This is a genomic window from Massilia sp. UBA6681 (genome assembly GCF_002454935.1).
In the GTDB taxonomy this organism is placed as follows: Bacteria; Pseudomonadota; Gammaproteobacteria; order Burkholderiales; family Burkholderiaceae_D; genus Telluria; species Telluria varians.
Window position 1 is genome coordinate 1 of sequence record NZ_DKJX01000117.1, and the last position, 45,877, is coordinate 45,877.

The window sequence follows — 45,877 nt, forward strand, 5'->3', positions numbered from 1 at the left end:
CTTAACTGAACGGCATTAGGGCCGATGGCCCCATTTTTCATTCGGCGTCGATCGCCTTGCGCAGCTTGCGCCGCCACAGCAACAGGCCGGCCGAGTAGCGTCCGAAATAGCCCGCGGTCAGCCCCACGCACAGCATGGTCAGCATGTCGTCGGTCAGGCGCGGCGCCGGGATTCCCTTGCCCTGGTTGGCATAGATCTCGACCCCGAGGTAGAGGATGCGCGCCACCAGGATCATCGCGAACAGGATGCCCAGCTGCGCCGGCGGCGTGAAGTAGTAGCCCTGCTCAGTGTCCTCGAAGCGAGTGCGCTTCAGGGCGTAGTGGCCCCAGCCGAGGCCGAAGGCCGAACCGGCCAGCAGCGCAGCCAGGTGGGTCGGGCGGTCGAGCAGCTGCGCCAGCGGCACCAGGATCATGGCGCCGAACACCAGCACGCCGGTGTAGTGGCGCGAGACGATCGAGCGCTGGCGGACCATGCGGGCCTTGATGCGGTTGTAGACGCGCCAGACCAGCAGCGGGGTCAGGACGAGCAGGGCGAGGGTGGTGATCGAAAGTTCTTGCATGGCGCGATGAGTTGGTTCAAGCCTGCCATTGTAGCCGCCTCGCACGCGAGAGGCAGCAAACGGCGGCCTGCGGGCCATCATGGTAAGGTGTCCGCTCCGCTTTGACGAGGAGATTCCCGCCATGAATGCAGAGCTGTTCGCGAATGTTCCTGCCCGGTTTCCTGTACAGGCGCACCGCGCACCGGACCCGGCCCCGATCGAGGAACCGGCGCCCGATCCTTTCGACACGCCCCATCCGCACCACCAGCCCGGCCACCCCCATCTGCCGCAGGGCGAGGAGGAACCGGTGCCCGACCCCAAGCCGAGCCTGCTCTCCTGAGCCTTATCCCAGCACCGCCCCGGCCAGCCAGGCATAGGCGGGAATGCCCAGCAGGATGTTCAGGGGGAAGGTGACCCCGAGCGACATGCTGAAGTACACGGACGGGTTGGCTTCCGGGATCGCATAACGCAGCGCTGCCGGGACGGCGATGTACGAGGCGCTGCCGGCCAGCACCATCAGCAGGGTCGCGTTGCCCGCCGACAGGCCGAGCAGGGCCGCCAGACCCAGGGCAAGGCCGGCATGCACGACCGGCGCAGCGGCCGCGTAGGCCAGCAGCCAGCGCGACTGGCTGCGCAGCTTGCCCAGGTTGCGTGCGGTGTGCAGGCCCATGTCGAGCAGGAAGAAGGCCAGCATGCCCTTGAACAGGTCGATCGAGAACGGCGCCATGGCTGCCTTGCCGGCCTCGCCCGTCAGGATGCCCACGGCCATGGCGCCGATCAGCAGCAGCTGGGTGCCGCCGGTAAAGGATTCGTGCAGGATTTTCCCCAGGCCCACGCGCGGGCCCGGCGCTCCCAGCGTGGCCGTGCCGTTCGCACCCGGCAGCACTGCCGGCGCCCCGGCCTGGCGCAAGGAATTGGCCAGCACCACGGCGATCACGATGGCGGGCGATTCCATCAGGGCCATTGCCGCCGCCATGTGCCCGCCATAGGAGATCCCGTGGACGTCCAGGTACTGGGTCGCCGTGATGAAGGTGACCGCGCTGACCGAACCGTAGGTGGCCGCGACCGCGGCCGCGTCGAAACCGGACACGAAGCGCTTCAGCAAGGGGTAGGCGGCCAGCGGAATCGCGACCGCCAGCAGCACGGCGGCGCCCAGGCTGGCCGCGACTTCGGCGGTGAGGCCGGTTTGCGCGAGGGCGAAACCGCCTTTCAGGCCGAGCGCCATCAGGAGGTAGAGCGACAGGAAGCGCGCGATCGGCTGGGGGATCTCGAGGTTCGATTTCACGCAGCCGGCCAGGATGCCGAAAGCAAAAAACAGGATGGCAGGATCGAGGAAGTTGTTCATGTGTTCGGACTCAACAGACGGTCCTGCATCCTAAGCGCTCACGGCAATAAAGAAAAATCGATTATGATGATGGCCAGCATAGGGATTTATCTATGAACGCCACCTTCCGCCAGCTGCGCCTCTTCCTTGCCTTCAGCGAACACCTGAGCGTCACCGCCGCCGCCCGCGCCTGCCACGTCACCCAGCCGACCGCGTCCATGCAATTGCGCGAGCTGGCCGAAGGCGTCGGCATGCCGCTCTACGAGCAGGTCGGCAAGCGCCTGTACCTGACCCCGGCGGGCGAAGCGCTGGCGCGCACGGCGCGCGCCATGATGGACGAGTGGAGCGCCTTCGAGCAGCACATGGACGGCATCAAGGGCATGACGCGCGGGCGCCTGCGCCTGTCGGTGGTCAGTACCGCGAAGTACTTCGTGCCCCGTCTTCTCGGGACCTTCTGCGCCGCTTTTCCGGACATCGACATCGCGCTCGAAGTGCTCAACCGCGACGGCGTGCTCAGGCGCCTGCACGAGAATCTCGACGACCTCTACATCATGTCGATGCCACCAAGCGACCTGGAGCTCGAGCGCCACGCCTTCCTGGCCAACCCTCTCGACGTGATCGCTTCCGCGTCGCATCCGCTGGTCGGGCGCGAGCGTATCGCACTGGCCGAGCTGGGGCCGCTGCGCTTCATTCTCCGTGAAAAAGGATCCGGCACCCGGCTCGCCTGTGACAGGCATTTCAGGGCGCTGGGTTTTCGGGCAGACATACGCATGGAGCTGGGCAGCAACGAAGCGATCAAGCAAGCAGTGGCGGCCAGCCTGGGTCTGGGTGTCATTTCACGCCATGCGCTGGGGGAGCGGCCAGAAGAAGAGCAGCTTGTCACGCTTCCGGTCGAGGGCTTTCCCGTGCAGTCGAACTGGTGGACGCTGTACCGGAAAGGGAAGAGGCTGTCGCCAGTCGCCACCGCCTTCCTGCATCATCTCGAGCATGCCGGCCAGGCGGAACTCCGGAAATCCTAGTTGCGCCGCGCCGGACAGCGGTAGCGGACCAGGGGCGGGGTACTCGTGACGTCAGTGAGCGTGCGTCCGTTGCGCGACAACTGGAAGTGGGCGGCATGCAGCCGTGCTTCACCTTCACCCTGCAGTTCAGCGACCAGGACCAGTTCCTTGCCGCGCGTGACCGCGGTCTTTACCGGCCCCGTGCTTTCGAAATAGGCGATGCTGTCGGGGCGAAGGCGCAGCGTGGAGTCGTTGCGCGAGGTGCCGCAGTCCTTCACGCGCATGTTCCATTCTCCCTGGTAGGCGCGCGGGATCTGCTGCTGGGTCTGGGCCTGGACCGGCGCCCGGGGCTGGGCCTGGGCTGGGCTGTCGAGGCTGGCAAGCATCAGCAGCAGGGGATATACAAGTTGTTCCGTCATCGTGTCCCCCGGTTGCGTCCAGTTCTGTCAGTCGAAAGCCCAGGCATACAGCACGTCCAGCGCGGTATTGGTGCCGGTCTGGAACTGCAGCGTGATGCGCGGGGTCCACTTGTAACGCAGGCGCACCAGGCTCGAGGCCGTGGTCGCGCCCTGCTCGAAGCTGAGGTAGGTGCGCGAAGAGATGCGCTTGCCCACCGTCACCACCGTGTCCGCCAGGCCGCCGTTACCGCCGTTCGCCTGCTTCAGCCCCAGTTCGTCCACGCCGAGCGAGGTCGCCAGCTTTTGCGTGATGCCGCCGGTGCCGCCCTTGCCGCCGAGCAGGGCGCCGGCGGCGGCCGCCAGCACGTCCTTCTCGTTGCCGCTGGTGCCTTCCATGCCGTGGCCGAGCACCAGCCAGGACAGTTTTTCGCTGTCCGGGACATTGGGCGTGGACACCAGCCGCGCTTCCGGCGCCTGGGCCGTGCCGCGCACCTGCACGCCGGCTTCCACGTTGGTGTCCGACAGCTGCTCGCCCTCGGGCCGCGCGCGCACCGCGAGCACGTCGAGCGCCGGGTTGTCGTAAGGGCCGCTGAAGGTAATGACGGCGCGCCGGATATCCAGCCGCTGTCCATATGCTGCGTAATCGCCCTCGACCGCGCGGATGGTGCCGTTCACGCGCGGCGCGCCGGCGCCGACCTTGCGCATGCGCACATTGCCGGCCAGCGTGGCGTCGATACCCAGGCCGCGCAGCCTGAATTCCTCGCCCAGGTCGGCACGCAAATCGATGGTGAGCGGCAGTTCTTCCTTCTTGTTCGAGGGCTGCGGCCTGGTGCCGCCCTGGCCCAGCACGATGACGTCGTCGGACATGGTCGGGCGGCCCTGCGGCGCGAATTCGATCAGGGCGCGGTCGGCACGCACGTTGCCTTCGATCGCGAAGCGCTCGGCGTCGCGCACCAGCGAGGCCTTGCCGCTGACGACCACGGTGCGGTCCGGGCGCGACAGCGCTTCGAGCTTGTCCAGCGTCAGGCGCAGGTCGGCCGCGGCCAGGCCGCTGGAGAAGCGCAGGAAGCCGTCGGCCGAGGCGCTGCCCTGGCGGCCCTGGAAGTACAGGCGCTGTAGCTGCAGCTGGTCGCCGGCCAGGCTGGCGCGCAGCTCGCCGTTCTGCAGGCGCACGCCCTGTTCGGGCCAGCGCACCGCCAGCTTGTCGCCCTGCACGCTGCCGTCCAGGCGCGGCGTGCCGATCGTGCCGGATCCTGTCAGGGCCAGGCGCAGCGCGCCGTCCAGCTCGAGCCCGGACTGGCCGGCGAACGAGGCCAGCCAGGCGATCGAGCCCATGTCGGCCCTGGCCGTCATGCGCAGCGGGCTGTCGCCGTCCAGGCGGCCCTGCAGCAGCTGGGCGGTGGCGTCGACCTCGACGCTGCCGGTGCGGGCGCCGTCGAGGTCGAGGCCGACCTTCAGCGAGCTGCCGACGACGTCGGCGCGCGCTTCGAAGGTACGCAGGCCGAGCGGCACCGGCCGGTCGCCGCCGGCGATCACGTCGCCCTTTTCGCGGAAGACGTGGACCATGCCGTCCAGCGCCGGTGCGCCGCCGGTGGCGGTCGCGGTACGCAGGTCGAGTTCCCACTTGGCGCCCAGGGTCAGGTCGCCGCGCGCGTTGTCGCGGATGGCGGGCGAGAACTGCGACAGGTAAGTGAGCGGCACGTTGTCCGCATGGCCGCGGCTGGCCCAGCGCGGGCCGTTCTTCACCAGCGAGTCGACCGTGATGCTGCCGGCCGGCAGGCGAATGACGGCGCCGTTGAAGGCGATGCTCTGCGGCTTGGCCAGGCCCATGAATCCGCTGCCGGGCGCGCCGCTGATGCGCAGCGGCACCGGCGCCTGCAGCGTCATCGCGTAGCGGCCGCGGTTCTGCAGCGCGGCCAGGGTGCCGCTCCAGGTGTCGCGCGCGAAGCCGCCGCGCACCTCGAGGTTGGCGTCAAAAGCGTCGCCGACCGCGGCCGCGCGCAGGGTGTGGGCGCCGCGCGTGCCTTCGGTCTTCAGGCTGGCCGACGCCACGCGCGTATCGCCGCTGGCGTATTCGGTGACCTGGATGTCGGTCGCCAGTGCGTCGTTGGCGCCGCGGCCGGAGGCCAGGTTGGCGTTGGCGCGCAAGGCGCGGATGCTGTGGGTGCCGAGCAGGCGCAGGTTCTGGCCTTCCAGCGCGGCGCTGAAGGACGGCGCATCCATGGTGCCCGACAGCGTGCCCTGGCCGCGCAGCACGCCGGCGAAGTCGGGGCCGAGCGCGGCCAGCTGCGGGGCGTCGATGCGCCAGCCCAGTTGGTCCCTGGCCGCGCCGAAGCTGCCCTTGGCGGCGAGCACGTTGGCGCCCACGTGCAGGTCGACGTCGGCGTTCGAGACGTGACGGCGGTCGGCCGTGAGCTTCGCGTGGCCCCACAGCGGCGAATTCGACAAGGTCGAGTCCTGCACCCGCAGGTCGACCGCGCCGCGCCAGTCGGCGCCGCTGCGGCCGCTGGCGTCAAAAGCGCCGTTGATCGAGCCGGCCAGGGGCGAACCGAAGGCAGCCGGATTGAAGCGCTGCATCGCGCCGCTCATCTTCGCTTCCACGAAGCGCGCGCCTTCGCTGCCGGCCAGCCAGGCGTCGCCGCTGGCGCGCAGGCTGCCGTTGGCGTTCTTGCGCTGGGCGGCCACCCAGCCCAGGCCATTCGCGGTCACCTCGAAAGTGGTGCGCGGCGCTGCCATGGTACCGGTGGCGACGCCGTTGGCGGTGACCGCGCCGTACAGGTCGCTGCGCACGGCCGACAGCTGGCGGCCGTCGAGGCGCCACTGTAGCTTGTCGCCGGCCGCGCCGAAGGCGCCGTTCAAGGCCACGGTGTTCTGGCCCAGCGCCAGGTCGGCGTCGATGCCGCTGATGCGCTTGGCGTCGGCGTGCAGTTTGCCGGCGCCCGACAGCGCCTGGTTCAGCAGGCGGCTGCGGCGCACCGCGAAGTCGGCATCCACACGCCAGGCCGGGGCGAGCGCACCGGCCACGTTGACGCTGGCGTTGATGTCGGCTGCCGGGAAGTCGCCGAAATCGGCCGGGTTGAAGCGGCTGGCGTTGGCGCTGGCCTTGAAGGCTTTGTCGTCCAGCAGGTTCATGTTGCCGCTGACGTCCACCCGGCTGCTGCCGCTCGACAGGCGCGCTTCGCGCACCGTCACCACGTTGTTCTGCAGCGTCGCCAGCGCGGCCAGGCGCAGGGACTTGTCGGCCAGGTTGGCCTGCAGGGTTTGGGTATCGCCGGCATTCGTCACCTGGATGTCGCCGCGGATCGCGGTCGGCTTCATGGTGGAGTAGATGCCCTTCAGGTCGAAGCGGTCGGTGTGCAGGGTGAAGCGCGCGGTGCCCAGGCCTTCCGCGTCTTTTTCGCGCTGGACGCCGCCGGTGCCGGTGAAGCGGCCGGCGGCGCCGAAATCCATCAGCACGTCGGACACCTGCAGGGCGTCCAGGTTGCCGCCCAGCTGCCCGCGCATCAGGCGCAGCGGCAGGCGCTGCTGGTCGATGGTGCCTTCCGGGCCGTCGTTGCTGATGTCGACCCGGCCGCTGATGTTGCGCTTGTCGTCCAGCTTGCCGGCGATGGAGAAAGTCAGGTCGGCCGTCGGCAGCGCCGGGTTGAAGAAGCCCGGGTCGACGTTGCGGCCGTTGATGCGCATTTCGCGCAGCGGGATCTCGGCATAGGGCGAGAGCACGAAGTGGGCGTCGCCCACGGCGCGGCCGGCCTGGCCGGTGGCGTCGACCAGGGTGGTTTCCAGGTCGCCGCCGAGCTTGAGGCGCAGCTGCGCGGCACGCGAAGTTACCCCACCTTCGGCTTTCGCCTGCGACTGGGTCAGGCTGGCGGTGGCGTCCAGCTTGAACGGGCGCTGGGCGCCGATCGTGCCGGCACCGGCAACAATGCCCCAGGGCGTCACGGCAGCGGCGTCGCGTAGCTGCCAGCGCTGCTTGTTGCCCTCGACGCGCAGGCGGATGTTGTCGATGTGGGTTTCCACGCCCTGGTTGACGAAGGTGGCGCGGTTCAGGCGCGCATCGTCGATCGAGACCGTGAAAGGCGGCGCGAGTTTGGCCGGCATCGGCGAGCGCTCTTCGGTTTCCTTGAGGGTCTCGACGCGCAGGTTGGCCGCGTGCAGCTTGTCCACCAGGATGCCGCGCGAGACGATCTGCGCGGGCGACCAGTGCAGGTTGATCTTGTTGGCGATGACCAGCTGCTCGTCGGTGCGCCACACCGCGCGTTCGATGTACATGGCGCCGTACAGGGAACCGCGCACGCCGGTCAGGGTGAGCTTGCCGCCGGTGGAGGCGGCGACCTTCTGCGCGATCATCTGCAGCGTGGTTTCGCGGCCCAGGTACCAGAGCGTGCCGCCGACGATCACGCCGGTGACGACCACGCCGATGGCGACGCGGCGCGGCCAGCGGCGCTTGTGCGGTGCTGGTGCCGGCGCCTGGGTCGGGGTGTTGTCGTTCGTGTCCATCAGAAGGTGAATCCCAGGGAGAAGTGCAGGCGCGCCTTTTTCACGGCATGGCCGTAGGCCAGGTCGACGTTGATCGGGCCCACCGGGCTGCGCCAGCGCGCGCCGACGCCGAAGCCGGATTTCGGTTTCAGGTCGCCGACCTTGTCGGCGGCATTGCCGACGTCATAGAACACGGCCACGCCCCAGGGCGGGCGGAAGAAATACTGGTATTCGGCGCTCGCCGTGAGCAGGTACTTGCCGCCGACGATGGCGCCGTTCTCGCGCACGCCCAGTTCGCGGTAGCCGTAGCCGCGCACCGACTGGTCGCCGCCGGCGCGGAACAGGAAGGTGGACGGCACGCCCAGCTTTTCCTTGGCCGCCACCCCGCCGAACTCGCCGCGCAGCACCAGGGTGCCGGCTTCGCCGAGCGGCTTGAACATCTGGCCGCGCAGGTAGAGGCGCAGGAATTTTTCGTCGGTCAGGATCGGCAGCAGCGCGCCGCCCAGCTGGCCCTGCAGCACGTAGCCGTTGGTGGGCTGGATCAGGCTGTCGAGCTTGCGCTTGGTGATGGCGTAGGTGAGCGGCAGGCTGCGCGTCGTGGTCGGCTCGCTCGGCGGCACTTCGCGTTTTTCGACCAGCGCTTCGAGCGTCAGGCTGCGTTCGAGCAGGGGCGAGCCCCAGGAACGGCGCGCCGCGACCGTGGCCAGGGTGGTGATCTCGCCGCGCACGTCGTTGCGCTCGACGCCGGCGCCGACGCTGTCGTTGTAGCCCTTGGGTGTGGTCGGCCAGAAGAAGTCGACGCGCGCGGTCTGGCGCTTCTGTTCGTAAATGAGGTCGCTCTTCATGCGCTTGCCGAGCACGTTCAGGTCGTCGTAGCTGGCCTGGACGCGGGCGCCGGTGTCGGTCGAGAAGCCGACGCCGACCTCGACGTTCTTGCGCTTGTTCTCGACCACGCGCACCAGCACCGGCAGCACGGTGGGGCCGGTCGGCGGTTCCGGGGTGGCCGGGTTGGCGTCGGCGTCATCGTCGCCTTCCTTCAGTTCCTGCAGCTCGGCGTTGAGCACCTGGCGCATGTCGGCGCTCACCTCGACGCTGCTGAAGTAGCCGGTGTCCTGCAGGCGCGACTGCAGGGCGGTCAGCGCCGCCTCGCTGTACTGGTCGCCCGGGTTGATCTTGTTCAGGTTGGTGATGACCTCGCGCGGATAGCGCTTCAGGCCGCGGATGCGCAGCTCGCCGAAGCGCATTTCCGGGCCGCTGTCGATGACCACGCGCAGCAGGGCGCGTCGTTCTTCAGGGTCGACGGTGGCGCTGGTTTCCACCAGGCGGGCGCGCGGGAAGCGCGTCTGCGACACTTCGCGCAGCAGGCCGCGCTTGGCGGCTTCCCAATCCTCCTGGCGGAAGCGCGCGCCGACCGGCAGCGACCAGCGCTGGCGCAGGGCGCCGGCGTCAAACGGGACGCTGCCCTCGTCGATCGGGGCGAAGCCCTGCAGCACCAGGTCGACGTCGCCGACCACGGTGGCCGGGCCCGGATCGACGATGATGCGCGCCACCGGCTGGCCGCCGCTGGTATCCAGGCCGGCCGAGATCTTGGGCGAGTAATAGCCTTCGGTAGCGATAAAGGTCTTGGCCTGTTCCGGGGCCTCCTTGACCAGGCGTTGCAGCTGTTCCATATCCACGCGCGAGTTGCCGCGCCAGCGCATCAGGTCGAGGTTTTCCTCGAGCATGTTCTCGATCTGGCGCGGGGCGTCGATGCGGACCTGGTAATCGATTCCCTGTGCGTGCAGTGTCGTTGCAAATAGCAATGCGCCCATGCCGGCCAGGAGACGGGGCAGGGGGCGCAAACGGCGCGGAATCGATCTTGCAGGAAACATAACACTCCGTGGGTAAAATTCATGGCAATCTTAACGGATTGGCAAAAACGATGACGGACTCTTGGCCCAGCAGTGCGGCCAATGCCGGTTCACGCAAGCGTCTCTTTTATGCCAGAATTCGCGGTTTCTTCCGTCCACGGACTACGATCATGCAAACCAACGACAGCGCCCTCGTCCTCTTCAGCGGCGGCCAGGACTCCACCACTTGCCTCGCGTGGGCGCTGCAGCGCTATGCGCGCGTGGAGACGATCGGCTTCGACTATGGCCAGCGCCACGCCATCGAGCTGGACGTGCGCCTGCCGCTGCTGGCGAAGATGCGCGCATTGAGGCCGGACTGGGACGCGCGCCTGGGCGAGGACCACATGATCGACCTGTCCCTGATCGGCAAGATCTCGGATACCGCCCTGACCAGCAATGTGGCGATCGCGATGCAGGAAAACGGCTTGCCGAACACCTTCGTGCCGGGTCGTAACCTGATGTTCATGATGGTGGCGGCCACGGTGGCCTACCGGCGCGGCCTGAACGTGCTGGTGGGCGGCATGTGCGAGACCGATTTCTCGGGCTACCCGGACTGCCGCGACGACACCATGAAGGCGCTGCAGGTGGCCCTGAACCTCGGCATGGCCACGCGTCTGAAGGTGGAGACGCCGCTGATGTGGATCGACAAGGCCCAGACCTGGCAGCTGGCCCAGGATTGCGGCGGCGATGCGCTGGTGGACCTGATCCGCTTCGATACCCATACCTGCTACCTGGGCGAGCGCGGGGAGGCACATGCCTGGGGACACGGTTGCGGCACCTGCCCGGCCTGTGCGCTGCGGGCGCGCGGCTACGAACAGTACGTGGCGAACAAAACGGCCTGAGCGTCCGCGCAACGTCCTGCGCTGCCCGTTTTTATTGCTGGACGGATAGTTTAAACCTACACTGCAGGCATGAGGAATGCCAGCATCGGGGAGCCGGACGTCGAATTACGGTCGGGGATTCGATATGGTGGTAGTGCGCAATTCCTGCGCGTAGCGCGGCGCGCCTGGGAATCGCGCCCGCAGCTCAGGCAAAACAAGTGATGGGACAGACGCAATGACCAATTATATGAAATGGCTTGTCAGGTCCAGAGCAATGGCATTTGCCGGTGCAGCGCTGGTCCTGGGAGCCAGTTTTGCCGGTTTCGAGCTCGGGCTCGATGAACGGATCGTGTCGGTCATCATCCCGCCAGGCGTCTGCCTCCTCGTTGCCGGCATGCTGGACAGCTTGGGCCTGATCCAGCGAAAGTGGGTAAAGGCAGCCATCCGCGAAGAGAATCAACGCATGCGGTCCGGCGGCTAGCCCTCGGCCGGTACCTTGGCCACGACCTTGATCTCGAACTGGAAGCCGTACAGCCAGGTTACGCCGACCGCCGTGATGTTGGGGTAGGGCGCCTCGCCCCAGAATTCGCGCGCCACTTCCCAGATGCGTTCGAACTTCGCTTCCGGATCGACGATGAAGACGGTCACGTCGACCACGTCCCCAAAAGTACAGCCGGCCGCATCCAGCACGGCATTCAGGTTCTGGAAGGCGCGCCGCACCTGGGCGTCCAGTTCCGGCTCGGGCGAGCCGTCCTCGCGGCTGCCGACCTGGCCGGATACGAACAGGAAGCCGCCCGAGCGCACGGCCGGGGAATAGCGGTTCTTCTCATACAGGGCCTGGCGGCCGGCGGGGAAAATGACGTCACGGGTAGTCATCGAGGCACTCCTTGCTGTTGGTGGATGCCTGCACTGTAGCGCCCTGATTTGCACAAATAAACCATCAAATCGCGCCAAGACTGTTTGTATAATCTGCACAATTTTCAAGCGGGGGCGACATGGACAGGTTTGACGGCATGCGGGCATTCGTCCGGGTGGTCGAGGCGGGCAGCTTCACCAGGGCGGCCGAGACGCTCGGCATGAGCCGCACGAGCGTCACCCAGCTGGTGCAGCAGCTCGAGGCCCACCTGCGCCTCAAGCTGCTCAACCGCACCACACGCAAGGTGAATGTCACCGCCGACGGCGCCGCCTACTACGAACGCGTGGTGCGCCTGCTGGCCGAGCTGCACGACATCGAGAACAATCTCCCCGGTTCATCCACAGCGCCGCGCGGCCTGCTGCGGGTGGACGTGCCCAGTCCGTTCGCCAACATGATCCTGGTGCCGGCGCTGCCGGCCTTCCACGCGCGCTATCCGGAGATCCAGTTCGACCTCGGCGCCAGCGACCGCAAGGTCGACCTGATCGGCGAGAACGTCGACTGCGTGGTGCGCGGCGGCCAGGTGTCCGACCTGTCCCTGGTGGCGCGCCACGTCGGCGACCTGCAACTGGGCGTGTACGCGGCGCCTTCCTACCTGGCGCAGGCCGGCACGCCGCTGCATCCCAAGGAGCTGCAGGACCCGCGCCACCGCATCGTGCGCTTCCGCTGGGCCAACGGCCTGCCCTACGCCATGCACAGGGACGGCGAGACGGTGAAGATCGGCGGGCGCCATGTGCTGGCGATCGACGACGGCAACGCCTACCTGACGGCCGGCGTGGCGGGACTGGGCGTGCTGTGGCTGCCCGATTACATGGCGCGCGAACATGCGGCCAGGGGCGATCTGGTGCGCTTGTTCGCGGACTGGGAGATCGATCCGATGCCGCTGTACGTGGCGTATCCGCCCAACCGCTACCTGGGCAAGGCGTTGCGGGTGTTTATCGACTGGATCGTGGAGTTGATGAGGCAGCATGCGCCGGTGCAGGAAAGTCCGCGAAGGCGCGAGCGTTGAGAGGGCATTGCATCCTCCTCAGGCACTGTCGAGTTTCTTTACAGATAGAACAATTGAAGTATGCAAACCATTGATTTATTTACTAGGCACAACTATTGCTTCCTAAGTGATTATCGAAACACATTTACGCAAATCTTGAAATCCTTTTCAAGTCCCTCTGCTGCGCTACGCTACTGGCCCTGAGCTCCACCTACGCGGCAGCCGACGTCGTCACGTTCAAGTGGACGACCACCATCGCAAGCAAGACTGGGACCTTTCCCGGCATCGTCGGCGAATCGATCACCTCGACTTTCTTCGTCGATAATGGCGGATCGGGCCTGAGTTCGCAGCTCTGGGAGCCGAATGCGTTCCAGTCATTCCGCCTGGAGGGTGCTTCCGGCTGGTACATGGAAGGCGGCGACCTGATCCAGATGAACGGCTTTTTCTCGACCAACGCCAATGGTGAAGTGGTGAGCGCGCCGAAGTGGTCCGGGATGGGCGACATGAGCACGTCGTGGGGAACGAACATGGGTATCTGGTTCGTCAATGGCGATAATTTCTATGCCTGTACCGATACCGATCGCGATTGCCTGTATGTGAACAATGTTGGCGACACCCAGCTCGGCGCATCGTGGTCGGTCGCATTCGCGCAAGACAGCGGTTCGGTGCCTGAACCAGGAAGCCTGGCGCTCCTGGGGCTGGGCGGCCTCGCCCTGGCTCGCCGCTACAAGCGCAAGTAATCCAAGGGCGCACAGCTTGCGCCCAAGCCTGGCACATCCTTACTGGTGCGGCTGCCCGTTAGACGCCATCAAGCCCGCATCCACTGGCAGGTTCACCCCCGTGATCAGGCGCGCATCCTCGCTCGCCAGGAAGACCATCGCCGCCGCGACGCCTTCCGGATCCTCGGGCGCGCCGAGCGGCATGCGCTTGTTGAATTCGGCGACCAGCTCGGGATCGTTCACCATGTCCTCGGTCATCCTCGAGACCGTGAAGCTGGGATTGACGGCGTTCACCCGCACCCCATCCTTGGCCGCATCCATGGCCATCGCGCGCACCATGTTGCTGACGGCGCCCTTCGAGGTGTTGTAGGCGAACAGCTCCCAGTCGCCGCCCAGCCCCGACACGGACGAGGTCATGACGATCGAACCGCGCGTCTTCACCAGCTCGGGCATCGCCGCCTTGGCCATGTGGAAGTAACCGGCCACATTGACCGCCATGACGCGCTCGAAGTCTTCCTCGCTGGTCGCCATGATGTCGCCCTCGGTCGCCACGCCGGCGTTGTTGACCAGGACGTGCAGTCCGCCGAACTTCTCGACGGCCGCCTTGACGGCGCTGGCCGCGGTTTGTTTGTCGGCGGTGTCGCCGACCTGCACCAGGATGCGGTCTTGCGCAAGCGTGGCAGCGGACTCCCTGAGGCAGGCTTCGTCGATATCGAGCATGACGACACGGGCGCCCTCGTCTAGGAAGCGGCGGGCCACGGCCAGGCCGATGCCGGAAGCTGCGCCCGTAACCAGTACGACTTTGTCCTTGAAGCGGTTCATCCTTCCTCCTTCGATCAAGCGGTTTGAATGGTCGCAATGACCATATCACAGCCCCATGAACCCGGATTTTCGATTCGTGGCGCTGATACCCCTGAGGTATCGATTGCATACCAAATCAGTGTTGGACTGACATCCCGGGGCTGACTACTCTGCAATGCATGAAGCGCCCACGATGGCGCTTCTCCAGAAAAAAACATTACGGAGACAGCATGCAGGGACAGGGCCATCACAGCCGTGGCGCGGGCGAAGCCATTCCCGCGCTGTCCGCAACGCAGGGCGAGGGAGCTTCCACGGCTTCCATGCTGCCCGCCATCGTCGCCGGCTTCCTGGCCGTGCTGGTCTCGTTTTCCGGCCCGCTGGCGATCTTCTTCCAGGCCGCCCAGGCAGCGCGCATCTCGAACGAGATGTTCGCCTCCTGGGTGTGGGGCATCTCGATCGGCGCGGCCGTCGCCGGCATTTTCCTCAGCTGGCGCCTCAAGATCCCCGTCATCACCGCCTGGTCGGCGCCCGGCACCGCGCTCCTGATCACCTTGTTCCCCGCGTTGTCGCTGAACGAGGCGGTCGGCGCCTACCTGACGGCCGCCGTGATCCTGCTCGCGATCGGCCTGTCCGGCTGGGTCGAGCGGGCCGCCGCCTGGGTGCCGCCCGGCGTGGCCAGCGGCATGATGGCGGGCATCCTGATCCCGTTCGGGCTCAAGGCATTCACCGGCTTGCAGACCATGCCGGTGCTGGTGCTGGGCATGCTCGCCGCCTACCTCGTCTTCAAGCGTACGACACCGCGCTACTGCATCGCGCTGCTGCTGGCCACCGGCGCCGCCATTGCCTGGGCCGGCGGGAGCACCGATCTCGGCGGGCTCGCCTTCGAACTCGCGCTGCCCCGATTCATCCAGCCGGCCTGGTCCTGGTCGAGCACCTTCAGCCTGGCCCTGCCGCTGGTGCTGGTCACGCTTACCGGCCAGTACCTGCCGGGCATGACGGTCTTGAGAACCTCGGGCTACGACAGCCCGGTGCGGCCGATCATCGCCACCAGCAGCCTGGTGTCGCTGCTGGTCGCCTTCAGCGGCGGCATCACGATCGCCATCGCCGCCATCACGGCCGCCATGTCCACCGGGCGCGAAGCCCACGAGGATCCGGGCCGCCGCTACATCGCCGGCATCGCCAACGGCGTGTTCTACCTGGTGGCGGGACTGTTCGGCGGCTCGATCGTGATGCTGTTCGCGGCCTTTCCGAAGGAACTGGTGATGACCCTCGCCGGGCTGGCGCTGCTCGGACCGATCCTGGCCAACCTCGGCGCCATGGTCGCCGCGCAGGACCACCGCGAAGCCTCGCTGATCGCCTTCGTGGCCACCGCATCCGGCACCAGCTTCCTGGGCCTGGGCTCGGCCTTCTGGGGCATCGTCATCGGGATGGTGGCCTGCCGGGTGCTGCACGGCCCCCGCAACAAATAACACCCACAAACGACAGGAGACAAGAACATGCGACACATCGACGTGCACAAGCTGGCCGACGAGGCCCGTTTCAACCGCTTCCACTTCGGCATCCTTGCCTGGTGCGCCATCATCATCATCTGCGACGGCTACGACCTGGCCGTGGCCGGGATCGCGCTGCCCTCGATCATGCAGGAGATGGGCGTCACCGCCCAGAGCGCCGGCTTCATGGTCAGTTCGGCCCTGTTCGGCATGATGTTCGGCGCCATCTTCCTGGGCACCATCGCCGACAGAATCGGCCGGCGCCTGGCGATCGTCATCTGCCTGGCCCTGTTCAGCGTGTTCACGGCGGCAGCCGGCTTCGCCAGCGACCCGTACACCTTCAGCGTGATGCGCTTCCTGGCCGGCCTGGGCATCGGCGGCGTGATGCCGAACGTGGTGGCCCAGATGACGGAGTATTCGCCCAAGCGCATCCGCTCCACCATGGTCACGCTCATGTTCAGCGGCTATGCGGTGGGCGGCATGCTCGCCGCCCTGCTGGGCAAGGGCATGATCGAAGCCTACGGCTGGCAGTCGGTGTTCATCGCCGCCGGCGTGCCGGTGATCCTGATTCCCTTCATCCTGAAGAAGCTGCCCGAATCGATGCCTTTCCTGATCCGCCAGGGCCGCCAGGCCGAGCTGCAGGAGATCCTGATGCGCATGGAGCCGGGCTACCGCGTGCAGAAGGACGACAGCTACACGCTGCCGGTGGCAGACCGCGCGCAAGGAGCGCCGATCGGCCGGCTGTTCCAGGATGGCCGCGGCTTTTCCACCATCATGTTCTGGATCGCCTTCTTCATGTGCCTGTTCATGGTCTACGCGCTCAGCTCCTGGCTCGCCAAGCTGATGGCCGGCGCCGGCTACAGCCTGGGCTCGGCCCTCACCTTCGTGCTGGTGCTGAACTTCGGCGCCGTGATCGGCGCGGTCGGCGGCGGCTGGCTGGCCGACCGCTTCCACATCAAGTACGTGCTGGTGGGGATGTACCTGCTGGCCGCGGTATCGATCACGCTGCTCGGCTACAAGGTCTCGACGCCGGTACTGTTCCTGCTGGTCGGCCTGGCGGGCGCCTCCACCATCGGCACCCAGATCGTCACCTATGCCTATGCCGGCCAGTTCTACCCGATGGCGGTGCGCTCCACCGGCATCGGCTGGGCCTCGGGGGTCGGCCGCAGCGGCGCGATCCTGGCGCCGATCGTGATCGGCACCCTGGTCGGCATGGCCCTGCCGCTGCAGCAGAACTTCCTCGCGATCGCCATCCCCGCCGCCATCGCAGCGGTGGCCGTGGCCTGCATCCGCCACGGCCGCTCGGCCTCGGCCCGTCCGGCGCTGCGCAGCGGCCCGCTGGCGGAACCGAGCAAGGCCTGATCCATCTCCCGGCCGCGCGGGCGGCTGGGCTTACCATTCCAACGACAGCGTGCCGCCGCGCCTGGCCGCGGCCCGCGCACGCCCATGCACACCGACTACAGGAGACATGCATGAAAGCAATACCACGCCTTCCCCTGGCCACCGCCCTTGCCGCCATGCTGTGCGGCGGCGCCGCCCATGCCCAGGTCACGGTCTACGGCATCGTCGATGCCGCCGTGTCTCGCACCACCAACGCCGACGCCGCCGGCAATGCCGTCACCAAGGTCTCCGCGCTGTCCGGCAGCGTGCCTTCGCGCATCGGCTTTCGCGGCAGCGAAGACCTGGGCGGTGGCCTGTCCGCCGTGTTCGCGCTGGAGGGCGGTTTCAACCCGGACAGCGGCGTCTCGGGGCAGGGCGGACGGCTGTTCGGGCGCCAGGCCTGGATCGGCCTGAAGGGCAACTGGGGCACGCTGCAGGTCGGACGCATCGTCAACATGACTTTCCTCGCCACCGCAAAGAGCGACGTGCTGGGACCGAACCTGTTCTCGATCAGCAGCATCGACCTCTACCTGCCGAATGCGCGCAGCGACAATGCGGTCGGCTACCTGGGCAGCTTTGGGGGCTTCACCGTGGGCGCCACCTACAGCCTGGGGCGCGACGCCTCGGCCGCCGGCGGTCCCTCGGCCACCAATTGCGGCGGCGAGGTGGCCGGCAACAGCAAGGCCTGCCGCCAGGTGACGGCGCTGCTCGGCTATGACGCTGCGGCGTATGGGGTGACCGTGAGCTACGACAAGCTGTACGGGAACGCCGGCGCCGCCGGCGGCCTCACCAGCAGCGAGCGCTTCGACCGGCGCGTGACCGTCAACGGCTACGCCATGCTGGGCGCGACCAGGATCGGCGCCGGCATCATCGACCGCAAACTCGACGCCGCTACCGGCATCGCCGAATCCGACCTGGTCTATCTCGGCATCAGCCATCCGCTGGCGCCCGGCCTGACCCTGGATGCGCAGGTGGCGCGCAAGGATGTCAAGCGCTCGGCCGACGATACGAAGATGGCGGTGGCGCGGCTCACCTATGCGTTCTCGAAGCGCACCGCGGTGTACGGCGCGGTGGGGCGAATGGACAACGACGGCCTGGCCGCCGTGGGCCTCGATCTCGGCGGCACGGTGGCGCCTGGAGGCGCGCAGAACGGCGTCATGGCGGGGCTGCGCCACTCGTTCTGATGTTCGTAGGGTGGGCGGGTTTTCCCGCCCACGCGGTGATAGCTGGCGGCAAGATCATCCGGCACGACATCGGAGCTCCTGGCGATCACCGCGTGGGCAAGGGACTTGCCCACCCTACAAAGTCTCTTTCGTGTGCGGCAGCCCGTAATCGTCGTAGATCTCGTAGATCACCGCCAGCATCTGTTCCAGCTCCGGCGTGCGCTCCATGTGGCGCACGCTGAAGAAGATCGGCGAGAACGCGTGCTTGTCCTCGATCGGGCGGTACACCACGTTCCGGTGGTGCATGCCCTGCACGCTGGCCGGCACGATGGCCAGACCCTGTTCGGCCGCCACCAGGCCCATCGCGATCTGTAGTTCGCGCACTTCGACCACGTGGTCCGGGGTCAGGTGGGCTTCGCTGAACAGGCCCAGCACCTGGTCGGCGAAGCTCGGACGCGGCGTGCTCGGGTAGACCAGCAGCGGTTCGTGCACCAGGTCCACCAGGCGCAGCGGCGCGTCGCCGGAGGCCAGGCGGTGGCCGGGAAACAGCGCCAGCACCATGCGCTCCTCGCGCAGCAGGATCCGGCGGATGCTCGGGTCTTCGCTTTTCAGGCGCCCGAAACCGACGTCGATCCGGCCTTCCTTCAGGGCCTTCATCTGTTCGACGGTGGTCATCTCGTGCATGACCACCTCCACCTCGGGATGCGCCGCGCGGTAGCGGCGGATGATGTCCGGCAGCAGGCCGTACAGGGTCGAGGCGACGAAACCGGCGTTGATGATGCGTTCCACCTTGCCCACGCGCTGGGTCATGCTCTTGAGGTCGCGCACCTGGTCGAGCAGGGGCTTGGCGTGCGCCAGGAAGAACTGGCCGGCCTCGGTCAGGCGCAGTGGACGCGTGCCTTTTTCGATCAGGGCCACGCCCAGGTATTCCTCGAGCTGCTGGATCTGGCGGCTCAGCGGCGGCTGCGCGATATGCAGGCGCTCGGCCGCCCGGGTGAAGTTGCGTTCTTCCGCCACGGCGACGAAATAACGCAGGTGACGCAGCTCCAACATCATACCTCCCAGGTATCGAAGTGATACCAACTTAGTCTTGGACGACGCTTTCAAGCGGGATTATCGTGCTTCTACCGACGGAATTATACGCATTGAATATGAAAACCAACATCGCCAACATCGAAACTTTCCTGGTCGACGTCCCGACGATCCGCCCCCACAAGCTGTCGGTCGCCACCATGAATACCCAGACCCTGGTGCTGGTGCGGGTGCGTTGCGAGGACGGCATCGCCGGCTGGGGCGAGGCCACCACCATCGGCGGCCTGGCCTACGGCGACGAGAGCCCGGAAAGCATCAAGACCAACATCGACACCTACATCGCCCCGCTGCTGGTCGGCATGGACGCGAGCGGCGTGGCCAGGGCCATGACCAAGCTGCGCAAGGCGGTGCAGGGCAACCGCTTCGCCAAATGCGCGATCGAAACCGCGCTGCTGGACGCCCAGGCAAGGCGCCTCGGCGTGCCGCTGTCGGAACTGCTGGGCGGCCGGGTGCGCGACGCGCTGCCGGTGGCCTGGACCCTGGCCAGCGGCGACACCAGCCGCGACATCCAGGAAGCCGAGCAGATGCTCGAGCTGCGCCGCCACCGCATCTTCAAGCTCAAGATCGGCCTGCGCGAGGTCGATCAGGACGTCAAGCACGTGCTGGCCATCAAGCGCGCGCTGGGCGAGCGCGCCAGCGTACGGGTCGACGTCAACCAGGCCTGGAGCGAACTCGATGCCGTGCGCGGCATCGCCGCCCTGGAAGCCGGCGGCGTCGACCTGATCGAACAGCCGGTCAAGGCCGGCAACGTCGCGGCACTCGGCAGGCTCAAGACACGTTTCGACGTGGCGATCATGGCCGACGAAGCGCTGCACGGCCCGGACGACGCGATGGCGATTGCCCGCGCCGACGGCGCCGACGTGTATGCCGTCAAGATCAACCAGTCCGGCGGATTGACCCCGGCGCTGGAGGTGGCGACCGTGGCGCGCCTGGCCGGCATCGGCCTGTACGGCGGCACCATGCTCGAAGGCGGCATCGGCACCGCCGCCACCGCCCACGTCTGCGCCACCTTCGCCGAACTGGCCTGGGGTACCGAACTGTTCGGCCCCTTGCTGCTGACCCAGGAAATCCTGGCCGAACCGCTGGTCTACCGCGACTTCATGCTGCAGGTGCCGACCGGCCCTGGCCTCGGCGTCGAGCCCGACCTGGACAAGCTGCATGCGATGCAGCGCCGCTAACCGAATACACAAGGAGACCCACGCATGCTGTTCCACGTCCGCATGAACGTCCAGCTGCCGGTATCGATGCCGGTGGAGGAAGCCGCCCGCCTGAAGGCCGACGAGAGGGCCCTGGCCCAGCGCCTGCAGGAAGAGGGCGCCTGGCGCCACCTGTGGCGCATCGCCGGCCAGTACGCCAACGTCAGCATCTTCGACGTCGAGAGCAACGAGGCCCTGCACGCGCTCTTGATGTCGCTGCCGCTGTTCCCCTACATGCAGATCGAGGTGACGCCCCTGTGCCGGCACCCGTCCTCGATCCGGCTTGACGACCGCTAACCCCACCACCCACTACAAAGGAGACTGAAATGAACCACGCAGACATCGAAACCCTGGCGAAGAACTGGGTCGTGGACGCCGCATCGAAGCCGGCCGACGCCCGTGTGCAGCAAGTCGTCGTGCGCCTGCTGGGCGACCTGTGCAAGGCCATCGAAGACCTCGACATCAGCCCGAGCGAATTCTGGAGCGGCGTGTCCTACATGTCGGCCGCCGGCGCCGCCAACGAGCTGGGCCTGCTGGCCGCCGGCCTGGGCCTGGAGCGCTTCCTGGACATCCGCGCCGACGAGGCAGAAGCCAGGGCCGGCCTGGAAGGCGGCACCCCGCGCACCATCGAAGGCCCGCTGTACGTCGCCGGCGCCCCGGAAAGCGTGGGCTTCGCCCGCCTCGACGACGGCACGGAAAGCGAGCAGGCCGAAACCCTGTTCATGCAGGGCACCGTGTTCGACCAGGACGGCAAGCCGCTGGCCGGCGCCAAGGTCGAGGTCTGGCACGCCAACCTGCTGGGCAACTACTCCTTCTTCGACCGCACCCAGTCGGATTTCAACCTGCGCCGCACCATCGTCACCGACGAGCAGGGCCGCTACGCCTTCCGCAGCATCCTGCCCAAGGGCTACGGCTGCCCGCCGAACGGCACCACCCAGCAGCTGCTCGACAAGCTGGGCCGCCACGGCCAGCGCCCGGCGCACATCCACTTCTTCGTGTCCGCCCCGGGCCACCGCAAGCTCACCACCCAGATCAACATCGACGGCGACGAGTACCTGTGGGACGACTTCGCCTTCGCCAGCCGCGAAGGCCTGGTGCCGGCAGTAAGCCGCATCGACGATCCGGCCCAGCTGGATGCGAAACGCGTGAACGCGCCCTTCGCCTCGATCGATTTCGATTTCCGCCTGTACCGCGACACCGCCGCCGCCCCGAGCCCGCTGGTGGACCGTCCGCGCGCCGCCGCCTGAGGAGAACGCCATGATCCCGATCCGTCCGGTCAGCGCTTTCGCACCGAAGCGCATCGACGACTACCTGATCGAAGACGAAGCCAGCGGCGATTACCGCCTGCACCGCAACGCCTTCACCGACGAAGCCCTGTTCGAGCTCGAGATGAAGCACATCTTCGAGGGCAACTGGGTCTACCTGGCCCACGAAAGCCAGGTCCCGAACGTCAACGACTACTACACGACGCACATCGGCCGCCAGCCGGTGTTCATCGCGCGCAACCGCCAGGGCGAGCTGAACGCCTTCATCAATGCCTGCAGCCACCGCGGCGCCCAGCTGTGCCGCCACAAGCGCGGCAACAAGGCGACCTATACCTGCCCCTTCCACGGCTGGACCTTCAACAACAGCGGCAAGCTGCTCAAGGTGAAAGACCCGGAAGACGCCGGCTATCCGGAGTGTTTCAACAAGGAAGGCTCGCACGACCTGAAGAAGGTGGCGCGCTTCGGCAACTACAAGGGCTTCCTGTTCGGCAGCCTGAATCCGGACGTGCCCTCGCTGGAAGAGTTCCTGGGCGATGCCGGCAAGATCATCGACATGATCGTCGACCAGTCGCCGGACGGCCTGGAAGTGCTGCGCGGCTCCTCGACCTATACCTACGAGGGCAACTGGAAACTGCAGGCCGAGAACGGCGCCGACGGCTACCACGTGAGCGCGGTGCACTGGAACTATGCGGCCACCACCAGCCGCCGCAAGGAAGAGCAGGCGGTGCGTGAAGACAAGATTCGCGCCATGGACGCCGGCAAGTGGGGCCGCCAGGGCGGTGGCTTCTATGCCTTCGACCACGGCCACATGCTGCTGTGGACCAAGTGGGCGAATCCGGAAGACCGTCCCAACTTCCCGCGCCATGCCGAATACGCCGAGCAGTACGGCAAGGCCACCGCCGACTGGATGGTGGAGCGCTCGCGCAACCTGTGCCTGTACCCGAACGTCTACCTGATGGACCAGTTCGGGTCGCAGATCCGCCTGCTGCGCCCCCTGGCCGTGAACAAGACCGAGGTCACGATCTACTGCATCGCCCCGAAAGGCGAACCGGACGAAGCGCGTGCGCGCCGTATCCGCCAGTACGAGGACTTCTTCAACGTCAGCGGCATGGCCACGCCCGACGACCTGGAAGAATTCCGCGCCTGCCAGAAAGGCTACGCCGGCGGCGCCATGCAATGGAACGACATGTGCCGCGGCGCCACCCACTGGATCAAGGGGCCGGACGAGGCGGCCCAGGAAATCGGCCTGCAGCCGGTGATGAGCGGTGTGCGCACCGAGGACGAGGGCCTGTACACGGTGCAGCACCGCTACTGGCTGGAAGTGATGAAGCGCGCCCTGCTCGAGGAAGGGGGATCGAAATGAGCGAACCGACCATGCAGCAGATCTGCGCCTTCCTGTACCGCGAGGCGCGCCTGCTCGACGACGAGCAGTGGGACGACTGGCTGGAGTGCTACGACCCGGAGGCGCAGTTCTGGATGCCGGCCTGGGACGACGACGGCAAGCTGGTCTCGGACCCGCAGCGCGAGATCTCGCTGATCTACTACCCGAACCGCCAGGGCCTGGAAGACCGCGTGTTCCGCATCAAGACCGAGCGCTCCAGCGCCACCATGCCGGACACCCGCACCAGCCACAACATCGCCAACGTGGAAGTCGAGAAGCTCGACGGCACGCGCCTGACGGTGCGTTTCAACTGGCACACCCTGAGCCACCGCTACAAGACGACCTACAGCCATTTCGGCATGTCGCGCTACGTGATCGAGTTCGGTGGGCCAAGTCCGAAGATCCTGGACAAGTACGTGGTCCTGAAGAACGACTACATCAGCCAGGTCATCGACGTGTATCACATCTGATTCATCAGCACATCAGCAACGCAAAAGCAGGAGACATCGATGAGCCATACGATCGCACTGCAGTTCGAGGACGGCGTGACCCGTTTCATCAGCTGTAACCCCAACGAGAAACTGGCGGACGCCGCCTACCGCCAGAAAGTCAACATTCCGCTCGACTGCCGCGACGGCGCCTGCGGCACCTGCCGCGGGCTGTGCGAATCCGGCCGGTACGACATGCCGCCGGAGAGCTACATCGAGGATGCGCTCGAGCCCCAGGATGCCGCGGCCGGCTACGTGCTGGCCTGCCAGATGCGTCCGACCTCGGACTGCGTGGTGCGCATCCCGGCCACCTCCAGCGCCTGCAAGACCGGCGTGCACAGCTTCGGGGGCAAGATTGCCGAAGTCACGGCGCTGTCGCCTTCGAGCTTCCGCTTCTCGGTGGCGCTGGACGAGCCGGACGCGCTGGATTTCCTGCCCGGGCAGTACGTGAACGTCACCGTGCCCGGCACCCAGGAAACCCGCTCCTACTCGTTCAGTTCGGCGCCGGGCGCATCCCTGGCCAGCTTCGTGGTGCGCAACGTGCCGGGTGGCCTGATGAGCAGTTACCTCGCCAACGCGGCCAAGGTGGGCGACGCGATCAGCTTCGCCGGCCCGTTCGGCAGCTTCTACCTGCGTCCGCTCCAGCGCCCATTGCTGCTGCTGGCAGGCGGGACCGGCATCGCGCCCTTCCTGTCCATGCTCGACGTGCTCGACAAACAGGGCTTCAGCCAGCCCGTGAAAATGGTCTATGCCGTCACCAACGACCACGACCTGGTCGAGCTGGACCACCTGGACCGCATCGCCGCTGCGCACCCGCAGTTCGAATACATCACCTGCGTGTCCAGCGACGCCAGCTGCCACCTGCGCAAGGGCTATGCCACCGCCCACGTGGAACCAGGCTGGGTCAATGGCGGCGAGGTCGACGTCTACCTGTGCGGTCCGGTGCCGATGGTGGAGGCGGTGCGCGGCTGGCTGGACGGCCTGGGCGTCAAGCCTGCCAACTTCTACTTCGAGAAATTCTCGGCCAGCAGCGGAGGTGCCGCATGATCCATCCGGACCGGTTCAAGGACCAGGTGATGGTCGTGACGGGCGCCGCCCAGGGCATCGGCCGCGGTGTCGCCCTCAGTGCGGCGCGCGAAGGCGCCCAGCTGCTGCTGGCCGACCGCTCGCCCCTGGTGCACGAAGTGGCGCAGGAAGCCGCCGCGTTCGGCGCCCAGGTGGTGGTGGTCGAGGCCGACCTGGAAACCTGGGCCGGGGCCAGCCACATGGCGGCCCGTGCGATCGAGGATTACGGGCGCATCGACATCCTGGTCAACAACGTCGGCGGCACCATCTGGGCCAAGCCCTACCAGGAATACGAAGAGGCGCAGATCGAGGCCGAGATCCGGCGCTCGCTGTTCCCGACCCTGTGGGGCTGCCGGGCGGTGCTGCCGGCCATGCTGGAACAGGGGAGGGGCGCGATCGTCAACGTGTCCTCGGTGGCCACGCGCGGCATCTACCGCATTCCGTACTCGGCGGCCAAGGGCGGCGTCAACGCCCTCACCGCCAGCCTGGCTTTCGAACACGCCGGCAGCGGCATCCGCGTGAACGCGGTGGCTACCGGCGGCACCGAGGCGCCGCCGCGCAAGATTCCGCGCAATCCGCAGCCGCTGAGCGAGCAGGAGCAAAGCTGGTATGCCGGCATCGTCGAGCAGACCCGCTCCAGCAGCCAGATGAAGCGCTACGGAACCATCGACGAACAGGTCGGCGCGATCCTGTTCCTGGCTTCAACCGAGGCGTCGTACATCACCGGAACCGTGCTGCCCGTCGGCGGCGGGGACCAAGGCTAAAAGCAGGGTCAAGGAATCATCATGGCATTCGCACAACTCGACGACATCCCACTGTACTACCAGCTCGACGGCAGCCGCGCCAAGCCCTGCCTGCTGCTGTCGAATTCCCTCGGCACCGACCTGGGCATGTGGGACCGGCAGGCGGCGGTCCTGGCCGCACATTTCTTCGTCGTGCGCTACGACACCCGCGGCCATGGCCGCTCGGGCAGCGCCGGCCCGGTGACGATCGAACGGCTCGGCCGCGACGTGCTGGGCCTGATGGACCAGCTGGACATTCGGCGCGCGCATTTCTGCGGCATCTCGATGGGCGGCCTGACCGGGCAATGGCTGGGCGTCCATGCCCAGGACCGGATCGGCAAGCTGGTGGTGGCCAACACGGCCGCGCGCATCGGCACGCAGGAAGGCTGGCTGGCGCGCGCCGCCCAGGTACGGGCCGACGGCATGAAGGGCGTGGCCGGCAGCGCTGCCGGTCGCTGGTTCACCCCCGGCTTCATCGACCGCGAGCCGGCCGCGGTCGACCGCCTGGTGCAGGGCTTGCGCGCCACCGCGGCGGAAGGCTATGCCGCCTGTTGCGAAGCGCTGGCCCAGGCCGACCTGCGTGGCGAGGTCGCCGCCATCGCCAGTCCGCTGCTCGTGATCGCCGGCCGCTACGACCCCGTCACGACGGTGGAGGACGCCCGCTGGCTGGCCGCGCAGGTGCCGGATGCGCAGGGGGAGGAGCTGGCGGCCTCGCATCTATCGAACATCGAATGCCCCGAGGATTTCAGCGCATGCCTGCGCCGCTTCCTGATTCATTAAACCGTACAGAGGACACCATGATCGACAAGACATGCGCATCGCTGGAGCAGGCCGTGGCCGGCATCCACGATGGCGCCACCATCATGATCGGCGGCTTCGGCAATGCCGGCATGCCGGCCGCGCTGATCGACGCGCTGCTGGCCCAGGGCGCGCGCGAACTCACCATCGTCAACAACAATGCCGGCAACGGCGAAACCGGCCTGGCCGCGCTGATCCGCGAGCGGCGCGTGCGCAAGATGATCTGCTCCTTCCCGCGCCAGCACGATTCCCACCATTTCGACGCGCTCTACCGCGAGGGCGGCATCGAACTCGAGCTGACGCCGCAAGGCAACCTGGCCGAACGCATCCGCGCCGCCGGCGCCGGCATCGGCGGCTTCTTCACGCCCACCGGCTACGGCACCCTGCTGGCCGAGGGCAAGGAGACCCGCGTCATCGACGGCCGCCACTACGTGCTGGAGTCGCCGATCCACGCCGATTTCGCCCTGGTCAAGGCGCTGCGCGGCGACCGCTGGGGCAACCTCGTGTACCGCAAGACGGCGCGCAACTTCGGTCCGATCATGGCGATGGCGGCCAAGGTCACCATCGCCCAGGTGGCGGAGGTGGTGGAGCTCGGCGCGATCGACCCGGAAACGGTCGTCACCCCGGGCATTTTCGTTCAACGTGTCGTCAAGGAGGCAGCATGAGCCGATACAGTCGTGAGCAGATGGCCGAGCGCGTCGCCCAGGATATCCCGGAAGGCGCCTACGTCAACCTCGGCATTGGCCTGCCGACCAAGGTGGCGAATTTCCTGCCGCCGGAACGCGAAGTCTTCCTGCACAGCGAGAACGGCCTGCTCGGCATGGGCCCGGCGCCCGCGCCCGGCGAGGAAGACGAAGACCTGATCAACGCCGGCAAGCAGCCAGTAACCCTGCTGACCGGCGGTTCGTACTTCCACCACGCCGACTCGTTCGCGATGATGCGCGGCGGCCACCTCGACATCTGCGTGCTGGGCGCCTTCCAGGTGTCCGGCAGCGGCGACCTGGCCAACTGGCATACCGGCGCGCCGGATGCGATTCCCGCCGTGGGCGGCGCCATGGACCTGGCCATCGGCGCCAAGCAGGTGTTCGTGATGATGGAGCACCAGACCAAGACGGGCGAGTCCAAGATCGTCGAGCAATGCACCTACCCCCTGACCGGCATCGGCTGCGTGAGCCGCATCTATACCGACCTGGCCGTGCTCGACGTCACCCCGCAAGGGCTGCAGGTGCGCGAGATGGCGCCGGGCCTCACCTTCAAGGACCTGCAGGCGGTGACCGCTGCCCGGCTTCTGCCGCTGTCCAAAGAACAAGGAGCACAAGCATGAACGAGGCATTCATCTGCGATGCGGTCCGCACCCCGATCGGCCGCTACGGCGGCGCCTTGAAAGACGTGCGCGCCGACGACCTCGGGGCCGTGCCGCTGCGCGAGCTGATGCGCCGCAACCCGGGCGTGGACTGGAACGCCGTCGACGACGTGATCCTCGGCTGCGCCAACCAGGCCGGCGAGGACAACCGCAACGTGGCGCGCATGTCGCTGCTCCTGGCCGGCCTGCCCTCGGCGGTGCCCGGCTCCACCGTCAACCGCCTGTGCGGCTCGGGCCTGGACGCGGTCGGCAGCGCCGCGCGCGCCATCCGCAGCGGCGAGGCGCGCCTGATGATCGCCGGCGGCGTCGAGTCGATGACGCGTGCGCCTTTCGTCATGGGCAAGGCCGACAGCGCCTTCTCGCGCAATGCGGCGATCTACGACACGACGATCGGCTGGCGCTTCCCGAACCCGCGCATGAAGGAGCTGCACGGCCTGGATGCGATGCCGGAGACGGCGGAAAATGTCGCCGTCGACTACCGCATCTCGCGCGCGGACCAGGACCTGTTCGCCCTCAGGAGCCAGCAGAAGGCGGCCCAGGCGCAGCGCGACGGCCTGTTTGACGACGAAATCGTCCCGGTCCTGGTGCCCCAGAAGAGAGGAGAAGCGCTGCGCTTCGGACGTGACGAGCATCCGCGCGAGACCAGCCTCGAGGCGCTGGCCAAGTTGAAAGGCGTGGTGCGTGCGGACGGCAGCGTCACCGCCGGCAACGCCTCCGGCGTGAACGATGGCGCCTGCGCGCTGCTGCTCGCGAACGCGGAGGCCGCGCGGGCCTACGGCCTGGTGCCGCGTGCGCGCATCGTCGGCATGGCCGCGAGCGGCGTGGCGCCGCGCGTGATGGGCATCGGTCCGGCGCCGGCGGCGCAGAAGCTGCTGCGCCAGCTCGGCATGACGCTCGACCAGGTCGACCTCATCGAGCTGAACGAGGCGTTTGCTTCCCAGGGCCTGGCCGTGCTGCGCGAGCTGGGCGTCGCCGACGACGACCCGCGCGTGAACCCCTACGGCGGCGCGATCGCGCTCGGCCATCCGCTCGGCATGTCGGGCGCGCGCCTGGTGACGACCGCGACCTACCAGCTGCAGCGCACCAAAGGCCGCTTCGCGCTGTGCACCATGTGTGTCGGGGTTGGACAGGGCATCGCCCTGATGATCGAACGCGTGTAATGCAAGAAAGGGGTGCTCAGGCCGAGCGCCCCAACAGCGCCTCCACCTCGGCGCTTTCCAGCGGTTTGCTGAACAGGAAACCCTGGTATTCGTCGCAGGCCATCTCGCGCAACACCGCCAGCTGGGTCTCGGTCTCGACGCCCTCGGCCACCACCTGCAGCTTCAGGCCGCGCGCCAGGTTGACGATCGAGAGCGCGATCGCGGCGCTGTCCTCGTCGCGTCCGAGGTCGCGCACGAACGCCCGGTCCACTTTCAGGCGCGACACCGGGAAACGCTTCAGGTAGGCCAGGCTCGAGTAGCCGGTGCCGAAATCGTCGATCGCCAGGTCCACGCCCAGCCTGCGGATCTCGTGCATGAGCTGGTCCACTTCCTGCTCGCGGCTCATCAGGGCGGTCTCGGTGATCTCGAGTTCCAGGCTGCCTTCCGGCACCTGGTACTGGGCCAGACAGCGCCGGATGGTGTCGAGCAGGGACTTCTGGTGGAACTGGCGCGGCGACAGGTTGACCGCCACCTTCACGGGACGGCCGAAACGCGCCGCCCAATCCTCCATCTGGCGGCAGGCCTGCTCCAGCACCCAGGCCCCGATCGGGATGATCAGGCCGGTGCGTTCGGCGATCGGTACGAAGTCGAGGGGCGAGACCACCCCCAGTTCGGGATTGGTCCAGCGCAGCAGGGCTTCGAAACCGACCAGCCGCTGCTCGCGCACCGTGACCTTGGGCTGGTACACCAGGCGCAGCTCGCCGCGCTCGAGCGCGCGGCGCAGGTGCGCCTCGACGGTGAGGCGCTGTCCGAGTTCGGTGTGCCGGCTGGCCGAGAAGAAGTGCACCGCTTCGTCGACCTCGATGCCGGCGCCGCTGGCGGCGCCCTGCGCGCTGCGGTACAGCTCGTCCGCGTTGCGGCCGTCGTGCGGACACAGGGCCACGCCCAGCACCGGGTCGAGGAAGAAGTCGCGCCCATCCACCTGCAGGGGACCCGACATCAGCGCGTGCAGCTTCAGCGCGAACGCCTCCACTTCATGGCGCCCGCCGCCGGCATCGAGCATGAAGGCGAACTCGCCGCCGCGGATGCGCGCCGCTACCGCTGTTTCACCGGAAGCGCCGCGCAGCAAATCGGCCACCTGGCGCAGCGCGCGGTCGCCGGCCTCGTGGCCGAGCAGGTCCACGATCTCGTGCAGGCGTTCGAGCACCAGTGCGACCACGGCCAGCTCGCGCCCGCCGGCCGAGGCGGCGGCAATACGCGCTTCCATCAGGCGCCAGAACTGGGCCTGGTTCGGCAGGCCGGTGATGGCGTCGAATTCTGCCAGCCAGGCCAGGCGCGCCTCGGCGCGTTCGCGCTCGGTGATATCGGTCAGCACGTTGACCAGGTGCGCCTTGCCGTCGTCGCCGGCGAGGCGCGAGGTCAGCTGGATCACGGTGCGGCTCTCGCCGCTGCCGTCGTGCATGGTGCCGGTGGCGTCCAGGGTGCCGCCATGCGCCAGCACGGCGGCATAGCGGCGTTCGCGCTCGGGGGCGGCGCCGTCGAGCACGGTGTTTTCATCCAGGCCCGGCAGGCTCTCGCGCGGGCGTCCGACCAGGCGCGCGAAGGCCTCGTTGGCCAGCACGATGCGGCGCGCGTCGTCCAGCACCCAGATCGGGGCGCCCACCGCGTTGACGATCGAGGCCAGGTAGTCGAAGCTCTTGGCCAGGCGCGCCTCGCTGGCCGAGACCATGTCGATCAACCCGAACTGGCGGCGAGTGTCGCGCGCCACGCGCCAGGCCAGCAGCGACAGCACCAGCGCGAGCAGCAGGTAGAAGGCCAAAGCCGTCCACAGCCGTCCGTACCATGCTTCCAGCGCGACCGAGCGCGCCATGCCGGTGATGATTACCAGGTCGAAGCCTTCCACCACGTCGTAGCCGTACAGGCCGGCCGAGCCGTTGATCGGGCTGTATGCCTCGAAGGCGCCGCGGCTGGCGCGCGGCAGCTGCTCGCGGAACAGCGGCGTGTCGGCGAAGGAGCGGCCGATGCCGGCCGGGAAGCCGGGGCCGCGCACCAGCATGGTGCCGTCGCGGTGCAGCAGGGTGACCGAGCCGCCCTTGCCGAGTTCCACCAGGTTGTACAGCTGCTCGAAGCGCACCGAGTCCACCTGCGCCACCACGGTGCCGATGCGCCGGCCGCTGCGGTCGCGCACCGGGTGCACGAAATTCAGGATGCCGCGTCCGGTGCTGCGGTCGATGTCGGTGATCGTGATGCGGCGCGGCACGTCGCCGGCGGGCGGTTTGATGGCGGGCAGGTCACGCGAGCTGCTGCCCGGCGGTGTCGAACAGTACGATGCGTGCCAGGTAGGGATGGGCCAGGCCCTCGCGGCCGTCGGCTATCCCGGACGAGGATGGCGTCTCTTGCAGCAGCATGCGCGCGGCCTGCTGCGCGGCGCTGTCGATCGCCTGGGCCACGCCCGCCGTCTGCGCGGCGAAGGCGATGGCGACGTTGCGCAGGGTGACCTGCTGTTCGCGCAGCGCATCCTGGTAGCTGGCGTACAGCATCGCGCCGGTGATCAGGCCCAGCGCCGCGATAAGTCCGCCCGTGATGATCACGAGCCGCGACAGCGGAGTGGGGCGGATCGTGCGCACGGCGCGTGGGGGCGGGACTTGCATGTGGCTATCGGTTCGGGTGGTCTTTGGCCGATTCTACCTGTTCTGTATTGACTGGCCTCGCACGCCGGGCGTCGCACGCTGCACCGTAAAACGAAAACGGCCGGGAAGTTCCCGGCCGTCCTGGACTCGCGCTGCGGAGATCAGGCCGCCTTGTGCACCGGCTCGGCGACGCGGTCCTTGCGGCTGCGGCTGACCAGGTACCAGATGATCGCCACCGGCACCAGCAGCGGCAGCAGCAGCGGCGACAGTGCCAGCGCGACGGCCACTGCGGCAAAGCCGAGCGCACCGACGACGATCACGCCCACGCCGGCGAACACCACCGCCAGCACCGCACCCACCACCAGCATGACCACGCCGGCAAGCACCAGGCCGCCGCCTGCGAAGATCACGGCCAGCAGGGCGCCCAGCGGACCGTCGACCTGGTCGCCGTCGATATTGAAGCTCATGAAGTCGGCGGCATCGAAGGCGATGTCCAGCAGCAGGACGGCAAACAGGAACAGGATGGCGATCTTGGCAAGGTTTTTCATGGTGGTCCTCTTCAGTGGGCTGGTTTTCGGGTGCGCTTATCGATGCGGCATGGTTGAACTGTAAGGGCCCGCGCCGGCTGCGGCCACAGCTTTGCGACAAACTGCACAATTGACGCGCCGGGACGCATGCAGACGCGATAAGTGGATGAAGACAGTACAACCGCGCGGCAACAAACGTGGTCGATTTGGCCTTGTAATGAACGTATCCTTTCCTATACTGACAGCCTGTTCCTGAAGCAGGGGGATCCTATGCACGCTGTCATCCAGAAAATGGGGGACCACCTGGCCGTTCTGCATCCCGCGTTGGCCAACAGCGGTCCTAAAGGCCCGCCATCGGCGCCACCTACCATTCCGCCGATCATCATCAACCCGTTCAATCGGGAGACGCCCTCTCCCGCGGTCGATCCGCGCCCGACCCCGGTGCGCCCGCCTGTACGGCCGCCGCGCGGTCCCGACTGGCGCTGCCCCCGTTATGCCTGAGGCTTAAGCCAAACGGGCTTCTTCCTGGGGCCGGTTTCCTCTATGATCTCTGCTTTGAGGCATAGGGAAACACGACCATGAACGTACATGACGAACACGAGCACGAAGGCGAAGAGAACGCCCTGGTGCAGGAAGCCCGGCTGTGGCAGGGGAACGGCTGGACCGCGCGCGTGATCAAGAACGACGACGACGAAGGCTGGGCGGTTGCCATGTACAAGGATGGCGAGCGGGAACCGGCCCTGGTCGGCCCCTGGACCATGGGACGCGACAAGAAGAACCCGAAGCCGCTCGACGTCAATGCCTTCAACACGCTGATCAAGACGGCGTCCGAAGTGATCCGCCGCCATGAGCAGCACCTGCACGCGATCCTGCACAAGAAGACCACGGTCTCCACCGAGAACGGCGAACTGAAGGTGACGCTGGACATCGTGCCGGACGACGACGATCCGTATGCCATCCTGGCCGCCACCGACGAAATGGGCGAGCAGGTGGCCAAGGTGCGGGTGCCGGCCAGCTTCAAGCTGACCCCGGCCTCGGCCTACGCCTGGATCGAGAACGATTTCCGCGCCCCGCGCGGATAAGCCACACTTCGCGAATAAGGCTTCGGCTGGACGGTCTGAACTGCTAATATTTCCCATTGGAATTAATTACCTTGGGGGGAAGCAATGGACCGTCTCGCCCGGCTGGAAGCAGTCCAGTCGATGCTGCTCGAAATCGGGGAGCTGTCGACCAGCTGCAACGACATCGTCGACTTCATCGGCGCGGTGCACCGCGCGCTCGGCCGCATCATGTATGCGGCCAACTTTTATGTGGCCTTGTGCGACCGCGAGGAGGGGACGATCTGGTTCCCGTACTTCGTCGACGAAGCCGACGCCGAGGTGCCGGTAAGCGGGCAAAAGGTGCGGCTGGCGGCGCCGGAAGAGTCGCCGACTTCCTGGGTGGTGGTGAACAAGCGCCGCCTGATGATCACCGCAGACGATTTCCTGGCGCGCGAGCGCGAAGGCATGCAGTGGGGACACGGCGCCGCCGCCGAGCACTGGATGGGCGCGCCCCTGCTCGACCGCCACCACCAGGCGCTGGGCGCGATGGTAATCCAGAGCTATACGCAGGGCATCACCTACAGTGAGGAAGACCAGGCGCTGTTCTCGGAAATCGCCAACCACGTGTCGAATGCTCTGCAGGGCCTGCAGAGCATGGACCGGCTGGAGCGCGCGGTGCAGGAGCGCACAGCGGCGCTGGCGGTCGAAGTGGCCGAGCGCCGCCGCGCCGAGCAGGTGCAGCACGCGCTGTACCAGATCGCCAGCCTGTCGGCCCAGGCGCTGGATACCGCCACCCTGACCACCAGCCTGCATGGCATCATCGGCGAGCTGATGGTGGCGAAGAACTTCCTGATCGCGCTGCACCATCCGGATACCCAGGAAATCAGCATTCCCTACTTCGTGGACGAGAAGGACGGTACGGCCCCGGTGACGCGCTTCCCGGTAGGCCAGGGCATGTGCTCCTACGTCCTGACGAGCAAGCAGGCGCAGCTCCACGACGCCACCAGCGTCAAGCACCTGGTCGCCAACGGCCTGGTCAGGGCGCCCTTCGGGAACCCCGACATCGCCAGCTGGATGGGCGCGCCGATGCTGGTGCATGACCAGCCCTACGGCGTGCTGGTGGTGCAGAGCTACGACCCGTCGGTGACCTATACCAAGGCGGAACTGGACCTGCTGGCCTTCATGGCCAGCCATGTCGCGGTGGCGCTGGCGCGCATGCAGGCCGACCGCAAGATCCGCAAGACCAAGGAGGCGCTGGAAGTGCAGAACGCAGCGCTGAACGAAGCCCTGCACAAGCTGCAGGTGGCGCAGGGCGAACTGGTGCGCCAGGAGAAGATGGCGTCGCTGGGCGGCCTGGTGGCCGGCGTGGCCCACGAGATCAACACCCCGCTGGGCATCTGCGTGACCGCCACCAGCCACCTGGTGCAGGAACTCAAGCTCACGCGCGAAGAGCTGGCCGCGGGCACGATGACCGAGGACAGTTTGAACAGCTTCCTGGACATCGTCGACCAGTCGCTGCGCATCATGACCACCAACACCCAGCGCGCGGCAAGCCTGGTGCGCAGCTTCAAGCAGGTGGCGGTGGACCAGTCCTCGGGGGACATCCGCAACTTCAAGCTGTGCAGCTACGTGCAGGAAGTGCTGCTGTCGCTGCAGCCCAAGCTCAAGGGGCGGCCGATCAAGGTGGAACTGGACTGCCCGCCGGACCTGGTGCTGGACAGCTCGCCGGGCGCGGTCTCGCAGATCGTCACCAACATGGTCGTGAACTCGCTGCTGCACGGCTTCGAGCGCGACCAGCCGGGACGCATCACGATCCGCGTGGCGCAGGAGGGGGAGCAGGTGCTGTTCGACTATGCGGACGACGGCGTGGGAATGGACCAGGAGACGCTGGGCAAGCTGTTCGACCCCTTCTTCACCACCAAGCGCGGCACCGGGGGCAGCGGACTGGGGGCGCACATCCTGTACAACCTGGTGACGGGCGCGCTGGGCGGGACGGTAAAGGCGGACAGCGCGCCGGGGCAGGGGCTGCGGTATCAGCTGCGCTTCCCGCGCTCGCTCAAAAAATGATGTTGTAGGGTGGGTGGGTCTCCCGCCCACGCTACAAGATCAGTCTGGCCAGGCCGCATTGATCTCCAGCGCCTTGTCCATATTCTTGATGAGCAGATCCACGTAATACGGATCCAGGTGGTGCCCCGCCACCTCGCGCAGGTGCTCGGTCACCTTGGCGGCCGGCCAGGCGTCCTTGTAGCAGCGCTTGTGGCTCAGGGCGTCGAACACGTCGGCCACCGCCACGATGCGGGCGTAGGGGTGGATGGCGTCGCCGCGCAGGCCCTGCGGATAACCGGTACCGTCGAACTTCTCGTGGTGCTGGTGGGCGATCACGGCGGCGGCCTTCAGGATCGGGCGCTGCGAGCCGTCCAGGATCTGCAGGCCCACGGTCGGGTGCTGCTTCATCACTTCCCATTCGTCCTCGGTCAGCTTGCCCGGCTTGAGCAGCACCGCGTCCGGGGTGGCGATCTTGCCCACGTCGTGCATCGGCGCGGCGTGCATCAGGGTCGCGACTTCGTCTTCCGGCATGCCGGAAGCCTGGGCCAGCAGGTGGCAGACCTGGGCCATGCGGCGCACGTGGTTGCCGGCTTCGTTCGAGCGCGACTCGACCACGTCGCCGAGGCGCAGGATCAGCTCCGCCTGGGTATCGGTGATCTCCTGGTTCAGCAGGATGTTGTCGAAGGCGATCGCCACGCCCGAGCAGAACACCTCGAGCAGCTGGGCGTCGATCTCCGCGATCTCTTCCACGCCCTTGAGCACCAGCAGCGAGGCCTTGCCGGTGCGGTTCGGGAAGTAGCCGACATAGGTGTCGCCGTGCAGGCGCGAAATGCGGTTGTGGCGCGCGTCGTCGAGCCGGGCGACCAGCTCAGGACCCATGTCGTCGCCATCCATGTCGCCGATCTGGGCCAGCACTTCGTACTGGCTCTCGCCCGTGATCACGCTCGCGCCCTTCAGGCGCAGCAGCATGCTCTGCTCCAGGCGCAGCAGCGCCACCACCTGCTGCAGCAGGCCATTGGCGAAATCCTTCAGGCTGCGCTGCTGGAAGATGTGGGTCGAGGCGGCGATCACGCGTTCCAGGCCTTCGCGGTAGGTCTGCTGCGCGCGGCGCGCATCCTCGACCTTCATGATGTCGCGGTAGGCGCGCAGGGCGGCGAAGGTGGTGGTGAACAGCTTGGTGCGATCGAGCTCGGTCTTTTCCTTGTAATCGTTGATGTCGTAATCGACGATCACGCGCTCTTCCGGCGCCTGGCCCGGCTGGCCGGTGCGCAGCACGATGCGGGTGAACTGGTTGTCCAGGTCCTGGCGCATCCAGCGCGCCACTTCCAGGCCGCTGTCCTCGCGCTCCATCACCACGTCCAGGAACACCAGGGCGACGTCCTTCTCGCGCGCCAGCACCGCCTTGGCCTCCTCGCCGCTGTAGGCATGCAGGAACTGCAGCGCGCGGCCGTCGAGGCGGAAACGGGACAGGGTCAGCTTGGTGATGTCATGGATGTCGGGCTCGTCGTCGACCAGCAGGACTTTCCATGGAGCCAACTTTGGCGCCGCGTTGGAGAGGAAGGACATAGGCTTACCGTTTGCTCGGGTTGATCAATCGCAACGTTTGGCGGCGGGAAACGTATAAGACATAGCCGCAAGTCAAAACGATTGTAGTACGACCATCAGTCCTTAACAACAGGCAACATTAAAAGTGTTGGTTAACGATGTCACACAGCCGGAAACCATGTCCTAGTCGTAGCGTTTCTGGCAGCGCTCGCAGTAGAAACTGCGGCGGTTGCTGCGCCCGAGCTTGGCTTTCAAAAAAGGGATGTTGCAGCGCGGGCAAATGCGTTTTGCATGGGCCAGCCAATGCTGCTTGAGCACGTATTGACGCTTCCATTCCAGGAAGTCAAAGGAGTATTGGCGGGCTTCGTCGACCAGTAGACGCAGCTTGGGCGCGGGGAGGGCGCCGACCGTCGACAGCGGATGCACGCGGATGCGGAACAGGACTTCGTTCTTGATGATGTTGCCGACGCCCGAAAAGATGTCCTGGTCGAGCAGGGCGTCGCAGGCCAGCATGTCGGGCTGGGCGCGCAGCTTCTTGCGCGCCTTCTTCGGGTCCCAGGCGTCCGACATGACGTCGGCACTGAAATCGTAGGCCTCATACGTGGCGCGGTCGATCTCCCGGACCTGGCAGGCATAGAGGTTGAGCTCGTTGCCGTTGGCGGTTTCGATGGACAGGCGCGGGGTCTTCTCCTCGCGCCGCTCGTTGATGCGGTAGGTGCCGAACAACAGGAAGTGGACGCGCACCACCATGTCCGGCGTCTCGATCAGCAGGTGCTTGCCCCAGGTGTGGATGGCCTCGATTCGCTGGCCCACCAGGCGCGCCGGATCGATGGCGCGGACGTTGCCGTCGGCGCGGACGATCTCCTGGCCGGTGAAATCCCTGACCAGCTCCTTCAAGATATATAGCGACGGTCCTTCGGGCATGGTTCGACCTCCTCCCCCCTCATTGTCGGCCGGGCCCGGCATATGCCCTGTGCGTAATCTAACTCTTCGATGCAAAACTTCCACAAAAGAGGCGTGGCAAGCGGACACAAAGGGCGTATATTTATTGACGGGTAAGAATATTGAACAGTAAAAGGGAGGGGGACAGATGAAAAAAACGGTGAGTAAAGCAGCTCTCGCGGTCGCACTCGCACTGGGCGCCGGCACCGCCTCGGCGGAAGTGACCGTCAACTACGTCAATATGGAGCAGTTCGCGGACCTCCCGAGCGGCGACTGGGAACGCAAGGATGTCCTGAACAAGCTGGCGGACTACATCAAGAAGCTGGGCGAGGACTTGCCGGCTGGTACCGACCTGACCGTCAATATCTACAACGTCGACCTGGCCGGCCGCGAATACCCTGGCCAGCGCGCCAGCGGCGACATGCGCGTCCTCGAGGGCAAGTCCGACTGGCCGCTGATCGAACTGCAGTACGCGCTGAGCAGCAAGGGCCAGGTGTTCGACAGCGGCACCGCCCAGATTTCCGACGTGGGCTACATGAACCGCAAGGTGAAGATGTCCATGGAAATGGACAACCTGCGCTACGAGAAGCGCATGCTGCAGGACTGGTTCAAGAAGACCATCCTGACCAAGAAGCCCGGCTGAACCGCCATACCGGCAGGGGGAAATGCGGCGCCGCAAGGCGCCGTTTCCATTTGCCGAAGCCATTTGTCTTGCGGACCTAACATTTCGATACAAAACGCCGACAATCCGGCACTGGAAAGGCGGCGCAAAGGGCGTATATTCGGAACATGAAGGGGGCCGGAACAATGAAAGGGAAAGCAATGAAAACGCTGGTTGGCAAAGTGGCCCTCGCGGCCCTGTTCGCGCTGGGTGCCGGCGCCGCCTCGGCGGGCGTGACCGTCAATTACGTGGAGTCCGACAAGTTCTCCGACCTGCCGTTCGCGCCATGGGAACGCAAGGAAGTGCTGGAAGACCTGGCGGATTATTTTGTCGAACTGGGCAAGTCGCTGCCGGCCGGGCAGGAGCTGACGGTGGACGTGACCGACATCGACCTCGCCGGCCGTGAATACCCGAACACGCGCGGCGGGAACGACCTGCGCGTGCTGAAAGGCATGGCGGACTGGCCGGTCATGGAATTGCGCTACACCCTGAGCGCCAACGGCCAGGTGATCCAGAGCGGCAAGGCCAAGCTGTCGGACATGAACTACCTGCAGCGCGGCAGCCGCCTGCACGACAGCGAACCCCGGCGCTTCGAGAAGCGCATGATCCAGGAGTGGTTCGACAAGACCATCCTGCAGAAGAAGTCCTGAATCGTTTCCTGATCCACCCAACCGGCGCCTCGGTGAACCGACGCGCCGGTTTGTTTTTTCGGGGGCTGGTCAGCCGTTCTTCCCGGCCTTCGCGCGCGCCGCAGCCGCTTTTTCGGCAGCCTCCCTGGCCAGCGCCGCCGAATCCTTCACCGTGTAGTCCGAGGGCACGGTGAACAGGGCCGCGGCAGGCTCCTCGCGCTTCAGGTTGTCGGCGCGGTAGACGAATTCGCCGCTGCGCGGGTCGCTGCGCTTCTGGTACACCACGGCCTGCAGTTCCGGCGCGGTCCAGGTCTCGGTGCTGACGACGATCGGGCTGCGGTTGCCGATCTCGCCGGCGGGGATCTCGTAGCTGCGCTGCACGCCGGTGGCCTTCACGCCGTTGAATTCGCGGGTGCCGAGGTCTTTGGTTTCCGCCTTGCCGGCCCATTTGTGGTCGCCGAGCGCGCCGGCGAGCACCGGCGCCACGCGCGCCGCCGCCTGCGGTCCCGCCACCTGGGCGATGCGGATCTGCACGTCCTTGTGTTCGCCGGCCTTGCTGCCGGAGCGCTCGACCTGCTTGATGATGAAGCGTTCGCCTTCCGGCAGCTTGCCTTCGCGGCGCAATTCCTCGATCTTGATGCGGGCCTGGGCGCCGGCCACGCGCGCCTCGGCGGCCGAGGCAGCGGCGGCGGCGCGGGCCTGTTCACGCACGGCGGCCATGGCCGCGCCGTTCGGCGCCGAGACCTTGATCGCGGTCTTGTCGCGCGGACGCAGGACATAGCGCACCCCTTCCACCGGATCGTGGATCATCACGGTGCGCAGTTCGCCGTCTTCGCCGCGCACCTCGGTGCGGGTGCGGCCGGCGCTGTCGCGGTAGCTCATCGTGCTGGTCTTGCGCACGATCTGGTTGCCGTCGCCCAGGGTCTGGGTGCGCTCCGACACCATCTCGGCGCTGTAGGGCGCATTCTTGATCATGCGGGCACGCGACATGTGCACCATCGTGGCGCCGCCGCCCACGGCATCGACGAAGTTCATGGCGTCCGGGTGGCCGGCCTGCAGTTCGCCGCCGGTGCGGGTGACGATGCGGCGCTCGGCGACCTGTTCTTCGTCGAAGCCCATCTCACCGGCCAGGGCCGGGGCGAAGGCGCAGGCCAGCAGTGCTGCAAGCAGAATCTTCTTGTTCATGTCATGTCCTCTTGTGGGTAAAGATCGTTGGTCCTAGTTGGTGGAACTGAGCCGCACGGCCAGCGGATGGCCGTCGGCGGCGACAAGCATCTCGGCCCGCACGGTGTCGGCCGCGTTTTCCGGGCTGACCGGCACGCCGAGCGGCGCCAGCGCGGTGCGCGGCACCTCGGTCTCGACCAGCCGCGCATCGGGTTCGGCCTCGATCCGCTCGAGCGAATCGAGGGCGACGAAGGCGCCGCCGCTGTCGAAGCTGACCAGGGGCTGGCTGCTCACGCTCACGGCCTGGTGCGGCGAATGCGCCAGCAGCAGCACGACCACCGTCAGTGAGCACAGGGCGCCGGCGGTGCCCCATTGGGGCAGGCTCAGGGCCTGGTACCAGCGGCGCTTCGTCGGTGCAAACTGGCGCTCGAAGGCCTGCAGCAGTTCCTTCTCGACGCAGCGCGGGGTGTCGATGCCGGCCAGCTCGCCGCGCAGCGCGGCGAAGCAGGGGGCGAGCTTGTCTTGCTTGTCCTTGGTATCCATCATTTACTCCATCAATTCGCGAGGCATGCGCTTGGTGCGTGCGCCTGCAGGCGCTTGGCCAGGGCTGCCCGGCCGCGCGACAGGCGCGAGCGCACGGTGCCGATATCCACCTGGCAGACCGCGGCGATCTCCTGGTACGACAGTTCATGCAGTTCAAACAGGATGACCACGTCGCGGTAGTGCGCCGGCAGCAGGGCCAGCGCGCGCCGCACTTCCTCGGCCGCCTCATTGCCCAGCAGGCGGGCAAGCGGCTCGGCGCCTTCGCAGGCGAGGTCGAGCTCCAGCTCGCCGTCCTGGTCCTCTTCCACCCGCGGCTCCGGCAGCGCCACGTGGCGCCGGCGCGCTTCCTCCAGCTTCAGGATCACATTGCGCGCCACGCCGAACAGGAAATGCTGCAGCTGGCCGCGTAGCGGATCGAAGCCGAAACGCTTCGTGAGCAGGCCCATGAAGGCTTCCTGCACCACGTCGGCAGCCATGTCCGCGGACCCGCAGCGCATCAGCGCGTAGCGGTACAGCGGACCCTGGTGGCGCCGGTACAGCGCCGTGAAGGCGTCGGCGCGGCCCGCATGCGTCAGGCGCAGCAGTTCGTGGTCGGCGGTGTCGGGGGTGATCGTGGTCATGGTCGTCATCTCTTACCTGTATTCCGCCGAGGCAGCAGAAAAGTTCCAACTATTTTGGAAAATGACGACGAGCCCTGGCAGGCCAGGTTCGGAAAGGGGATAGGCCGGGAGAGCCCCGGCCCGAAACGCTGGGCCCGATTGCCGGGCCAGCCTTCTCAGTCGATCCAGTTAACCCGGTCGAACTTGCCGCGGAACTCCTCGGGCATCATCACGACCTGGCTGGACTTGTAGTTGAAGAAGACGAAGCCCTGCTTGGCCATGGCGATCAGCTTGCGGTCGCGCGGGCGCGTGATGCGGAAGATGATGTCGCCGCCGTACTTGTTGAAGTCCATGACCCCCACCTCGAACAGCAGCTGGTCGCGCGCATGCGCTTCGGCGCGGTAGGTCGTAGCCAGGTCGGTGACGATGATGCCGGTGCCGTCGCGCTCGGTCTCGGCGACGCCGAACTCGAACAGGAAGCGCGCCCGTGCCTCGGAGATCATCGAGATCATCGAGTCGTTGCCGAGGTGGTTGCCCGCATTGATGTCGGTCACGCGTACCGACATCGGGGTGGAATAGTAGAACTGGTCTTCGGGGAAGGTAAGTTGTAAGCGTGCCATCTCTCTATTTTAAGCGCATGAATCGCTCATGGGTTGGCGGAAGGTCCTATTCTATAGACGATGCCGCGCGACGTCATGAGGTACAACTCGTTCTGGCCGTCCTGCCCGAAGGAGACCACGTTGCCGATGTCGCCCACGTTCCAGTCGCGCTGCTCGCCGACACTGCCGCCCGAAGCAAGGAAACTCTTCAGGAATCCGCGGCAGTAATCGGAATAGAAATAGCGTCCCTGCAACCCGGGAATGGCGCTGCCACGGTAGACGAAGCCGCCCGTGATCGAGCAGCCGTTGGCGTCGTTGCTGCCATGGTCGTATTCGAAGACCGGCAGGGTCAGGCCGCTGCGCTCGCAGCTGGCGGCGTTGTAGCACAGCGTGCCTTCCATCGTGTTCCAGCCGTAGTTGAGCCCTGCCGCGGACACCGGGCCGATATTGACCTCTTCGCGCCGGTCCTGGCCGACGTCGCTCAGGTAGAGCTGGCTGCCGTCGAATGCGAAGCGCCAGGGGTTGCGCAGCCCGGCCGCCCAGATCTCGGCGCGCCGCCCCGCCTGGTTGATATAGGGATTGCCGGCCGGGATCGCGTAGGGCTGGGCGGCAGTGGCGTTGCGCACGTCGATCCGCAGCAGCTTGCCGAGCAGGGAGCCCAGGTTCTGGCCGTTGCGGTTCGGGTCGCCCGCGCCGCCGCCGTCGCCGGTGGCCAGGTACAGGTTGCCATCGGGGCCGAAGGCGACCTGGCCGCCGAAATGGTTGGTGAAACCGGGGTGCGGGATGCGGATGATGACCAGACCCGAAGTCGGATCGGCCAGGTTGGGATTGCTGCCCGCGCTGAAGCGCTCGATGACGATGTTCTGCTGCGGGTCGGTGTAGTAGAGGTAGAAGTAGCGGTTGCTGGAAAACTGCGGGTCGAAGGCCATCGACAGCAGGCCGCCTTCGCCGCCGGTGAAGACGCGGCCGCTGATGTCGAGGAAGGGGGCGGTAAGCGTAGTGCCGTTGTCGACGATGCGGATGCGTCCGGCCCGCTCGACGATGAACAGGCGCGTGTCGCCCGCCGGGGCGGTGAGGTAGGTCGGGTTGTCGAGGTTGGCCGCCACCTGGCTCAGCGCGATGTTCGCTGGCGCGTTCGCATACGACACCGTGGCGCTGGCAGCGGCGCCGGCGCTGACGACGGCGCTTTGCGAGGCGGGCGAGGGCGTATAGGTGAGGCCGCCCGCGGTGACGGGTGCGGCGGCGAGGTTGTAGCTGCCGGGCGCGAGATTCGACAGGGTTTGCGAGCCAGTCAGGTCCTGCTGGTAATTGGCGGGGCCGTTGACACGCACCGAGGCGTTCACGCCGGCGGGCAGGCCGCTGGTGGTGATCGCCAGCGAACCGGTGGTGGCGGTCGGCGGCGCCGGGGTGCGGCCGGTGGTGCCGGGATTGCCGCCGCCTCCGCCGCAGGCGCTCATGCAGAAGGAAATAAGGATCAGCAGATATGTCCACGCACGCATGACAGCCTCCTGGATGGTCGCGAATGCTCCGGCAAGCCTATTCTGCAGCGAAGCGGCTGGCTTTGCCATCGAATTTCGCCAGCCGTGCGGGGCATCTATCGCGTCAGGCGGTACATCAACAGTGCGGCGCGGATCGCCGAGCGCTCCAGGGAAGTGAGGTCGATGCGCTCGTTGGGCGAATGGGCCGCGCCGCCGCTGGCGCCCAGGCCATCGAGGCTGTCGATGAGGGGGGCGACGAACTGGATGTCGCCGGCGCCGCGCATGGTGGCCGGCACCGCGCCGACCGCGCCCAGGCCGGCATCCAGGCTGGCCTGCGAATACAGGTCGAGCAGCTTCAGGTTGCCCGGCGTGACCGCCATCGGCGGATAGGAATCGCGGAAAGCGATCGTGGCGCCGGCGCCCGGCAGGCTCTGCGCGACGATCTCGCGCATGCGCGCGTGGGCGCGGTCGCGCTGGGCGTAGTCGAGGTAGCGCAGGTCGCCGCGCACGGTCACCGTGTTGGCGACGACGTTGGTCTTGCCGGCGGCCGTGCCTTTCGCATTGGCCTCGTCGAGCGTGACGTCGGTGCCGCCCAGGATCACGCCCGGATTGAAGGTCAGGCCCGGCTCCACCACCTGCTGGCGGAAGCCGTCGAGGATGCGCGCGGCCTCGTACACGGCGCCGTAGCCGGCGGGACCGAACACGCCCTGCGAGTGGCCTTGCCGGCCCTTGACGTCGAGGTCGAAGAAGGCGGTGGCGCGGCGCCCGACGGTCGCCATCGGCTGGCCATCCGGACCGGTGACGGCGCCTTCGAAGCTGAGCGCCACGTCGCTCAGCTTGGCCAGCTCGATCATGTCGCGGCGCGAGACTTCGCGCGGGTGGCCGGCTTCTTCCTCGTCGCCGGTGAACACCACGGTGATGGTGGTGTTCTCGAGCGCCCCGGCGCGGTGCAGGGCGCGCAGGGCCGCGATCGCGACCACGTTCCCGCCCTTCATGTCGGCCACGCCCTGGCCGCGTGCGGTGGTGGCGTTCTCGCGTTCCCACAGCGGGGCGGGCGCGTCGGGTTCGAACACGGTGTCGAGGTGGCCGAGCAGCAGCAGGCGCTTGCCTTGCTTGCCCATGCGGTTGGCGACCAGGTGGCCGGCACGCCCCATGTCGCGCGGCATGTCGATCCAGACGGTCTTGAAGCCCAGGGCTTCCAGCTCCTTGCGAAACACCTCGCCGGTGGCGCGCACGCCGGCCAGGTTGAAGGTGCCGCTGTTGATGCGGGCGCTGCGCTCGAGCAGCCCGATGGCCTCGGGTTGCCAGGCCTTGACCTGCTCGAGGATGCGCTGTTCGGTGGCGGACAGGCCCTGGGCCTGGGCGGAGGCGGCGAGCAGGAGGCTCAATACGAGGGAGAGGGCGGGCTGGCGCGGCATGTCGGCATTCGGTAATCGGGACATGCAACTCTACTACGCTTGCAGGATGTCATAAAGCTTGTCGGAATTGCTTGACAATAATTTCTGGTGATCCTAAAGTGATATCACTTTGATGTTACTTTCTGAGGGGAGTCGAGTATGCACGCAGCACATACGCGCCACGAAAAGGCGTTCTCATCCGTGAATGGTTACCTGGCAGCCGCTGCCGGCGTTGTCCTGCTGCTGGCTGCCCTCTTCCTGTTTGGAACAGGGGAGTTTCCCTCGATCCTGCTGAGTTTCGCGATGGGCCTGTTCTCTGCCGTCTGCCTGGGCGGCCTGTTCATGCTCCAGCCGAACGAAAGCGCCATCCTGACCCTGTTCGGCAAGTACATCGGCACCGACCGCAGCGAAGGCCTGCGCTGGGCCTTTCCGCTCTATAAGAAACGGCGCCTGTCGCTGCGCGCCCGCAATTTCAACGCCCCGACGCTGAAGGTCAACGACAAGCGCGGCAACCCGGTCGAGATCAGCGCGGCCGTCGTCTGGCGCGTGCGCGACACCGCCCAGGCCGTGTTCGACGTGGATGACTTCGAGCGCTACGTCTCGATCCAGGCGGAAGCCGCACTGCGCCACCTGGCCTCGCAATATGCCTACGACGAAGGCGAGGACCTGCCGGAAGGCGAAACCACGCTGCGCGCCGGCATGGATGTGGTGGCCGACGCCCTCCAGCGCGAGCTGCAGGCGCGCTTCGAGGCGGCGGGTGTCGAGGTGCTCGATGCAAAGCTCACCCATTTGGCATATGCTGCCGAGATTGCGCAGGTCATGCTGCGTCGCCAGCAGGCCGAGGCGATCATCAGCGCCCGCGCCAAGATCGTGCACGGCGCCGTCAGCATGGTCGAAGCGGCGCTGAGGGGATTGTCCGAGCGGGGCATCGTCGAGCTCGACGACGAACGCAAGGCGGCCATGGTCAGCAACCTGCTCGTGGTGCTGTGTTCGGACAAGGAAACCCAGCCGATCGTCAACACGGGCACACTTTATAACTAGCACCCGAAGAGCATGGCAAGTCCTGGCAAAAAAGCGTTTCCTCTACGGATAGACCCGGCCTTGTGGGAGGAGTTGCAACGCCTCGCCGCCCGCGATCTGCGCAGCGTGAACGCGGAAATCGAATTCCTGCTGAGGGAGGGCCTTGCCAGGCGCGGCATCAAGCATGTCGAGGCCAGGGGCAAGGACGAGGACAAGTAGCTAGACCCTAGTCGAACTTAATGTGCACCCAAGTGTCGAATAATGATCATGGAAAGCACTTTAGGAATCGGACACGCAGCGAAGCTGCTGGGAATCACGGTCAAGACGCTGCAGCGCTGGGAGCGTGAGGGACCGAGAGCCAGCTCGCGCATCACGCAGCCTTGCACGGCTGCGAACTGCTGGTGCTGAACCAGGAACGCCTGTCGCCCGAGCAGGAGATGGTGCAGGACCTGATGACGATCGTCCACTGCTTCTCGAGCCGCCTGTGCGGGCTGCGCAACTACCGCCGCCAGCTGCGCGCGGCGCTGGAGAGTCACGATGCTGCTAGCGCACCGGATCAGGATTGACTCCACGCTTGAACAACGCGGCTA

At 66.8% G+C, this 45,877-nt stretch carries 46 protein-coding genes and 1 pseudogene; 28 read left to right on the forward strand and 19 right to left on the reverse strand.

The genetic code is table 11. The annotated features are described in order from the left end of the window. Positions 1 to 37: 37 nt before the first annotated feature. On the reverse strand, positions 38 to 559 hold the full coding sequence (locus B2R83_RS21535; RefSeq protein WP_292044842.1) for a hypothetical protein: 522 nt from the start codon (positions 557 to 559) through the stop codon (positions 38 to 40). Between the two features lie 121 nt (positions 560 to 680). Between B2R83_RS21535 and B2R83_RS21540 the strand changes: the two genes are divergently transcribed. Continuing rightward, positions 681 to 878 (forward strand): hypothetical protein, encoded by a 198-nt coding sequence (locus tag B2R83_RS21540; protein ID WP_292044843.1) that lies wholly within the window; start codon positions 681 to 683, stop codon positions 876 to 878. A 3-nt stretch (positions 879 to 881) separates the two neighbouring features. Here B2R83_RS21540 and B2R83_RS21545 read toward each other — a convergent pair whose 3' ends face one another. Continuing rightward, entirely contained in the window at positions 882 to 1,883 is a 1,002-nt protein-coding gene (locus B2R83_RS21545) for a sodium-dependent bicarbonate transport family permease (protein ID WP_292044845.1), read from the reverse strand. 92 nt (positions 1,884 to 1,975) lie between these two features. Between B2R83_RS21545 and B2R83_RS21550 the strand changes: the two genes are divergently transcribed. After that, positions 1,976 to 2,881 carry a LysR family transcriptional regulator gene (locus B2R83_RS21550; RefSeq protein ID WP_292044847.1) on the forward strand — a complete coding sequence of 302 codons (906 nt, stop codon included), beginning with the start codon at positions 1,976 to 1,978 and terminating at the stop codon, positions 2,879 to 2,881. Here the strand turns inward: B2R83_RS21550 and B2R83_RS21555 are convergent. The 3 genes from B2R83_RS21555 to B2R83_RS21565 are packed head-to-tail and all read right to left on the reverse strand — an operon-like array spanning position 2,878 to position 9,545. Then, positions 2,878 to 3,279 (reverse strand): hypothetical protein, encoded by a 402-nt coding sequence (locus B2R83_RS21555; RefSeq protein WP_292044849.1) that lies wholly within the window; start codon positions 3,277 to 3,279, stop codon positions 2,878 to 2,880. The two genes, B2R83_RS21550 and B2R83_RS21555, sit on opposite strands and share 4 nt — an antisense overlap. Positions 3,280 to 3,306: 27 nt before the next feature. Then, entirely contained in the window at positions 3,307 to 7,755 is a 4,449-nt protein-coding gene (locus B2R83_RS21560; protein WP_292044852.1) for a translocation/assembly module TamB domain-containing protein, read from the reverse strand. Then, entirely contained in the window at positions 7,755 to 9,545 is a 1,791-nt protein-coding gene (locus tag B2R83_RS21565; RefSeq protein WP_292044854.1) for an autotransporter assembly complex protein TamA, read from the reverse strand. The genes B2R83_RS21560 and B2R83_RS21565 overlap by 1 nt, the downstream gene beginning before the upstream one ends. Positions 9,546 to 9,754: 209 nt before the next feature. On the opposite strand from B2R83_RS21565, the gene queC reads away from it, so the two are divergent. Both queC and B2R83_RS21575 read left to right on the forward strand, forming a co-directional pair. Further along, entirely contained in the window at positions 9,755 to 10,465 is a 711-nt protein-coding gene (queC, locus tag B2R83_RS21570) for a 7-cyano-7-deazaguanine synthase QueC (protein ID WP_292044857.1), read from the forward strand. A 214-nt stretch (positions 10,466 to 10,679) separates the two neighbouring features. Next, entirely contained in the window at positions 10,680 to 10,925 is a 246-nt protein-coding gene (locus B2R83_RS21575) for a hypothetical protein (protein WP_292044859.1), read from the forward strand. Here the strand turns inward: B2R83_RS21575 and B2R83_RS21580 are convergent. Further along, a complete protein-coding gene (locus tag B2R83_RS21580) occupies positions 10,922 to 11,320 on the reverse strand; it encodes a RidA family protein (protein ID WP_292044860.1) in 399 nt (132 codons plus the stop codon). The genes B2R83_RS21575 and B2R83_RS21580 overlap by 4 nt on opposite strands. A gap of 119 nt (positions 11,321 to 11,439) precedes the next feature. Here B2R83_RS21580 and B2R83_RS21585 point away from each other — a divergent pair, with 119 nt between their 5' ends. Together B2R83_RS21585 and B2R83_RS21590 are read left to right on the forward strand one after the other, a co-directional pair. Beyond that, a complete protein-coding gene (locus tag B2R83_RS21585) occupies positions 11,440 to 12,366 on the forward strand; it encodes a LysR family transcriptional regulator (protein WP_292044862.1) in 927 nt (308 codons plus the stop codon). Between the two features lie 386 nt (positions 12,367 to 12,752). Further along, a complete protein-coding gene (locus B2R83_RS21590; RefSeq protein WP_292044863.1) occupies positions 12,753 to 13,085 on the forward strand; it encodes a PEP-CTERM sorting domain-containing protein in 333 nt (110 codons plus the stop codon). 39 nt (positions 13,086 to 13,124) lie between these two features. Here B2R83_RS21590 and B2R83_RS21595 read toward each other — a convergent pair whose 3' ends face one another. Continuing rightward, the gene (locus B2R83_RS21595) at positions 13,125 to 13,886 is read right to left on the reverse strand and encodes an SDR family NAD(P)-dependent oxidoreductase (protein ID WP_292044864.1); all 762 of its coding nucleotides are present in this window, start codon (positions 13,884 to 13,886) and stop codon (positions 13,125 to 13,127) included. 299 nt (positions 13,887 to 14,185) lie between these two features. Between B2R83_RS21595 and B2R83_RS21600 the strand changes: the two genes are divergently transcribed. The 3 genes from B2R83_RS21600 (at position 14,186) to B2R83_RS21610 (ending at position 17,919) form a co-directional block, all read left to right on the forward strand. Next, positions 14,186 to 15,334: a benzoate/H(+) symporter BenE family transporter gene (locus B2R83_RS21600; RefSeq protein WP_292044926.1), complete on the forward strand. Its 1,149-nt coding sequence runs from the start codon at positions 14,186 to 14,188 to the stop codon at positions 15,332 to 15,334. A 27-nt stretch (positions 15,335 to 15,361) separates the two neighbouring features. Next, positions 15,362 to 16,717, forward strand: coding sequence for an MFS transporter (locus tag B2R83_RS21605; RefSeq protein WP_292044865.1), 1,356 nt, complete (start codon positions 15,362 to 15,364; stop codon positions 16,715 to 16,717). 110 nt (positions 16,718 to 16,827) lie between these two features. Beyond that, on the forward strand, positions 16,828 to 17,919 hold the full coding sequence (locus B2R83_RS21610; RefSeq protein WP_292044867.1) for a porin: 1,092 nt from the start codon (positions 16,828 to 16,830) through the stop codon (positions 17,917 to 17,919). A 114-nt stretch (positions 17,920 to 18,033) separates the two neighbouring features. Here the strand turns inward: B2R83_RS21610 and B2R83_RS21615 are convergent, their stop codons facing one another. Then, entirely contained in the window at positions 18,034 to 18,948 is a 915-nt protein-coding gene (locus tag B2R83_RS21615; RefSeq protein WP_027865642.1) for a LysR family transcriptional regulator, read from the reverse strand. Between the two features lie 101 nt (positions 18,949 to 19,049). On the opposite strand from B2R83_RS21615, the gene B2R83_RS21620 reads away from it, so the two are divergent. The 11 genes from B2R83_RS21620 to pcaF are packed head-to-tail and all read left to right on the forward strand — an operon-like array spanning position 19,050 to position 28,488. Next, on the forward strand, positions 19,050 to 20,168 hold the full coding sequence (locus B2R83_RS21620) for a muconate/chloromuconate family cycloisomerase (protein WP_292044869.1): 1,119 nt from the start codon (positions 19,050 to 19,052) through the stop codon (positions 20,166 to 20,168). A gap of 24 nt (positions 20,169 to 20,192) precedes the next feature. Further along, positions 20,193 to 20,483: a muconolactone Delta-isomerase gene (gene catC / locus B2R83_RS21625; protein WP_292044871.1), complete on the forward strand. Its 291-nt coding sequence runs from the start codon at positions 20,193 to 20,195 to the stop codon at positions 20,481 to 20,483. Positions 20,484 to 20,512: 29 nt separating this feature from the next. Then, positions 20,513 to 21,433, forward strand: coding sequence for a catechol 1,2-dioxygenase (catA, locus tag B2R83_RS21630; protein ID WP_292044872.1), 921 nt, complete (start codon positions 20,513 to 20,515; stop codon positions 21,431 to 21,433). A 10-nt stretch (positions 21,434 to 21,443) separates the two neighbouring features. Further along, the gene (gene benA, locus B2R83_RS21635) at positions 21,444 to 22,814 is read left to right on the forward strand and encodes a benzoate 1,2-dioxygenase large subunit (protein ID WP_292044874.1); all 1,371 of its coding nucleotides are present in this window, start codon (positions 21,444 to 21,446) and stop codon (positions 22,812 to 22,814) included. Next, positions 22,811 to 23,302 carry a benzoate 1,2-dioxygenase small subunit gene (benB, locus tag B2R83_RS21640; protein ID WP_292044876.1) on the forward strand — a complete coding sequence of 164 codons (492 nt, stop codon included), beginning with the start codon at positions 22,811 to 22,813 and terminating at the stop codon, positions 23,300 to 23,302. The genes benA and benB overlap by 4 nt, the downstream gene beginning before the upstream one ends. A 39-nt stretch (positions 23,303 to 23,341) precedes the next feature. Further along, positions 23,342 to 24,367, forward strand: a complete 1,026-nt coding sequence (gene benC / locus B2R83_RS21645) for a benzoate 1,2-dioxygenase electron transfer component BenC (protein ID WP_292044878.1) — start codon at positions 23,342 to 23,344, stop codon at positions 24,365 to 24,367. Beyond that, positions 24,364 to 25,149: a 1,6-dihydroxycyclohexa-2,4-diene-1-carboxylate dehydrogenase gene (locus B2R83_RS21650; RefSeq protein WP_292044879.1), complete on the forward strand. Its 786-nt coding sequence runs from the start codon at positions 24,364 to 24,366 to the stop codon at positions 25,147 to 25,149. Before benC ends, B2R83_RS21650 begins: the two co-directional genes overlap by 4 nt. Positions 25,150 to 25,170: 21 nt before the next feature. Continuing rightward, positions 25,171 to 25,947 (forward strand): 3-oxoadipate enol-lactonase, encoded by a 777-nt coding sequence (gene pcaD / locus B2R83_RS21655; protein WP_292044881.1) that lies wholly within the window; start codon positions 25,171 to 25,173, stop codon positions 25,945 to 25,947. A 17-nt stretch (positions 25,948 to 25,964) separates the two neighbouring features. Then, positions 25,965 to 26,630: a 3-oxoacid CoA-transferase subunit A gene (locus B2R83_RS21660; RefSeq protein ID WP_292044883.1), complete on the forward strand. Its 666-nt coding sequence runs from the start codon at positions 25,965 to 25,967 to the stop codon at positions 26,628 to 26,630. Further along, entirely contained in the window at positions 26,627 to 27,289 is a 663-nt protein-coding gene (locus B2R83_RS21665; protein ID WP_292044887.1) for a CoA transferase subunit B, read from the forward strand. Before B2R83_RS21660 ends, B2R83_RS21665 begins: the two co-directional genes overlap by 4 nt. Then, on the forward strand, positions 27,286 to 28,488 hold the full coding sequence (gene pcaF / locus B2R83_RS21670; protein WP_292044888.1) for a 3-oxoadipyl-CoA thiolase: 1,203 nt from the start codon (positions 27,286 to 27,288) through the stop codon (positions 28,486 to 28,488). The genes B2R83_RS21665 and pcaF overlap by 4 nt, the downstream gene beginning before the upstream one ends. A gap of 16 nt (positions 28,489 to 28,504) precedes the next feature. Here the strand turns inward: pcaF and B2R83_RS21675 are convergent, their stop codons facing one another. The 3 genes from B2R83_RS21675 to B2R83_RS21685 all read right to left on the reverse strand — a co-directional run bounded on the left by B2R83_RS21675 (position 28,505) and on the right by B2R83_RS21685 (position 31,645). Continuing rightward, on the reverse strand, positions 28,505 to 30,727 hold the full coding sequence (locus B2R83_RS21675) for a bifunctional diguanylate cyclase/phosphodiesterase (RefSeq protein ID WP_292044891.1): 2,223 nt from the start codon (positions 30,725 to 30,727) through the stop codon (positions 28,505 to 28,507). Positions 30,728 to 30,758: 31 nt separating this feature from the next. Next, positions 30,759 to 31,118, reverse strand: coding sequence for a hypothetical protein (locus B2R83_RS21680; protein ID WP_292044893.1), 360 nt, complete (start codon positions 31,116 to 31,118; stop codon positions 30,759 to 30,761). A 140-nt stretch (positions 31,119 to 31,258) separates the two neighbouring features. After that, positions 31,259 to 31,645: a hypothetical protein gene (locus B2R83_RS21685; RefSeq protein WP_292044895.1), complete on the reverse strand. Its 387-nt coding sequence runs from the start codon at positions 31,643 to 31,645 to the stop codon at positions 31,259 to 31,261. Positions 31,646 to 32,202: 557 nt separating this feature from the next. Here B2R83_RS21685 and B2R83_RS21690 point away from each other — a divergent pair. After that, positions 32,203 to 32,706: a hypothetical protein gene (locus B2R83_RS21690; protein WP_292044896.1), complete on the forward strand. Its 504-nt coding sequence runs from the start codon at positions 32,203 to 32,205 to the stop codon at positions 32,704 to 32,706. Between the two features lie 84 nt (positions 32,707 to 32,790). Continuing rightward, positions 32,791 to 34,731 carry a GAF domain-containing sensor histidine kinase gene (locus tag B2R83_RS21695; protein WP_292044898.1) on the forward strand — a complete coding sequence of 647 codons (1,941 nt, stop codon included), beginning with the start codon at positions 32,791 to 32,793 and terminating at the stop codon, positions 34,729 to 34,731. 39 nt (positions 34,732 to 34,770) lie between these two features. Here B2R83_RS21695 and B2R83_RS21700 read toward each other — a convergent pair whose 3' ends face one another. Both B2R83_RS21700 and B2R83_RS21705 read right to left on the reverse strand, forming a co-directional pair. Then, positions 34,771 to 36,276: a DUF3369 domain-containing protein gene (locus B2R83_RS21700; RefSeq protein WP_292044900.1), complete on the reverse strand. Its 1,506-nt coding sequence runs from the start codon at positions 36,274 to 36,276 to the stop codon at positions 34,771 to 34,773. A gap of 162 nt (positions 36,277 to 36,438) precedes the next feature. Further along, on the reverse strand, positions 36,439 to 37,179 hold the full coding sequence (locus B2R83_RS21705) for a DNA-formamidopyrimidine glycosylase family protein (protein WP_292044904.1): 741 nt from the start codon (positions 37,177 to 37,179) through the stop codon (positions 36,439 to 36,441). A gap of 178 nt (positions 37,180 to 37,357) precedes the next feature. Between B2R83_RS21705 and B2R83_RS21710 the strand changes: the two genes are divergently transcribed. Both B2R83_RS21710 and B2R83_RS21715 read left to right on the forward strand, forming a co-directional pair. Then, positions 37,358 to 37,840 (forward strand): DUF3016 domain-containing protein, encoded by a 483-nt coding sequence (locus tag B2R83_RS21710; protein ID WP_292044906.1) that lies wholly within the window; start codon positions 37,358 to 37,360, stop codon positions 37,838 to 37,840. Positions 37,841 to 38,019: 179 nt separating this feature from the next. Continuing rightward, positions 38,020 to 38,508 (forward strand): DUF3016 domain-containing protein, encoded by a 489-nt coding sequence (locus B2R83_RS21715; protein ID WP_292044908.1) that lies wholly within the window; start codon positions 38,020 to 38,022, stop codon positions 38,506 to 38,508. A 69-nt stretch (positions 38,509 to 38,577) separates the two neighbouring features. Here the strand turns inward: B2R83_RS21715 and B2R83_RS21720 are convergent, their stop codons facing one another. The 6 genes from B2R83_RS21720 to B2R83_RS21745 form a co-directional block, all read right to left on the reverse strand. Further along, positions 38,578 to 39,672: a hypothetical protein gene (locus tag B2R83_RS21720; protein ID WP_292044910.1), complete on the reverse strand. Its 1,095-nt coding sequence runs from the start codon at positions 39,670 to 39,672 to the stop codon at positions 38,578 to 38,580. 33 nt (positions 39,673 to 39,705) lie between these two features. Next, positions 39,706 to 40,194, reverse strand: coding sequence for a hypothetical protein (locus B2R83_RS21725; RefSeq protein WP_292044914.1), 489 nt, complete (start codon positions 40,192 to 40,194; stop codon positions 39,706 to 39,708). A gap of 11 nt (positions 40,195 to 40,205) precedes the next feature. Further along, a complete protein-coding gene (locus B2R83_RS21730; RefSeq protein ID WP_292044916.1) occupies positions 40,206 to 40,814 on the reverse strand; it encodes an RNA polymerase sigma factor in 609 nt (202 codons plus the stop codon). Positions 40,815 to 40,969: 155 nt separating this feature from the next. Continuing rightward, positions 40,970 to 41,413 carry a thioesterase family protein gene (locus B2R83_RS21735; protein WP_027865620.1) on the reverse strand — a complete coding sequence of 148 codons (444 nt, stop codon included), beginning with the start codon at positions 41,411 to 41,413 and terminating at the stop codon, positions 40,970 to 40,972. A gap of 26 nt (positions 41,414 to 41,439) precedes the next feature. Next, positions 41,440 to 42,891 (reverse strand): PQQ-dependent sugar dehydrogenase, encoded by a 1,452-nt coding sequence (locus B2R83_RS21740; protein WP_292044919.1) that lies wholly within the window; start codon positions 42,889 to 42,891, stop codon positions 41,440 to 41,442. Between the two features lie 95 nt (positions 42,892 to 42,986). Beyond that, a complete protein-coding gene (locus tag B2R83_RS21745; protein ID WP_292044921.1) occupies positions 42,987 to 44,312 on the reverse strand; it encodes a M20/M25/M40 family metallo-hydrolase in 1,326 nt (441 codons plus the stop codon). A 114-nt stretch (positions 44,313 to 44,426) separates the two neighbouring features. Here B2R83_RS21745 and B2R83_RS21750 point away from each other — a divergent pair, with 114 nt between their 5' ends. From B2R83_RS21750 to B2R83_RS21760, 4 genes and pseudogenes are all read left to right on the forward strand, one after another. Then, a complete protein-coding gene (locus tag B2R83_RS21750) occupies positions 44,427 to 45,308 on the forward strand; it encodes an SPFH domain-containing protein (RefSeq protein WP_209589257.1) in 882 nt (293 codons plus the stop codon). A 12-nt stretch (positions 45,309 to 45,320) separates the two neighbouring features. Continuing rightward, positions 45,321 to 45,506 (forward strand): hypothetical protein, encoded by a 186-nt coding sequence (locus B2R83_RS21755; protein WP_292044924.1) that lies wholly within the window; start codon positions 45,321 to 45,323, stop codon positions 45,504 to 45,506. Positions 45,507 to 45,554: 48 nt separating this feature from the next. After that, on the forward strand, positions 45,555 to 45,695 hold the full coding sequence (locus tag B2R83_RS24080) for a MerR family DNA-binding transcriptional regulator (protein WP_414674460.1): 141 nt from the start codon (positions 45,555 to 45,557) through the stop codon (positions 45,693 to 45,695). Beyond that, positions 45,671 to 45,853: pseudogene (locus B2R83_RS21760) on the forward strand (hypothetical protein); the annotation flags it as partial. The gene B2R83_RS24080 and the pseudogene B2R83_RS21760, both read left to right, overlap by 25 nt. Between the last annotated feature and the right edge of the window lie 24 nt (positions 45,854 to 45,877).

Coding starts and splice junctions, on each gene's coding strand:
- B2R83_RS21535 (WP_292044842.1), bottom strand. CDS start 559: ATGCAAGAACTTTCGATCACCACCCTCGCCCTGCTCGTCCTGACCCCG.
- B2R83_RS21540 (WP_292044843.1), top strand. CDS start 681: ATGAATGCAGAGCTGTTCGCGAATGTTCCTGCCCGGTTTCCTGTACAG.
- B2R83_RS21545 (WP_292044845.1), bottom strand. CDS start 1,883: ATGAACAACTTCCTCGATCCTGCCATCCTGTTTTTTGCTTTCGGCATC.
- B2R83_RS21550 (WP_292044847.1), top strand. CDS start 1,976: ATGAACGCCACCTTCCGCCAGCTGCGCCTCTTCCTTGCCTTCAGCGAA.
- B2R83_RS21555 (WP_292044849.1), bottom strand. CDS start 3,279: ATGACGGAACAACTTGTATATCCCCTGCTGCTGATGCTTGCCAGCCTC.
- B2R83_RS21560 (WP_292044852.1), bottom strand. CDS start 7,755: ATGGACACGAACGACAACACCCCGACCCAGGCGCCGGCACCAGCACCG.
- B2R83_RS21565 (WP_292044854.1), bottom strand. CDS start 9,545: ATGGGCGCATTGCTATTTGCAACGACACTGCACGCACAGGGAATCGAT.
- queC (WP_292044857.1), top strand. CDS start 9,755: ATGCAAACCAACGACAGCGCCCTCGTCCTCTTCAGCGGCGGCCAGGAC.
- B2R83_RS21575 (WP_292044859.1), top strand. CDS start 10,680: ATGACCAATTATATGAAATGGCTTGTCAGGTCCAGAGCAATGGCATTT.
- B2R83_RS21580 (WP_292044860.1), bottom strand. CDS start 11,320: ATGACTACCCGTGACGTCATTTTCCCCGCCGGCCGCCAGGCCCTGTAT.
- B2R83_RS21585 (WP_292044862.1), top strand. CDS start 11,440: ATGGACAGGTTTGACGGCATGCGGGCATTCGTCCGGGTGGTCGAGGCG.
- B2R83_RS21590 (WP_292044863.1), top strand. CDS start 12,753: ATGGAAGGCGGCGACCTGATCCAGATGAACGGCTTTTTCTCGACCAAC.
- B2R83_RS21595 (WP_292044864.1), bottom strand. CDS start 13,886: ATGAACCGCTTCAAGGACAAAGTCGTACTGGTTACGGGCGCAGCTTCC.
- B2R83_RS21600 (WP_292044926.1), top strand. CDS start 14,186: ATGCTGCCCGCCATCGTCGCCGGCTTCCTGGCCGTGCTGGTCTCGTTT.
- B2R83_RS21605 (WP_292044865.1), top strand. CDS start 15,362: ATGCGACACATCGACGTGCACAAGCTGGCCGACGAGGCCCGTTTCAAC.
- B2R83_RS21610 (WP_292044867.1), top strand. CDS start 16,828: ATGAAAGCAATACCACGCCTTCCCCTGGCCACCGCCCTTGCCGCCATG.
- B2R83_RS21620 (WP_292044869.1), top strand. CDS start 19,050: ATGAAAACCAACATCGCCAACATCGAAACTTTCCTGGTCGACGTCCCG.
- catC (WP_292044871.1), top strand. CDS start 20,193: ATGCTGTTCCACGTCCGCATGAACGTCCAGCTGCCGGTATCGATGCCG.
- catA (WP_292044872.1), top strand. CDS start 20,513: ATGAACCACGCAGACATCGAAACCCTGGCGAAGAACTGGGTCGTGGAC.
- benA (WP_292044874.1), top strand. CDS start 21,444: ATGATCCCGATCCGTCCGGTCAGCGCTTTCGCACCGAAGCGCATCGAC.
- benB (WP_292044876.1), top strand. CDS start 22,811: ATGAGCGAACCGACCATGCAGCAGATCTGCGCCTTCCTGTACCGCGAG.
- benC (WP_292044878.1), top strand. CDS start 23,342: ATGAGCCATACGATCGCACTGCAGTTCGAGGACGGCGTGACCCGTTTC.
- B2R83_RS21650 (WP_292044879.1), top strand. CDS start 24,364: ATGATCCATCCGGACCGGTTCAAGGACCAGGTGATGGTCGTGACGGGC.
- pcaD (WP_292044881.1), top strand. CDS start 25,171: ATGGCATTCGCACAACTCGACGACATCCCACTGTACTACCAGCTCGAC.
- B2R83_RS21660 (WP_292044883.1), top strand. CDS start 25,965: ATGATCGACAAGACATGCGCATCGCTGGAGCAGGCCGTGGCCGGCATC.
- B2R83_RS21665 (WP_292044887.1), top strand. CDS start 26,627: ATGAGCCGATACAGTCGTGAGCAGATGGCCGAGCGCGTCGCCCAGGAT.
- pcaF (WP_292044888.1), top strand. CDS start 27,286: ATGAACGAGGCATTCATCTGCGATGCGGTCCGCACCCCGATCGGCCGC.
- B2R83_RS21680 (WP_292044893.1), bottom strand. CDS start 31,118: ATGCAAGTCCCGCCCCCACGCGCCGTGCGCACGATCCGCCCCACTCCG.
- B2R83_RS21685 (WP_292044895.1), bottom strand. CDS start 31,645: ATGAAAAACCTTGCCAAGATCGCCATCCTGTTCCTGTTTGCCGTCCTG.
- B2R83_RS21690 (WP_292044896.1), top strand. CDS start 32,203: ATGAACGTACATGACGAACACGAGCACGAAGGCGAAGAGAACGCCCTG.
- B2R83_RS21695 (WP_292044898.1), top strand. CDS start 32,791: ATGGACCGTCTCGCCCGGCTGGAAGCAGTCCAGTCGATGCTGCTCGAA.
- B2R83_RS21700 (WP_292044900.1), bottom strand. CDS start 36,276: ATGTCCTTCCTCTCCAACGCGGCGCCAAAGTTGGCTCCATGGAAAGTC.
- B2R83_RS21705 (WP_292044904.1), bottom strand. CDS start 37,179: ATGCCCGAAGGACCGTCGCTATATATCTTGAAGGAGCTGGTCAGGGAT.
- B2R83_RS21715 (WP_292044908.1), top strand. CDS start 38,020: ATGAAAACGCTGGTTGGCAAAGTGGCCCTCGCGGCCCTGTTCGCGCTG.
- B2R83_RS21720 (WP_292044910.1), bottom strand. CDS start 39,672: ATGAACAAGAAGATTCTGCTTGCAGCACTGCTGGCCTGCGCCTTCGCC.
- B2R83_RS21725 (WP_292044914.1), bottom strand. CDS start 40,194: ATGGATACCAAGGACAAGCAAGACAAGCTCGCCCCCTGCTTCGCCGCG.
- B2R83_RS21730 (WP_292044916.1), bottom strand. CDS start 40,814: ATGACCACGATCACCCCCGACACCGCCGACCACGAACTGCTGCGCCTG.
- B2R83_RS21735 (WP_027865620.1), bottom strand. CDS start 41,413: ATGGCACGCTTACAACTTACCTTCCCCGAAGACCAGTTCTACTATTCC.
- B2R83_RS21740 (WP_292044919.1), bottom strand. CDS start 42,891: ATGCGTGCGTGGACATATCTGCTGATCCTTATTTCCTTCTGCATGAGC.
- B2R83_RS21745 (WP_292044921.1), bottom strand. CDS start 44,312: ATGTCCCGATTACCGAATGCCGACATGCCGCGCCAGCCCGCCCTCTCC.
- B2R83_RS21750 (WP_209589257.1), top strand. CDS start 44,427: ATGCACGCAGCACATACGCGCCACGAAAAGGCGTTCTCATCCGTGAAT.
- B2R83_RS21755 (WP_292044924.1), top strand. CDS start 45,321: ATGGCAAGTCCTGGCAAAAAAGCGTTTCCTCTACGGATAGACCCGGCC.
- B2R83_RS24080 (WP_414674460.1), top strand. CDS start 45,555: ATGGAAAGCACTTTAGGAATCGGACACGCAGCGAAGCTGCTGGGAATC.